This window comes from Pseudomonadota bacterium (assembly GCA_018817425.1).
Taxonomy (GTDB): Bacteria; Desulfobacterota; Desulfobacteria; order Desulfobacterales; family RPRI01; genus RPRI01.
In genome coordinates this window covers 1-57671 of record JAHITX010000131.1, presented here as the reverse complement: position 1 = coordinate 57671, position 57671 = coordinate 1, and the positions used below count along the sequence as shown (strand labels likewise).

The 57671-nt window shown below is 39.4% G+C and carries 65 protein-coding genes (1 of these 65 running past the window's edge); 20 read left to right on the top strand and 45 right to left on the bottom strand.

Annotated elements, in window-relative coordinates:
- Nucleotides 1-1023 carry the 5' portion of an MFS transporter gene (locus tag KKC46_22065; GenBank protein ID MBU1056489.1) on the bottom strand. Its footprint begins 243 nt before the window's first position, so 1023 of the gene's 1266 nt are visible here — the first part of the coding sequence; its start codon is at nt 1021-1023; its stop codon lies beyond the left edge, outside the window.
- 208 nt (nt 1024-1231) lie between these two features.
- On the opposite strand from KKC46_22065, the gene KKC46_22060 reads away from it, so the two are divergent.
- The 10 genes from KKC46_22060 (at nt 1232) to KKC46_22015 (ending at nt 8879) form a co-directional block, all read left to right on the top strand.
- The gene (locus tag KKC46_22060) at nt 1232-1684 is read left to right on the top strand and encodes a cytochrome c family protein (protein MBU1056488.1); all 453 of its coding nucleotides are present in this window, start codon (nt 1232-1234) and stop codon (nt 1682-1684) included.
- 448 nt (nt 1685-2132) lie between these two features.
- Nucleotides 2133-3029 carry a MoxR family ATPase gene (locus tag KKC46_22055; GenBank protein ID MBU1056487.1) on the top strand — a complete coding sequence of 299 codons (897 nt, stop codon included), beginning with the start codon at nt 2133-2135 and terminating at the stop codon, nt 3027-3029.
- A 3-nt stretch (nt 3030-3032) separates the two neighbouring features.
- Complete coding sequence (locus KKC46_22050; protein ID MBU1056486.1) at nt 3033-4274, top strand: VWA domain-containing protein; 1242 nt, start codon at nt 3033-3035, stop codon at nt 4272-4274.
- A 35-nt stretch (nt 4275-4309) separates the two neighbouring features.
- Nucleotides 4310-4756, top strand: coding sequence for an iron-sulfur cluster assembly scaffold protein (locus KKC46_22045; GenBank protein MBU1056485.1), 447 nt, complete (start codon nt 4310-4312; stop codon nt 4754-4756).
- A 23-nt stretch (nt 4757-4779) separates the two neighbouring features.
- Nucleotides 4780-5559, top strand: a complete 780-nt coding sequence (xdhC, locus tag KKC46_22040; protein MBU1056484.1) for a xanthine dehydrogenase accessory protein XdhC — start codon at nt 4780-4782, stop codon at nt 5557-5559.
- 21 nt (nt 5560-5580) lie between these two features.
- On the top strand, nt 5581-6348 hold the full coding sequence (locus KKC46_22035; protein ID MBU1056483.1) for an XdhC family protein: 768 nt from the start codon (nt 5581-5583) through the stop codon (nt 6346-6348).
- The gene (locus KKC46_22030; protein ID MBU1056482.1) at nt 6345-6665 is read left to right on the top strand and encodes an XdhC family protein; all 321 of its coding nucleotides are present in this window, start codon (nt 6345-6347) and stop codon (nt 6663-6665) included. Before KKC46_22035 ends, KKC46_22030 begins: the two co-directional genes overlap by 4 nt.
- An 11-nt stretch (nt 6666-6676) precedes the next feature.
- Nucleotides 6677-7438: a putative selenium-dependent hydroxylase accessory protein YqeC gene (gene yqeC, locus KKC46_22025; protein MBU1056481.1), complete on the top strand. Its 762-nt coding sequence runs from the start codon at nt 6677-6679 to the stop codon at nt 7436-7438.
- A gap of 14 nt (nt 7439-7452) precedes the next feature.
- Nucleotides 7453-8025, top strand: coding sequence for a molybdenum cofactor cytidylyltransferase (gene mocA, locus KKC46_22020; GenBank protein ID MBU1056480.1), 573 nt, complete (start codon nt 7453-7455; stop codon nt 8023-8025).
- Nucleotides 8026-8069: 44 nt separating this feature from the next.
- Nucleotides 8070-8879: a mechanosensitive ion channel gene (locus tag KKC46_22015; protein MBU1056479.1), complete on the top strand. Its 810-nt coding sequence runs from the start codon at nt 8070-8072 to the stop codon at nt 8877-8879.
- A 139-nt stretch (nt 8880-9018) separates the two neighbouring features.
- Here the strand turns inward: KKC46_22015 and KKC46_22010 are convergent, their stop codons facing one another.
- Genes KKC46_22010 through KKC46_21955 form a run of 12 tightly spaced genes read right to left on the bottom strand, consistent with a single transcriptional unit; the run spans nt 9019 to nt 19310 of the window.
- The gene (locus KKC46_22010) at nt 9019-9669 is read right to left on the bottom strand and encodes a hypothetical protein (GenBank protein ID MBU1056478.1); all 651 of its coding nucleotides are present in this window, start codon (nt 9667-9669) and stop codon (nt 9019-9021) included.
- On the bottom strand, nt 9669-11060 hold the full coding sequence (locus KKC46_22005) for a radical SAM protein (protein MBU1056477.1): 1392 nt from the start codon (nt 11058-11060) through the stop codon (nt 9669-9671). The genes KKC46_22010 and KKC46_22005 overlap by 1 nt, the downstream gene beginning before the upstream one ends.
- Nucleotides 11047-12471, bottom strand: coding sequence for a radical SAM protein (locus tag KKC46_22000; protein ID MBU1056476.1), 1425 nt, complete (start codon nt 12469-12471; stop codon nt 11047-11049). Before KKC46_22000 ends, KKC46_22005 begins: the two co-directional genes overlap by 14 nt.
- A complete protein-coding gene (locus tag KKC46_21995) occupies nt 12455-12901 on the bottom strand; it encodes a hypothetical protein (GenBank protein ID MBU1056475.1) in 447 nt (148 codons plus the stop codon). The genes KKC46_22000 and KKC46_21995 overlap by 17 nt, the downstream gene beginning before the upstream one ends.
- 14 nt (nt 12902-12915) lie before the next feature.
- A complete protein-coding gene (locus tag KKC46_21990) occupies nt 12916-13629 on the bottom strand; it encodes an SDR family oxidoreductase (GenBank protein ID MBU1056474.1) in 714 nt (237 codons plus the stop codon).
- Nucleotides 13622-14023: a hypothetical protein gene (locus tag KKC46_21985; protein MBU1056473.1), complete on the bottom strand. Its 402-nt coding sequence runs from the start codon at nt 14021-14023 to the stop codon at nt 13622-13624. Before KKC46_21985 ends, KKC46_21990 begins: the two co-directional genes overlap by 8 nt.
- Nucleotides 14024-14027: 4 nt before the next feature.
- Nucleotides 14028-14627 carry a nitroreductase family protein gene (locus tag KKC46_21980; GenBank protein MBU1056472.1) on the bottom strand — a complete coding sequence of 200 codons (600 nt, stop codon included), beginning with the start codon at nt 14625-14627 and terminating at the stop codon, nt 14028-14030.
- The gene (locus KKC46_21975) at nt 14627-15373 is read right to left on the bottom strand and encodes an SDR family oxidoreductase (protein MBU1056471.1); all 747 of its coding nucleotides are present in this window, start codon (nt 15371-15373) and stop codon (nt 14627-14629) included. The genes KKC46_21980 and KKC46_21975 overlap by 1 nt, the downstream gene beginning before the upstream one ends.
- Nucleotides 15363-16610, bottom strand: a complete 1248-nt coding sequence (locus KKC46_21970) for a beta-ketoacyl-[acyl-carrier-protein] synthase family protein (GenBank protein ID MBU1056470.1) — start codon at nt 16608-16610, stop codon at nt 15363-15365. The genes KKC46_21975 and KKC46_21970 overlap by 11 nt, the downstream gene beginning before the upstream one ends.
- On the bottom strand, nt 16607-17554 hold the full coding sequence (locus tag KKC46_21965) for a hypothetical protein (GenBank protein ID MBU1056469.1): 948 nt from the start codon (nt 17552-17554) through the stop codon (nt 16607-16609). Before KKC46_21965 ends, KKC46_21970 begins: the two co-directional genes overlap by 4 nt.
- Nucleotides 17547-18008: a beta-hydroxyacyl-ACP dehydratase gene (locus tag KKC46_21960; GenBank protein ID MBU1056468.1), complete on the bottom strand. Its 462-nt coding sequence runs from the start codon at nt 18006-18008 to the stop codon at nt 17547-17549. Before KKC46_21960 ends, KKC46_21965 begins: the two co-directional genes overlap by 8 nt.
- Nucleotides 18009-18035: 27 nt before the next feature.
- Entirely contained in the window at nt 18036-19310 is a 1275-nt protein-coding gene (locus tag KKC46_21955) for a rhodanese-like domain-containing protein (protein MBU1056467.1), read from the bottom strand.
- Between the two features lie 36 nt (nt 19311-19346).
- On the opposite strand from KKC46_21955, the gene KKC46_21950 reads away from it, so the two are divergent.
- Nucleotides 19347-20372, top strand: a complete 1026-nt coding sequence (locus tag KKC46_21950) for a radical SAM protein (protein ID MBU1056466.1) — start codon at nt 19347-19349, stop codon at nt 20370-20372.
- On the opposite strand, the gene KKC46_21945 is transcribed toward KKC46_21950, so the two are convergent.
- The 25 genes from KKC46_21945 to KKC46_21825 all read right to left on the bottom strand — a co-directional run bounded on the left by KKC46_21945 (nt 20355) and on the right by KKC46_21825 (nt 40374).
- On the bottom strand, nt 20355-21389 hold the full coding sequence (locus tag KKC46_21945; protein ID MBU1056465.1) for a radical SAM protein: 1035 nt from the start codon (nt 21387-21389) through the stop codon (nt 20355-20357). The two genes, KKC46_21950 and KKC46_21945, sit on opposite strands and share 18 nt — an antisense overlap.
- A 9-nt stretch (nt 21390-21398) precedes the next feature.
- Nucleotides 21399-22151 carry a DUF1571 domain-containing protein gene (locus tag KKC46_21940; protein MBU1056464.1) on the bottom strand — a complete coding sequence of 251 codons (753 nt, stop codon included), beginning with the start codon at nt 22149-22151 and terminating at the stop codon, nt 21399-21401.
- Nucleotides 22152-22364: 213 nt separating this feature from the next.
- Nucleotides 22365-23123 (bottom strand): SDR family oxidoreductase, encoded by a 759-nt coding sequence (locus tag KKC46_21935; GenBank protein MBU1056463.1) that lies wholly within the window; start codon nt 23121-23123, stop codon nt 22365-22367.
- 119 nt (nt 23124-23242) lie between these two features.
- Nucleotides 23243-26329, bottom strand: a complete 3087-nt coding sequence (locus KKC46_21930; protein ID MBU1056462.1) for an efflux RND transporter permease subunit — start codon at nt 26327-26329, stop codon at nt 23243-23245.
- Nucleotides 26329-27543 (bottom strand): efflux RND transporter periplasmic adaptor subunit, encoded by a 1215-nt coding sequence (locus KKC46_21925; GenBank protein ID MBU1056461.1) that lies wholly within the window; start codon nt 27541-27543, stop codon nt 26329-26331. The genes KKC46_21930 and KKC46_21925 overlap by 1 nt, the downstream gene beginning before the upstream one ends.
- A gap of 39 nt (nt 27544-27582) precedes the next feature.
- The gene (locus KKC46_21920) at nt 27583-28194 is read right to left on the bottom strand and encodes a TetR/AcrR family transcriptional regulator (GenBank protein MBU1056460.1); all 612 of its coding nucleotides are present in this window, start codon (nt 28192-28194) and stop codon (nt 27583-27585) included.
- Nucleotides 28195-28490: 296 nt separating this feature from the next.
- Nucleotides 28491-28754: a transposase gene (locus KKC46_21915; protein ID MBU1056459.1), complete on the bottom strand. Its 264-nt coding sequence runs from the start codon at nt 28752-28754 to the stop codon at nt 28491-28493.
- A gap of 79 nt (nt 28755-28833) precedes the next feature.
- On the bottom strand, nt 28834-29166 hold the full coding sequence (locus KKC46_21910; protein ID MBU1056458.1) for a hypothetical protein: 333 nt from the start codon (nt 29164-29166) through the stop codon (nt 28834-28836).
- A gap of 299 nt (nt 29167-29465) precedes the next feature.
- Nucleotides 29466-29648 carry a hypothetical protein gene (locus KKC46_21905; protein ID MBU1056457.1) on the bottom strand — a complete coding sequence of 61 codons (183 nt, stop codon included), beginning with the start codon at nt 29646-29648 and terminating at the stop codon, nt 29466-29468.
- Between the two features lie 171 nt (nt 29649-29819).
- On the bottom strand, nt 29820-30194 hold the full coding sequence (locus KKC46_21900; GenBank protein ID MBU1056456.1) for a hypothetical protein: 375 nt from the start codon (nt 30192-30194) through the stop codon (nt 29820-29822).
- 17 nt (nt 30195-30211) lie between these two features.
- Nucleotides 30212-30898, bottom strand: coding sequence for a HEAT repeat domain-containing protein (locus tag KKC46_21895; GenBank protein MBU1056455.1), 687 nt, complete (start codon nt 30896-30898; stop codon nt 30212-30214).
- Nucleotides 30880-31074, bottom strand: coding sequence for a ferredoxin (locus KKC46_21890; GenBank protein ID MBU1056454.1), 195 nt, complete (start codon nt 31072-31074; stop codon nt 30880-30882). The genes KKC46_21895 and KKC46_21890 overlap by 19 nt, the downstream gene beginning before the upstream one ends.
- On the bottom strand, nt 31055-32251 hold the full coding sequence (locus KKC46_21885) for a flavodoxin domain-containing protein (protein ID MBU1056453.1): 1197 nt from the start codon (nt 32249-32251) through the stop codon (nt 31055-31057). The genes KKC46_21890 and KKC46_21885 overlap by 20 nt, the downstream gene beginning before the upstream one ends.
- Nucleotides 32252-32357: 106 nt before the next feature.
- Entirely contained in the window at nt 32358-32516 is a 159-nt protein-coding gene (locus KKC46_21880; protein ID MBU1056452.1) for a rubredoxin, read from the bottom strand.
- Nucleotides 32517-32545: 29 nt separating this feature from the next.
- Nucleotides 32546-33511, bottom strand: coding sequence for an NAD(P)H-dependent oxidoreductase (locus KKC46_21875; GenBank protein MBU1056451.1), 966 nt, complete (start codon nt 33509-33511; stop codon nt 32546-32548).
- A 191-nt stretch (nt 33512-33702) separates the two neighbouring features.
- Entirely contained in the window at nt 33703-34731 is a 1029-nt protein-coding gene (gene cydB, locus KKC46_21870; protein MBU1056450.1) for a cytochrome d ubiquinol oxidase subunit II, read from the bottom strand.
- A gap of 27 nt (nt 34732-34758) precedes the next feature.
- The gene (locus KKC46_21865) at nt 34759-36060 is read right to left on the bottom strand and encodes a cytochrome ubiquinol oxidase subunit I (protein ID MBU1056449.1); all 1302 of its coding nucleotides are present in this window, start codon (nt 36058-36060) and stop codon (nt 34759-34761) included.
- Between the two features lie 33 nt (nt 36061-36093).
- Complete coding sequence (locus tag KKC46_21860; protein ID MBU1056448.1) at nt 36094-36279, bottom strand: hypothetical protein; 186 nt, start codon at nt 36277-36279, stop codon at nt 36094-36096.
- 243 nt (nt 36280-36522) lie between these two features.
- Entirely contained in the window at nt 36523-36960 is a 438-nt protein-coding gene (locus tag KKC46_21855) for a flavodoxin domain-containing protein (GenBank protein ID MBU1056447.1), read from the bottom strand.
- A 63-nt stretch (nt 36961-37023) separates the two neighbouring features.
- Nucleotides 37024-37179 carry a hypothetical protein gene (locus KKC46_21850; GenBank protein ID MBU1056446.1) on the bottom strand — a complete coding sequence of 52 codons (156 nt, stop codon included), beginning with the start codon at nt 37177-37179 and terminating at the stop codon, nt 37024-37026.
- 21 nt (nt 37180-37200) lie between these two features.
- Nucleotides 37201-37575, bottom strand: coding sequence for a desulfoferrodoxin (locus tag KKC46_21845; GenBank protein ID MBU1056445.1), 375 nt, complete (start codon nt 37573-37575; stop codon nt 37201-37203).
- 53 nt (nt 37576-37628) lie between these two features.
- A complete protein-coding gene (locus KKC46_21840) occupies nt 37629-38204 on the bottom strand; it encodes a rubrerythrin family protein (protein ID MBU1056444.1) in 576 nt (191 codons plus the stop codon).
- 378 nt (nt 38205-38582) lie between these two features.
- Nucleotides 38583-39296 (bottom strand): DUF799 domain-containing protein, encoded by a 714-nt coding sequence (locus tag KKC46_21835; GenBank protein MBU1056443.1) that lies wholly within the window; start codon nt 39294-39296, stop codon nt 38583-38585.
- Entirely contained in the window at nt 39293-39643 is a 351-nt protein-coding gene (locus tag KKC46_21830) for a DUF4810 domain-containing protein (GenBank protein MBU1056442.1), read from the bottom strand. Before KKC46_21830 ends, KKC46_21835 begins: the two co-directional genes overlap by 4 nt.
- Before the next feature lie 5 nt (nt 39644-39648).
- Nucleotides 39649-40374 (bottom strand): CsgG/HfaB family protein, encoded by a 726-nt coding sequence (locus KKC46_21825; GenBank protein MBU1056441.1) that lies wholly within the window; start codon nt 40372-40374, stop codon nt 39649-39651.
- A gap of 437 nt (nt 40375-40811) precedes the next feature.
- Here KKC46_21825 and msrB point away from each other — a divergent pair, with 437 nt between their 5' ends.
- Together msrB and msrA are read left to right on the top strand one after the other, a co-directional pair.
- Nucleotides 40812-41213 (top strand): peptide-methionine (R)-S-oxide reductase MsrB, encoded by a 402-nt coding sequence (gene msrB / locus KKC46_21820; GenBank protein ID MBU1056440.1) that lies wholly within the window; start codon nt 40812-40814, stop codon nt 41211-41213.
- 170 nt (nt 41214-41383) lie between these two features.
- Nucleotides 41384-41995, top strand: coding sequence for a peptide-methionine (S)-S-oxide reductase MsrA (msrA, locus tag KKC46_21815; protein ID MBU1056439.1), 612 nt, complete (start codon nt 41384-41386; stop codon nt 41993-41995).
- Nucleotides 41996-42005: 10 nt separating this feature from the next.
- On the opposite strand, the gene KKC46_21810 is transcribed toward msrA, so the two are convergent.
- The gene (locus KKC46_21810; protein MBU1056438.1) at nt 42006-43121 is read right to left on the bottom strand and encodes a metallophosphoesterase; all 1116 of its coding nucleotides are present in this window, start codon (nt 43119-43121) and stop codon (nt 42006-42008) included.
- Nucleotides 43122-43728: 607 nt separating this feature from the next.
- Here KKC46_21810 and KKC46_21805 point away from each other — a divergent pair.
- Nucleotides 43729-43941, top strand: coding sequence for a hypothetical protein (locus tag KKC46_21805; GenBank protein ID MBU1056437.1), 213 nt, complete (start codon nt 43729-43731; stop codon nt 43939-43941).
- A 113-nt stretch (nt 43942-44054) separates the two neighbouring features.
- On the top strand, nt 44055-44735 hold the full coding sequence (locus tag KKC46_21800; GenBank protein MBU1056436.1) for a hypothetical protein: 681 nt from the start codon (nt 44055-44057) through the stop codon (nt 44733-44735).
- A 210-nt stretch (nt 44736-44945) separates the two neighbouring features.
- On the opposite strand, the gene KKC46_21795 is transcribed toward KKC46_21800, so the two are convergent.
- The gene (locus KKC46_21795) at nt 44946-45419 is read right to left on the bottom strand and encodes a hypothetical protein (GenBank protein MBU1056435.1); all 474 of its coding nucleotides are present in this window, start codon (nt 45417-45419) and stop codon (nt 44946-44948) included.
- Between the two features lie 494 nt (nt 45420-45913).
- Here KKC46_21795 and KKC46_21790 point away from each other — a divergent pair, with 494 nt between their 5' ends.
- From KKC46_21790 to KKC46_21775, 4 genes are read left to right on the top strand one after another with little or no spacing between them, the layout of a single operon-like run.
- On the top strand, nt 45914-46531 hold the full coding sequence (locus KKC46_21790) for a TetR/AcrR family transcriptional regulator (GenBank protein MBU1056434.1): 618 nt from the start codon (nt 45914-45916) through the stop codon (nt 46529-46531).
- A 23-nt stretch (nt 46532-46554) separates the two neighbouring features.
- Nucleotides 46555-47640 carry an efflux RND transporter periplasmic adaptor subunit gene (locus KKC46_21785; GenBank protein MBU1056433.1) on the top strand — a complete coding sequence of 362 codons (1086 nt, stop codon included), beginning with the start codon at nt 46555-46557 and terminating at the stop codon, nt 47638-47640.
- Nucleotides 47633-50923 (top strand): efflux RND transporter permease subunit, encoded by a 3291-nt coding sequence (locus KKC46_21780; GenBank protein ID MBU1056432.1) that lies wholly within the window; start codon nt 47633-47635, stop codon nt 50921-50923. The genes KKC46_21785 and KKC46_21780 overlap by 8 nt, the downstream gene beginning before the upstream one ends.
- A 2-nt stretch (nt 50924-50925) precedes the next feature.
- Nucleotides 50926-52230: a TolC family protein gene (locus tag KKC46_21775; protein ID MBU1056431.1), complete on the top strand. Its 1305-nt coding sequence runs from the start codon at nt 50926-50928 to the stop codon at nt 52228-52230.
- Between the two features lie 114 nt (nt 52231-52344).
- Here the strand turns inward: KKC46_21775 and KKC46_21770 are convergent, their stop codons facing one another.
- The 5 genes from KKC46_21770 to KKC46_21750 form a co-directional block, all read right to left on the bottom strand.
- Nucleotides 52345-53016, bottom strand: coding sequence for an HAD family phosphatase (locus tag KKC46_21770; GenBank protein MBU1056430.1), 672 nt, complete (start codon nt 53014-53016; stop codon nt 52345-52347).
- A 17-nt stretch (nt 53017-53033) separates the two neighbouring features.
- Complete coding sequence (locus KKC46_21765; GenBank protein ID MBU1056429.1) at nt 53034-53897, bottom strand: hypothetical protein; 864 nt, start codon at nt 53895-53897, stop codon at nt 53034-53036.
- Between the two features lie 32 nt (nt 53898-53929).
- The gene (locus KKC46_21760) at nt 53930-54475 is read right to left on the bottom strand and encodes a hypothetical protein (GenBank protein MBU1056428.1); all 546 of its coding nucleotides are present in this window, start codon (nt 54473-54475) and stop codon (nt 53930-53932) included.
- A 522-nt stretch (nt 54476-54997) separates the two neighbouring features.
- Nucleotides 54998-56278, bottom strand: coding sequence for a 3-deoxy-D-manno-octulosonic acid transferase (locus KKC46_21755; protein MBU1056427.1), 1281 nt, complete (start codon nt 56276-56278; stop codon nt 54998-55000).
- A gap of 159 nt (nt 56279-56437) precedes the next feature.
- On the bottom strand, nt 56438-57211 hold the full coding sequence (locus KKC46_21750; GenBank protein ID MBU1056426.1) for a ceramidase: 774 nt from the start codon (nt 57209-57211) through the stop codon (nt 56438-56440).
- 114 nt (nt 57212-57325) lie between these two features.
- Between KKC46_21750 and KKC46_21745 the strand changes: the two genes are divergently transcribed.
- Entirely contained in the window at nt 57326-57493 is a 168-nt protein-coding gene (locus tag KKC46_21745) for a type II toxin-antitoxin system HicB family antitoxin (protein MBU1056425.1), read from the top strand.
- The last annotated feature ends 178 nt before the right edge of the window (nt 57494-57671 follow it).

Below are 57671 nucleotides of genomic sequence, written 5' to 3'. Positions count from 1 at the left end.
TCCTCCACAGGCACCGGTTATAAAAAGGAAAAGAAAAAGAAATATCTGTCTGACACTTTCCGGCATCATGGGCGTAGTAAATGTTAATATTAATCCTATGCCCAAACCAAGAGAAGATGGAAACAATACACTTGACCATGGTTTTTTGGCAACTATTCTTGCAGCCAAGAAAGATCCGGCGCAAATACCTATCATCAGAGAAACGGTAAGAAGACTTGTCATGGTCCGTGTAAGACCAAGCTGAATAAGGCCGAATGTATTGATATGCAGTACTGCCAGAAGACTTAAAAAATAAAAAAAAGCATCGCCGATAATAGCTAAGAATAGTGCCGGATCTTTACGTATTGCAAAAAATTCCAATATTGAGTCGAGAGGCCCTGTAAAAGGAAAAGATACCGAAGTTCCCACAGGTTCCCGCTTATTTACTCCAAAGCTTACCAAAACTCCCAATAAGGCTACCAGCAATATTACAGCAGCAACCAGCACCTGGCCTAAATCGGCACCCCCAAAATCCCCCTTTTTATCAAGCACTATACCGGCTAAAGATATTCCTGCCAAAATGGCTGCTGTGCTTACAAATTTTACAACTGCATTGGCATGGCCGACATATATTTCCGGATAAAGCTCAGGGATGGAGCCGTTTAATGCAGGCCCGAAAATGGCAGATTGAAGCCCCATAATAAATATCATTGCAAGTATGCAGTTCCAGTTTACGCTTATAATACCGTATGCTCCGATTATCATTGCTATCAGTTCAAGAAGTTTTGCGCCTATAATTACTTTGCGTTTAGAAAAACGGTCAGCCATCCATCCCGAATATGCCGAGAACAATATAAAAGGAAGAGAAAAAAGAATTGTCGCTTTTCCCTGCAATGCACTGTTTCCGGCAACAACAGCCATCAACATAGCTGCCTGCTTAAAAAAATTATCATTGAAAGCGCCTAAGAAATAGGCGGATGCCATAGCAATAAATTTTGATCTTCCCTGTTTTATCCTTGATATTACTTCCGGTTCATAATTCATTCTATCTATCCGGTTTAAGAGTAAGATTAATATTATCTGTATAGTTTATAAAAATATCTTTATACCATAAATATCCATCTGAATATATAAGTTTATTTCTTTATAGTTGACAGGTTTTTATTGAATTGGTAAAAATATATCCGTGTAAAAAAGAAAGGTTTGATAATTTGTCTTAGTCAAATAAAGTTGAAAGGAAGGTTAGCAGAATATGAAAATAAAGCCATTAGTGTTACTGATATCTATTGTGGGAATCGCAGCCCTGTTTCTTTCAGGATCTATATTTGCCGGTGCAACAATTCCGGATATATTAACCCTTGAAACAAAGGGTTGTGAGATGAAAAAGGCACCTGTTCATTTTTCACATAAGAAACATGCTGAAGAATATAAAGCCACTTGTGGTGATTGCCACCATGACGAAAAAGGTAAGCCGTTAGCCGATCTTAAGGCAACAGATAAGGTGCAAAGCTGTATAGAATGTCACAAGAAACCGGGAGAAAAACCAAAAGGAAAAGACGCTCCTAAGCTTTCAAAAAAAGAAGCGCTTGAATATAACGCAGAAGCATTTCACCAAAACTGTAAAGATTGCCATAAAGAATTCAACAAGAAAAACAAGACAAAAGCAGCACCTACTACCTGTACCAAATGCCATCCAAAGAAGTAAAAGAAAGTAAATCTGTTTTTATTGCAATTTTTCAAGAAGTTGTTTTGTAAATATTAAATAAGTTTTGCAGGGCCGGTTTCTTAATAAGAAAATCGGCCCTTTTTTGTATCAAATTATACCTCACTGTTTCTAATTTTATTCTCCAAATTACTTCAGGCCTAAGTTTGTCGTGTTTTGTCATTTTCAATATGCTTCGATATCAATGTTTTCTTTTGTTATTCGGTTTTCTCCCTGAATGTGTTTTTTGTTAAAAACACTATAGCACGGGTTTTAAAACCAATATTATTTGCTCTGTAATCAACCCTATATCGGGTAGTAACCTAATTTTTATTGTAAAATAAGTGATAATGAAAAATAGTTGACATTTTAAGGTGTGTACGATTAGTTACATATCAAGAAAGATATTATACTTGTATTTTAAAGATGATATGCCACAATAGAGGTTATAATGGAAAAACCGCTGACAACTCTGACAACTGAACAAATTCAAAAGGCAATGAAAGAAGATTCTTATATTTGTGATGATCAGCTCGCTTTTGTTATTTATCTTTCTCTTGCTATGGAAAAACCTTTGTTGCTTGAAGGTGAACCTGGTGTCGGCAAAACAGAAGTCGCTAAAGTTCTTTCCAATATTCTTGGTCGGAAACTTATCAGATTGCAGTGTTACGAAGGTCTTGATGCCACAAGCGCCATTAGTGAGTGGAATTATGCAAAACAGCTTTTGAAAATAAAGACCACGGATGTATGCGGGGTTTCATATCAGCTTGACGATATTTTTACAGAAGAATTTCTGATACCACGCCCATTGCTTATGGCGATCAGAAGTGAAGAAAAAGTGGTTCTTTTAATCGATGAAATTGACCGTGCCGATGAAGAATTTGAAGCATTTTTACTTGAGATCCTTTCTGATTTTCAAATCACAATACCCGAAATGGGAACTATAAAATCGGTAAGTAAACCAGTGGTTATAATAACATCAAACCAGGTACGTGAACTTCATGATGCCTTAAAACGTAGATGCCTGTATCATTATATTGACTATCCGACGCCTGACAGGGAAATTGAAATTATCAAAGCAAAAAATCCTGCGATAAACGATCATCTTGCCAGAAAAATATCCGCTATTATGGCTAAATTGAGGGATCAGGATTTCCATAAGCGCCCGGGTGTTGCTGAAACGCTGGACTGGTCTCAGGCACTTACCATTCTCGAAAAAGACGATATTGATGAAGAGCTTATGGATCTTACCTGCGGATGTTTATTTAAATTCAAAGAAGACGTCAGACGTTTTAAGGATATGAAAAGCGAGGTGTTGATCGGGTCTGACGCCCGTCTTGAGGGATGAAAATTGGCTCAACCTCCTATAGCATCTGTCAAAAAGGTCAAAAGGGAGTTTAGCGAGAAGGACTATAAACAACGCTCCCAGAACCTGATAAAAAGTATTCTTTCGTTTGCCAATCTTTTACGTCAAAATCGGGTTCCGGTTCATATGACAAAACAACTGGATTCAATGGCTGCCCTTAAATATGTCAATATCGAAAGCCGCTTTGAATTTTATATGGCTCTCAAATCAACAATGGTAGCCAGCCATAAATATCTTCCCATTTTTAATCAGCTTTTTGATAGTTTCTGGAAAACAGAAGATGATTTTCCCGATATGGGTTGCAATGATCCTGAAAATGATATTCACGGTGAATCTCCTGAAAATAAAAATACTGCAAAAAATGCCGATGATGAGAACGGAGAAGAAGAAGTTGCAGGAATAATAACAAAAGAAACAACGGAAGAAGATAATAATCTACCGTCTGAAGAAGAAGCGCTGCCCGGTTATTCTTTATCAACACCGTTTAAGGAGAAGGACTTTGAAGATGTTAAGCCTGAAGAGCTTTATCTTTACGACGAATTATTTAAATCTCTACGGATTAATATAAAGGAAAAAAAGGGGCGAAGATACAAATCCAGCAATAAAGGTAAAATCATAGATCTTCAGAAATCTATACGCCAGTCAAGACAAAAAGGCGGGGAAATAATTAATATTTTTAAAAAAGAAAAAAAGCCTAAACGCTCAAAACTGGTGCTTTTCGCTGATGTAAGCGGTTCGATGGATGTTTACAGTACCTTTTTGATTAAATTTATCTATGAATTGCAAAAGCACCTTAGGAATACAGAAACCTTTGTTTTCGGCGCACAACTAAAAAGGATAACCGATCTTATAAATTACCGGTCTGTAAAGGTTGCTCTTTCCATGCTTTCGAATAATGTTCTGTTCTGGTCAGGCGGAACTAATCTGGGCGGAAGTTTTGAGGAGTTCAATGATAGATATGGCGGAAAGCTTCGTAAGAAAAGCAGAATTCTGGTGATATTGAGCGACGGATGGGATAAGGGCGATATTGATCTCTTGAAAAAACAGATGTCGATTTTGAAAAAAGGCTTTAAAAAAATTATCTGGTTAAACCCCAACTTAAAATATGATAATTATGAACCACTTTGCATGGGTATGTCTGCTGCTATACCCTATGTTGATTATTTTCTTCCATGCCATAATTTAAAAACTCTGGAAGCTTTTATAGAACTTATAAAAAAAATATAATACGATGAAAATTTATTTTAGGGAATTTCTTTCAAATGGATGATGATTGCGGAAAAGGTTGTGTGATGCACAGGGAATTTAATGAAAACCCTGAAGAAAAAGTGTTTGCCAATGCTGCTGAGCTTATAAAAGATCATGCTGAAAACCCGCGCAATTTCGGTGATATGTGTGAAGGGCTTGCAGATGTTTTTGTTTCGGCAAAAGATCCGGCATGTGGTGACACGGTGGAACTCTGGATAATTGTTGAAGAAGGAAAAATCTTTGCCATGCGTTTTCAATCAAATGGGTGCAAAAGTACAGTTGCGGAATTGAGCATGATGACTACTCTTGTGATAGACAAAACCATTGAGGAAGCTAAGAAACTGACGGAAGAAGATATTCTGGCTCCATTTGAAGGATTGCTTGGAAAAGAACAGGGTTGTCCTCTTTCCAGTATTAAAATTCTACAGGCGGCTCTTGAGGAATATGAAAAGAATCATTAATTTTTATATTTTTGGAGATTGTTATGGATATTTTTGAGGAAATCGTAGCCGCAAAAAAGTCTAATATGCCGGTTGTGCTGGCTACTGTTATAGAATCGCTTGGTTCGGCACCACGCGAAGAGGGTGCCCGAATGCTTATCAAATCCGATGGATCAATAGTCGGAACAATCGGTGGCGGAGCTATAGAAAAGAAAATTATTGATGAAGCTATGTCTCTTATGGGTTCAAAAGCTTCCAGGTTTGTTCGCTATGAATTGAAAGATATCGGCATGATCTGCGGCGGGGGAATGAGCGTTTTTGTTGAATCTATAGTACAGCAGCCTAAATTTTATGTTTTTGGTGCAGGGCACATAGGCAATGTTTTAAGTCAGATTGTGAAAATGCTTGATTTTGACGTAACAGTTATCGATAACAGGCCCGATTTTGCAAATAAGGAAAAACTGCCCTGGACGGATAATGTTATTGCAGATGATTATGTAAAGGCAATTGAAAAACTGGCTTTTTCGGAAAATACTTATATGGTTATACTGACGCACAGGCATGCTCATGATTATGAGGTTTTAGAAAAGCTAATAGAAAAGCCATACAAGTATATCGGAATGATAGGAAGCCGTACAAAGGTGGCTCAAGCTTTTCAGCAATTGCGCGAAAAAGGAGTAAATGAGGATATTATAAAAAGCATACATTCACCTGTGGGCTTAAGTATAGGCGCAAATACTCCGGCAGAAATTGCCATTTCCATTGCAGCCCAAATTGTTGCTGTGAGAAACAGTGCAGATGACATATTAAGCAAAAAGCTGTAACCTCTAAAAGTGGCGGAATCCATGAATATAATTTTACAAATAAACGATCTTATTGCCAAAGCGGAAGTATTTTGTCTTGCAACCGTGATTTCTTCTTCTGATGGTCACATTGCTCCGGGTGTAAAGACTATTATCTATAAAGACGGCACAATGGAAGGGGGAATCGGGGACAAAGAAGCCGACGGATTAATCCTTGATATTGCCTTAAAAGCATATACGCAACAAGAAAAGAAGTTATTGGAGATTAAAGACGGACTGGTCGTCTTTTTTGATTTTATATCAACCAGTGCAAAACTTATTATCTGTGGTGCAGGTCATATAGCAATTCCTCTTGCACGGTTTGCACAAGAAGTAGGTTTTGCAGTTACAGTGATTGATGACCGCCCTGATTTTGCCAACCAGGCTCGTTTTCCCGGATGTGAGGTTATAGCCGATGATTTTATTACATCCCTTCGTAGTATTTCAATAAACAGCTCTTCTTTTGTTGTTATCATTACAAGAGGTCATGAACATGATGCAGAATGCCTTGCAGAAATTGTACTGCAACAAACAGCTTATATCGGCCTCATCGGAAGCCGCAGAAGAGTCGGTTTTGTTCTGGAAATGCTGGTGAAAAATGGAATACCAAAAGAGCGGCTTGCAGATGTCTGCACTCCGATAGGAATTCCAATCGGAGCCGAATCACCGGAAGAAATTGCTCTTTCAATAACAGCTGAGCTTGTTTGTGTGCGCCGCAAGGGCGTAGGCCAGGCTAAGGCTTTAAGTGATGCCGTAAGAGGTATGAAATGACCGATAAGGAAATATTTGAACAATTGGCACAATTTCAAAAACAAAATATACCGGTATGCCTTGCAACTATTGTTAAGGCAGCTGGGTCAACGCCGCGCGAGGTTGGTGCAAAAATGCTCATCTGCGTGGATGGCAAAACTTATGGGTCAATCGGTGGCGGATGTGGTGAGAATCAGGTTCGCAGTGCATCTCTTCGCTGCCTTCTTACCGAAAAGAAACCGGCGCTTATAGAAGCAGATCTCACCGATGATCTTGGAACAAAAGGCGGAGATGTTTGCGGCGGTAAAATGCTGATTTTTGTTGAACCGTTTTTATAATAATGTAGCTGATGGATATTCTTAAAGCGCTTGATATAGATCTAAATGAAAGAGAACTTATCTGCTTTGTGGGAGGAGGCGGGAAAACTACCACCATGTTTGCCATAGCACAAGCACTCAAATCCTTAAATAAAAAGGTGCTTGTCACCACTTCCACACATATTTTCTATCCCGACCCGGTAAAAGAAAAATACGATAACATAATAATAAATAATTCAGAAGAAATCGGTATTTTTAATGGTATTGATAAAAGTACAGTCACCGTTTTTGGCTCTGACGTTGTAGATATTGCCAATGGGAGAAAACTCTCAGGACCAAACAAAGAATTTATAGAAAATCTTTTCAAAAAATTAAAGTTTGATTACATACTGGTAGAATGTGATGGCTCCAAAAGAAAACCTATTAAAGCCCCTGCCGATTATGAACCTGTAGTGCCTAACAATGCTACAAAAACCATAGGCGTTATAGGTCTTGATGCAATAGGCAATCCAATTGATGAAGAACATGTGCATCGAAATGAGCTTTTTTGTGATGTAGCAAAACGATCTCCGGGAGAAAGACTTGACGAAGAAGCAGTGGTTAACCTGATATTATCTTCTGCCGGACTTTTCAAAGGAGTGCCTAATGGAAGCGAAAGGTATATTTTGTTAAATAAAGCAGATGATGCTCAAAGAAGAAAATATGCAAAAAGCATTTCAGCCAGGTTGAAAGAAAAGAAGTTTCTTCCTAAATGCATCATTGCGGCAATGGCTGATAACAGATTGTATACATAAGCTGGAGAGTGGAAATGGTTTCAGGCATTATTCTGGCATCAGGGTTTTCAAAGCGGATGAAAAAAGAAAAACTGCTGTTGCCTTTATCAGGTATTCCTATGGTAGAATATATAATAAGAGCCGCGAAAGCATCTCATCTTGATGAAGTAATACTTATCTATAGAAATACGGGCATAAAAGATATTGGAATTAAATATCTGGATAAAATTGTATATAATGATCATGCTGACCAAGGGCAAAGCGCAGCAGTAAAACTTGGGGTCAGTGCATCGCATAAAGAAACGGATGCTTATATGTTTTTAGTAGGTGACCAGCCATTCTTAAGGGAAACAATAATTAATATCCTGATAGATAATTTTAAAAAAACCCCGAGTAATATTGTAGTTCCGGTTTATAACGGCAAAAAGGGAAGTCCGGTTATTTTTCCGGCAAGATATAAACAAGAACTTCTTGCTTTGTCTGGAGATACCGGTGGAAGAATTATAATTGAAGAGCACAAAAAAAAACTTAATCTGGTTGAAATCGAAAACACTGAAGCCGGAATTGATATTGATACCCAAAACGAATATGAAAAAATAATAAGATAAGATATTGCAGCATATAATATATAAATAACACAAGGAGGTAAAATATGGAACAGATTGTCGGCAAATTACAGGAATGGGCAGTTCTGTATGGCCTGAAAGTAATTTTAGCGATTGTTATTCTGGCCTTGGGTCGTATCATTGCCGGTTCAGTAAGGTCTATGCTGAAAAAACTTCTTCGTAAACATAAAGTGGAAGAAACTGTTGTTTCATTTGTTTCCAGTCTGGCTTATGTTTCCTTGCTGACCTTTGTTGTGGTGGCAGCTCTTGGCAAGCTTGGCATCCAGACAACTTCTTTTATCGCCATACTTGGTGCAGCCGGTTTAGCCATTGCGCTGTCTCTTCAAGGTTCATTGTCCAATTTTGCAGCTGGCGTACTTATGATCATTTTAAAGCCCTTCAAAGTAGGAGATTATATCGAGGCGGGAGGAACTTCTGGTACCGTAGAAATTATCGGAGTTTTTTCAACCGAGCTTAAGTCTCCGGATAATAAAAAGATCATAGTGCCAAACTCAAAGGCGATAGGCGATAATATCATCAACCACACTGCAAAGGCACAGCGTCGTGTCGATATAGTAGTAGGGGTTAGCTATAGTGATGATTTGGATAAAGTTAGAAAGGTGCTGCAACAAATTATCGAAGAAGACAATAGATTTCTTAAAGACCCAGCACCGGCTATTGTTGTGTTGGCACTTGCCGACAGCAGTATTAATTTTGGAGTCAGAGCTTGGGTGAATACAGCAGATTACTGGAATACCTTTTTTGCTACACAGGAGAAAATCAAGAAACGTTTTGATACCGAAGGAATTACTATTCCATTCCAGCAGCAAGACATTCATATCCACAAAACGGAATAGTTTAATAGCAGGCTTCTTATTTTCTTAAAGGTTTTTGAAAACATTATAGCATTTCTCATACCTCCATGATCGCTTTTTCAATAGGGGTATTATTTTGAGAAATGCTATAATTTCTTATTTCAAAAACTTGATCCTGCCATTAATACTTATTTGAAATTCTAAAGATAAAACGCATTCCCCCATACACCGGAAGATTAATCGCTACAATATTTATAGCAAGAATACAAATCAGATACTGCCATGAAGGCAGGTTTGCCAGACCGGCAAATACAGTTTTTTCAAGCCCGGGCCATAATGCATGGGCGCAATTCACATTAGCGGCAGGAGGGAGAAAGTAGTAACTGATTAATATAAGGATACCAAAAAGTACCCCCGATCCTATCCATGAATTCTTTGAAATTCCACCTTTTTTGTAGGCCACAAAAAGCAAAACGGGAACCGCATAGAAATGATTGGCAACCTGAAGCCATAACCAGATATCGGCATTTAGAAGATAGTAGGTTGTGCCGAATGGAAATTTGCCTGCAATCAGCCAGACCAAGGTTTCAAAAACCCAAAACAAATGATGAATAAAAAGGCTGATAAGAGAGACTGAAATCAGCATCCGGCTGTTTTTCAGAATGCCAATGCCTCCTAAAAGTGATGCAATATGAGAAATCCAGAATAATTCTTCAGGAGATTGTTTTATAATACAATAAACGATACTGTAAATAAAATGACCAACCAGCGACCATCCCAATAAAGGATATAGCCACGGACTGGTTTTATGTTTAAAATTACTTACAACCATCAGCGATTTCTGCCAAGCACATTATGTACACATACCGGAATAACGGTTCCGTCTTTCTGGGGGTAGCCATTACAACAACGTCTTGCCCTTGAAAGATCGAATGTGTCCACATCCTGAAATGAATGTATGAAAATGGATTTTATTTTTCTTTCACTGACTTTAAATACTTTTTGCGGATTAAAACCTGATTCCGGAATACTGCTGATGTGACGCAACAATTCCCGGATCGCATTTAATGCTTTTTTGGATTCGGGATTACTTGCCGCAGGTCCTGACCAGAGTTCATAAATACTTTTTTTGATCTGTTCATGAGAATCTTCATCAAGACCGAAAATGCCCTGGTTGGCAATAATATCCAGCCAGGCAGGGACATCCATCAGGTGGTTAATCGATACATACCCACCTTCGTCAAGCATAAGATAAAAGGCAAGTGAAAAACAGGCCGGGTGGGAACAGGGCAGGGGGGTAAAATCATCAACTTGCACCTGGCCGGTATTTCCTAATAACTGAATTATCTCAGGCAGTGTAAGCCGCTTTTCGGGAACCGCAAGATCTCTTGCGCGTCCTTCATATACCATGGGCTGGATCATCAGGCTGATAATATTATCGGTTGAAAACAACAAGTTTATCATATCGTGCAATGCGTGTTCATTTAAATCCCGCATAGCGGTCATGGTGAGGCTTGTTGAAATATCAGCAGATATGAGGCGATCAAGAATCATTTGTTTTTCTTTGACTAGTGGCAGGCCTCTAAGCTTTTGGTAAATATCATCATCAAATCCGTCAAATTGAAGAGAAATAACCACATCGCGCGCCTTTAGTTGTGAAAGAAGCTCCGGCTTTTTAAGAAGATGCAATCCGTTTGTTGAAATACTTACACGAACTATTTCCGGGCGGTTTAAAGCATTATCAATAATGGCCAAAAGGTCAGGATGAATGAGCGGTTCACCTCCGGATAAATTCAAGACATCAATCTGTTTTTCCGCTTTAATAAGATGATCTATTATGTTAGAAAATTCTTCAACAGACAGTTGCTCATTACTGCCCGCATCCACCAGACATATAGGACAATTCAGATTGCAGTTTTGTGTGATTTCAATAATCGGCAGGCAGAGATGTTGTTCATGACGTTCACAAAAACCACACCCTTTTGGGCATGGCATTTCAGCGTTTCCATAACTTTTTACAGGTTGAGAAGCTGGTTTGACATAATGAAGCGTTTTTATATAGTCATTAACATCCGCTCTTACAAATACCTTGTTAATACCATGAACCGGACAGAGCTTTTCAAAATAAAGGTCATTGTTTATATTAAGAAGTTTTGTAGGCACCAATTCCCTGCAGACCGGACAGGTGGATTGAGTAATACCAAGTAGTTTATGTGCTGACATAAAAGTTTTCATCCTGTTGGCGGTAAAAAAGATTATAAGTACAGGCTGGAATAAGTTTTCCGTCTTCACATGGAACCTGATCCGGACATAGAACAGTTCTGGAACAGTCAAATGTGTCTTCATCCATATGCGAATGTATACAAATTATACGTACGGCTGATTCCGTCTTTTCCCTGCGTTCGGAAAGGCTCAACGGTTTGCCTGCCGGAAATATTTCTTTTACGAATTGCTTAAATACGGGCAGTATATCCGTCCGGTTTTGGGCATACAGACGATTTACTATATCTGTAAAAAAGTCCTGATCATCTTTAACCCGCAGCAAATAAGAATCTTTTAGCATGTCATGTTGTTCGGCAGTACTTAATACATTTGAAAACGGTAAAAACAAAGTATCCAGTTTGAACAGATAACACAGAGAATAGCATAACGGATGGGCGGAAGGTCTGGAAATGAAATCACCGGGTTTTATTTCACCTTCAATCCCGTTACATAAAAGCTGAGTTGCGACATCAACAGGAATATGCCTTGAGCGCTGAAAGTTCCCGCCACCTTGTCCGGTATAGGTCATGGTTTGAATTGTAAGGCTTAATATGTGATCATTGTTTCTTATGAGATCAATAAGTTTGGGCAGTTGGTCTTCGTTTTCATCCTGAATAAGGACATTTAATAACGTCATCCTTACACCGGCTTTTTTTAAATTATCAATCGCTTTAAGTTTGGTTTCAACAAGGTCTGTTCCATGAATCCGGATGCTTGATTCGGAAGAAAAAGTATTAAATGACAATATAACATATACACCAAGCTCAGCCAGCCGGTCACAGAAAGATTGATCTTTTGCTAAAGTAATACCATTGCTGTTAAGAGTGACACGACCAATTTCCGGCCGTTTGCATATCCTTATTATATCGAAAATATCAGGATGAAGCGTGGGTTCTCCGCCGGTAATATTAAACAGATCGCATTCGCCGCTTTGTTCAATCACATTGTCTACACGATGCCTCATTTCTTCAAGGGAAATATTATAAATTTTATCCGAGCGGTTATAAGTAAAACATATCGGGCAGCGAAGATTACAGGCATTGGTTACTGATATAACCGGCAGTTGACAAGGTGTTGCATGCCAGCTGCATGGGCCGCAGTCATGAGGGCATCCCTTTCTGCTGCTTTTTTCATTGCCGGAAGATATTAACGGTGAATGATCATGCCTTGGTTCGCTTATTCTTTCAAGGTACCAGTTTACATCACCTGCAATCAACGCAGAATCATCTGTGCCGCATGTATGACAAAGCCGTTGTTGCCAGACTTTATTGTCTTTAAACACAATACGAGCCGGAATAATTTTTTTGCATTGACGGCACATGCCGCGAACAGTTGAAAAATATGTATAGTTGCGATCAAAAAGTCTGGACACAAATCTCCTCTAACATCATCATGTAAATTTTTGGGTCATAAAACATCTCTAATTTAACAGGTTCTAATGTAAAAGCACCTTCGGAAATAATTTGTTTACCGGTTTTAATAAGATATTTGAAACTGTTACTGCCATTGGTTTCGGGCATTGTAGTTATTTGGCATTCGAGTATATCGCCGGGAGCTGTTTGTGCTTTATATTTTACATAGTCAATTGTTTTAAGCAGGCCAATATATTCAAATTGACTTGATACCGCCATAAGAAAAGCAGCAGATTCCACTGCAAGTTGTAAAATCAGCAATTCAGGAAATTCTCCTTTTCTGCCCCAGCGCTTTAAAAGAGAAAACTCCTCAAATGAAATGGCCTTTCGGGTGCTTATGGATGTATTTTCGCAATATCGGATAATACTGTCAACCAAACGGAATTTCATTTACTTTCCTTTTACTATAATCCGCCATCTACAATAATTTCCTGAGCATTTATATAGCTTGCATCTTCGCTTGATAAAAAATAGATAACAGAAGCGACTTCGCTCATTTTACCAGGCCTTCCTGCAGTACAATGTTTTAAATATTCCTCTTTTCTTTTTTCCGGGACCATACTACTGACACCGGATTCCAGCATACCAGGCGTTACCATATTCACGCGAATTTTATACCGGGCAAGTTCTTTTGCCAGTGAAACTGTAAAACCGAATACTGCTGCTTTTGTTGTAGCATAATGTACCGGAACTTCAAGGAGTCGTTTTCCGGCAATAGATCCGATATTAATAATTACGCCTTTTTTGGCGGCTATCATGCCTCTTGCGACTGCCTTGGTTGTCAGAAACATGGATTTCAGATTAGCATTAATAATATAATCCCAGTCTTCTTCTTCAATCAGAGCAAAAGGCATAACCTGAGTTGCACCGGCATTGTTTATCAGAATATCTATAGCAGGGACTTGTTTTTCAATTTGCTCTATCATCTGTGCTACCTGGTCCGGCTTGGTTAAATCCGCCTGAATAGGAGTAGCCCCAGTCTTTTCGGCAATTTTTCCGGCGTTTTTGCTATTTTGATGAAATGTAAAAAAAACCCGATCATTTGCCTCAGTATAACGTGCTACCAGCACCTGGCCCAATTCACCGCTTCCACCAGTGATCAAAACAGTTCTATTCATTTGTTTTCTCCAATGTACTTTCAACCAGATTTATCATGGTTGAAACTCTGAATCTTTTCGGAAAATCCTGAATGGTAAGGCCATTTTGGAGTTCTTCTTCCGGGATTTCCGTCATGTATTTTCGAATTAAGGTAATAGCTTCTTTAGTATATACGCCTTCTACTTCAAGCGGGATATCTCCAAGTTCTTTTTGAATCTGTTTTTCGAATTTACGGGCAGAAAGCTTGATCTTAAAGTATTGTTCAAGCTGAAAAATCAGATCCAGTAAATCCAGCGAATCCGCACCAAGATCATCAATCAATTTGGATGATTCATGTATGTCAGCGCGATTGATATCTACTACTTCGACCAGACAATCTTTTATACCATTTAATATATCTTCTCTTGTCATCATCTACCTAATCTATAATTGTTAATATATGTTGAATATCATTTCGGCCGGGTGGCAGCGGGTTTTCATCCGGGTATCCTAGCGCGATAAGACACACCAGTTCTCTTTTATCCGAAATGTTTAAAATCTGTTTGACTTCATTTTCAGCCGCAAGAAATCCGGAATATACACATGTGCCCAATCCTTTATCGTGTGATGCCAAAAGAAGATTTTGCACAGCCATACAAGCGGATGCGTAGCTTCCTGTAATTTTAGCTGCGTTTTCATCATATCGTTTAATTAAAAACCGCGGTGGTTTTTTAATATCTACCATGATTAAAACAGGTGCGCTTACAAAAGAAATAAAATTACCTGCATATGTTTTTATAGGATCATCAATTCCGGATTCTCCATCACCAGACTGTGACCATTTCTTTTCCACCACAGAAGAAATTTGTTGTTTTACTTTATGAGAGCGGATGATGGTAAATCGCCAATCCTGACGGTTCATGGCATTTGGCGCCATAACGGCATATTCAATAAGTTCAAACAACAATTCTTTTGCCGGTATTTTTTCTAAAAAGCGGTGTACACTTCTTCGGTCTTTTATGGCCTTTAACAAATCCATTATAAGCTATATCCTCCGTCAATCCGAATAACCTGGCCTGTAATATAAGAACAGGCATCGGAGCACAAAAAACACACCAGTTCGGCAACCTCAACCGGTAATCCAAAACGGCGAAGGGCAATTTTTTTAAGAATTTCTTCTCCGTATTCATTGCGAACCCGCTGTGTCATTTTAGTTTCAATACAGCCTGGAGCAATACAATTAACAAGAACTCCCTTACGGCCAAGTTCGAGAGCCATTACACGTGTCATTGATTCAAGTCCTGATTTTGAAGCGGCATAATTAATCTGACCCCGACCTCCTCTTGTTGCAGCTATGGAAGAAATGTTTACAATTCTTCCATAGCGGTTTGTTATCATATATTTTGCAACACTGCGGCATAAATAAAAAGCCCCGGTCAAATTAACATCAACTACATTTTTCCATTCATCATCATTCATTCCAAGCGCAGGCTGTTCTATATTAACAGAAGCGCAGTTTATCATTATATCCAGGCGCTTTTCTTTTTCAAAAATCAATTCACACAACTGATCCGTCTGGTCTGAATTTTTTATATCCAGAGAATGCAAGCTGCATGATGAAAGTGTTTTTGCAAACTCTTCGGCACGCGACTTATTTTTATGTGCTGTAAGATGAAGTTTTATATTCATATGTGACAGTTTTTCTGCTATGGCCTGTCCGATATCGCTGCTTACCCCCACAACAAGTGCAACTTTTTGATTATTTTGGGTCTTATTAATTGCCATGTTTTGCATTACCTAAAATTATTGCGGCATTTTGTCCGCCGAATCCGAAAGAATTTTTTAAAATATTAGTGCCGTTAAATTCTCTCGGGCTGTTCACAATATGATCCAGTTCACATCCATCTCCGGTTTTTTGTAATGATCCATTGGGATGTAGTATATGTTGAACAAAACCCTGAATACATGCGGCTGTTTCAATTGCCCCGGCGGCACCGATAAGATGTCCGACAAGAGATTTGGTAGATATAACAGGAATGCTTTTCCATTTATCTCCAAAAATTCTGCGTAACATAGTGGCTTCCACCTTATCGTTTTGATAAGTCCCTGTACCATGCGCGCTGACAGCATCAATTTCATTTGCTTTAATATTTGCATCATTTAAAGCATTTCGAACAGCTTGTTCTCCGCCGGTTCCTTCCGGATCAGGAGCGCTTAAATTATAAGCATCTAAAGATGTGCCATACCCTTTAATTTCCGCATAAATGAATTTATTCATTTTTAATGCCTGATCTAAAGGTTCTATCACAAACATGGCGGCGCCTTCTCCTATAACGGTTCCGCTTCTGGCGGCATCAAAAGGTCTGCACGCACGCGCTCCAAGGTCACTATTTGTATTCAATGCCCCCAGTAATTGAAAGCCTCCGATACCTAATGGATTGATCATGGAGTCAAATCCACCGCATAGAGCCATATCATAAGAACCGTCCCTGATACGCCGAAACGCATGCCCGATTGCCTGAGTGGATGCTGCACAAGCACTTACATTTGTAATTTTTAATCCGGGAACACCATATACTGCTTCAATCAGTTCACATGCAATATCTAATGGCATCTGAAGTGGCCGTGCACCATCTTTTAAACTTCTTTGTAAAATATCTTTAAGCTGCGTACTTTTGTTTTGAATAATCTTTTGAAGGTCGATTGTTTCAAGTGATGTCCCTATATGTAAAAGTGCTTTGGGGTTAAGATTTATTATTCCGGCATCTTTCATAGCCTGATCGGCGGCATTTAATGCAAAAGATATTTTAACATCTTCTTTAAATATTTTATCATATTCACTGAAGCCTGGTATTTGATGTTTAATTTCGCCTGCAAGGTGTACTTCAAATTTACTACTGTCAAAACGTGATATTTTTGATATGCCGGATACATCCTTGGAAATAGAAGACCAGAAAATATCAATTCCAACGCCAAAAGGCGAAACGCATCCGATACCTGTAATAACAACCCTTCTTTTCATTTATTTATCTCAAGCGAAAATTCAAATCGGGTCCCGTGCGTACCGATCATCTGCCGATTATTAGTAATACCCATCGCGGCCCCTGCAAGAAAAAGAGCAGGCGCTGCAGCAAATGTTCTGCCAATAACCGCTGAAAGTGGATCATATACTTTTTGGGCAGAACAGATTACTTCAATATTTTTTACAATGCCATAGATTTTTCTGTGGTGTTTTATAGCGGTTTCGTCAGATTCAAGTACAAGATATGCTCCGGCAGATGAAGGATAGCTGTTTTCTCCCAAAATATTTTGTTGTTTTAAATAAGCAACGGTTGGCGGGGAAGAGGGAGTATCTGCGGCGCCGACCAGCACGCAATCGGCTTCACCTTCTTTGACTGCTTTGTAACCTTCAAGTATCGCGCAGGCAGCCTGATCCTCCCATGGATTAAATATCATGTTGGGACCTTTTACGCCTAGTATTAAAGACAGGATGCAGGGTGGAATATTCGGAAGTATTTTAAATGAGTTTAACGGATTAAGAGACGGCAATCCCTTTTCTCCGAACAAAATTTCTGAGAAATTGCCATCTTCATCCATACATTCTTCAAGCATTTCCCTGCTTTCGCTTATATTTGCAGCAGTAAGTCCGGTTGCTGAGAAAATTCCTATGCGATGTGGCGCAAACCGTTCTGTGATACAAGCCTCATCGGCAGCTTCTTTACCGGCAAGACAGCCAATAAGAGCGGCTGTAGACATAAATTTGATGTGTTTACGATTAAACTGTTTTGATGCATCCTTAAAATCGGCAACAGAGCCAACACCATAATTTTCTAATTGTGTGCCGTGAAATTCAGATAAGGGTTCGAGATGAACAGGCTTCTTTTTTTGAAGAGATGAATAAAAAATATTTTTCCCTATTCCAAAAGGAGAAACAATACCAATTCCTGTAATTGCAACTTCAGGCATTATTTTCACCCAGAAGAAAAGCAAGCATTTCACTTCGCCTTTTATCAAGATATGAATTTTCAATTTCACGAAAAGAAAAAACCAGGCGGGCATCGCCGATTTGTTTACCACTTCTTGTGATCCGGCCTTTTATTTTTCCACCTATTTCATTGATAGATTCAATATCGACTTCATATACAAGGCAATCGCCCGGTTTAACAAAATCGCGAAATTTGGCTTTTTCAATCAGAGAAAGTAGTGCTTTCACATTTCGGCCTTCATTATTTCGAACCGTTTCTTCAAGAAGCAACCCGGCTACCTCAGCGAGCCCTTCTAAAATAAGAACACCCGGCATGACAGGTTTTAAAGGGAAATGGTCATCAAAGAAATCTTCGCTTAAACTTATATTTTTTGTTGCTTTTGCATACTTGCCGGGTTTCCAGTCTGTAATCCGGTCAATGAGTATAAATCGCATTTTTCTCCTGTAAGACAATTTTCGGTATTATTTACCTGGTCTTTGAAAAAATGATCGTCTGAAAGTCCACAGCACAAACAATATACTTAGTATAAAACAAAATTCGGTTATTTCTTCCCAGAAATCCATCCAAAATAATGAATCATCATAACAATGAAACAAAACAAACCGAAAGATAGCAAAAGACATTGTGCCTATTGCTGCGGCAAAAACAAGTTTTGCAGTATGCACGGCATTTTTATTTTTCCATAATATAAAGGTAGCAGCCAACATTAAAATAGATGCCACAACAGGTAAATACTGCATTTCAAACAACTGATAAATGACCGGATGGCTGTAATTGTAAGCAATATCCACAATAATCGTGTTATAAGAAACCATTTTTAATTTAGCGCAAACAGGCATCAGAGCTATACCGGAAAAGGCAATTCCTGTAAATATTAATACTCTTTGCAAACCGCAGGTAACATCGTCATATTTTATGCATTTGCGGCATAATCCGGTCAGTGAGCAGGATTTTTTTTGATCGGAATAATGGAGCAGATATTTATCTATACCTTCAAAAAGACCGTATAGAAAAAAACCAAAACCAAGAAGCATACCGACAATATGCAGGTATTCAAACAAATAGGAATCATGATTAAAAAAAATATAATTAGCAGCACAACTGTTTTCTCCATTAAAGAAGAAAAACATGGAGTATTTGATTGCGCGCAGTTCGGGTTCGGTCTTCTTCCAAAGGATAACAATAATTATAAATGATAAAAGCGTATACAAAGGTTTGATAACAATACCGTTAAACACGGCAACCCATTGTAAAACAATTGGTGTGGTCTTAAACGGAATAGGGATTTGTTTTCCCGAAGCAGCTATAAAATCGCAGTCTGATTTTTGACAAATACTTCCAGCGGCGGCAATCCATGCCTGCATCCCACCTTTTATATTAAATGCTTTTATATCAAGTTTTCTTAATTTTCGAGTAATATCAATACTGGCAAGGCCGTTCTCACAAATTATATAAACTCTTTTGGATTTCAGATTTGTTATCTGCCCGTTTGAGAGATCTTTTTGTGAAAAAGCATCATATGGCATGTTTTGAGCCGATTGTATATGGGCTTTGTCAAAATCAATACTATCTCTTACATCAAGAACAGTAATGCTTCCCGGATCTGATTGCAGCTTTTTTATAACTTCTTGTGCGGATATGGTTGGAACATTGGAAAAAATATAATATAATGCCGGTGGAATAATTAAGGCGATTGAGATAAACAGGATAAAAACAGTTTTTGCAAATCGGGTCATGGCGTATTTACCTTATGCAAATGAGCAAATAAAAGAGTGAATGATATATTAAAATATTTTTATCATAAATGGTTTAACTATACCGATAAATGGCATCCTTTTTTATCCGTCTATTATCTTACATATGCATGCGATTTTCGCTGTCCATATTGCAGCGATGGTTCAAAGCGTCCTTACTATGCCCTGCCTGCAGAGGTACTTCCGGGAAAATCCGTAATCTCTCTTATTGAAAAAATACGCTCGCATTGTGATTACCTTGTTATTACCGGTGGCGAACCTCTTAACCATCCGGATTTCGAATATATCATGCAAAGAATCGGAAAACTTCGTTTCAAACAAATAGTACTTACAACAAATGGTTATGATTTAGATATTTATTTGTCAGTTATAACAGCAAACATTCATTCACTGGTAATCAGCCTTGATGCGCTTGACCATACCAAAGCTGATGCCTGGTACGGTATTGGAAAAGGCTCATTGAAAAAAATTATTTCAAATATAAATCTGGCGGCTAATCAACCCGGCCGGAAATATGAAATGCTTATTTCCAGCGTTGTTACTCCTGAAAACATTAATGATCTATATGATGTTTATCATTTTGCAAAACAAAATAACTGTACTTTTGCTGCCTGCCCGCAACTTGTTGGCGTAAAAGCGCATGCGTCACTAACCGATAACCCCGACTATAAACAATTTTATGACTTTCTTATAGCCGAAAAGCAAAAGGGCGGTCCGGTTTACGGCTCTTTGCTTTATCTTGAATATATGAAAAATTTTAACAAATTTACCTGTTATCCTTTTACTATGCTGGTTGTATCTCCCACTGGAGATGTATTTTATCCCTGCCTTGAAATCGGAAATCTTGCCGAAAACCTTTTGGAAAATAACTATTTACACCAAATCAGATTAAATGCCAAGAACAAGTTTGGCTCTCAGCCCGATTGCGGCAGGCAATGCCATTCTGCATGCGCTCTTGGCTTTTCCCTTATACTTACTTACCCTTTTTCAATATTTAATGAATTGTATTTGATGCTTAAACAAAAATTAAAAACGCTGTCCTAATTTAACTTCTCTTGTCATCTGATAATAATCAAAAAGATTGGCCAGCCGCTGTTTTCCATACAAAATTGTTTCTATAGACCCGCGGCAGCTTGTCCAGCAATTGTTGCATGTGTTCGTTTTATGCATTTTGGTAAGATTATGCAAGATGGTTGACATATTGTCCGTAAAAATATTTCCTGCAGATTCATCCAGTCTGTCTATACAAAGCGATATGCTACCTTGTGAATCAATATTGATAAGATTCTTACCGGTAAAGCATAATGGTTTGTCATTGTTCCCGTTTCCCTTGGAAATACCGGTCAGGTAATCTCTTAGTGCCACAAAGTGCCGATATTTGTTATGAAGCGATACCAAATGATCACTGATTGTTTTCTCATTTTCTACCGGTTTAAAATTACCCCTATTGTTTGAATAGTAAGAAATAAGATAAGTCACTCCGATATCCTTGCAAAGGTGAATCAATGGTTCAATATCTTCTATATTATCATCTCCTACAGTTGTAATCATATGTATGCGCTGATAGGGATGTGTTCTGTTTTTGTTTAATATGTAAAGTGCTTCTACCGCCCTGTCAAATGCTCCTTCTTTACCGCGCATCTTGTCATGTTTTTTTGGATCGGCATAGTCCACAGAAACACTGATTTCATAAAGACCTGCCTTAAAAAGATCTTGTGCAATATCTTTTGTAACATACCATCCGTTTGTTATCATTACCCCGAAATTATCTTTTGAAAGTACTCTTGCAATTTCGATAACTTCAGGATGCAAAAGGGGTTCGCCACCACCGATGGAAATTACCTGAGGGCCTATGTCTTTTAATTTTTCCGTAATTATTTTTACCTGAGAAAGGGATAACAGAGGCTTTTGGGTATGCGGTGTCTTCCAGAAATCACAAATATTGCATTTGAAATTGCATTGATACAAAATCTGCAAATTCACATGAATTATTCTTTTTCTTATAAATGAAAGAGCATATTTGATTTTTTTACTGTGTTCATTAAATAAGGTTCGTGCCATAGATTTAAGCTAAAAGCCATATGCCGGGTTTTTAATGTCAAATTCCATATCTGAAAAGCAATTGTTAATTTTAATGTCTGAATAGTAGTACATTTCCAAAAGCTCATTATCCCATCCATATACTTCAATTTTTATCGGCAGCATCAGTTGCTTATCTAAATAAATATATATGATATGACCGTAATAGCATTGTTTCCTGGGGAAAACTGCTTTAATTAAATATGTTTGGCGACCATCTAATATATATTCTTTCTTTATTTCAATAGATACTTCCTTATTTGTTTTGGCTTTGTTGTAATTATTTTCAATCAGATCAATTATATGACTAAAATCTGATTCAAAAACAGTGTGGCGGTTGTACTTCATATAAAACCAGCCTCCGGGATCTAATGAAAGATTAATAAATCCAAGAAATTTGCCAAGATGTATTTTTAATTTGTTTTCGTATTTGCCATGAACATAGATTGCTTCAGCGCCTTCTCCTACTCCTTCTGTATACTTATAATAGTATGACGCAGGCTTTTTGAACTTGAAAATAATATATTTTTCTTCAACCAGTTCATCTTTAAGCCGCTCTTTTTTGTGAAACATACAGGAAAAATCTGATACTTTGCTATAGCTTTGCCTGCACTGTTTTATGAAAAGATCCAAATCAGCTGAATAAGCCTGTGCAGCATATGATGATAAAAAAACAAATACTACTCCAACCTTAAGCGTATATTTGTATTTTCCGATAAGATTGCCGCAAATTTTATTTATCATCTTCTTACTCTTTGCCTGCCTCATTATCTTACAGGACAAACTTCTTTGGTTGCTGTAGAAACGGGATGATAATCTATGGTAGATTTCTTTTTAATCAACTACCTATCACTTTAGTTCTTGGACAGATGAAATGTAAATAATAAAATATCGGACATATCATTATTTTCATAGTTCAGACCGGGGTTTGATTTATAATAAAAGATTGTCTTTCTATTAAGCTGTTTGACCGCCATCAACAACAATAGTTGTCCCTGTCATAAACCCTGAATCATCTGAAGCCAGAAACAAAGCCACCTTTGCAATATCTTCCGGAAGGCCATAGCGTCCCATGGGTATTTGTTTCACCATCATATCAACAAGGTTTTGATCAGAAAATATATGCTCTGTTCCCGGTGTCCGGATCACCCCCGGAGAAATTGTATTCACACGGATTCCATGTGACGCAACCTCAATAGATAGCTGTCTGCTAAAAGCAATTACGCCTCCTTTTGTTGCGGCATGGGATACTGAATTTCCATGAGCTGCTACCATCCCGGCAATAGAAGCGGTATTGATGACGGAGCTTCCTTTGGATTTGACCATCAGAGGAAGTGCTGCTTTTGTTATTACGAAGATCAAATTTAGCTCATTTTTGATAGTAAAGTCCCAATCTTCAAAAGACATTTCCATCATCGGAGCGAAGCGGGCAGCACTGGCATTGTTATAGAGCACATCAAGCCGGCCATAGGTCTTTTCCGTCAATGCTACTAGCCGTTTGGCGTGTTCAGCGTTTGTAAGGTCAATAGGCTCCAGTGAAACCATCTCACCACCAGCTTCCCGAATTATGCGGACCGTTTCCTTATTGTCTTCCACTTTTAAATCACAGCCAACGACCTTAGCACCTTCCTTTGCAAACAGGATTGCTGCAGCCTTTCCCTGACCACCGCCTGTTCCGGTTATAAGTACTACCTTATTTTCTAATCGTCCTGCCATATTAATATCTCCTGATTGATATTATTAAATTTTAATTCAATTTTAAACTACCACAGCCTTAAAACATCAAGGGGAGTCACGAAGCCATCATAAAAGAAGATTATGACTGTCAAAAATCCTTATTGCTCTTGTGTTTCCCGGTGAATATTACGGGTAAAAAGATTATACAAAACAGGCAGCACAACAAGAGTTAGCAGACCTGAAACAAAAATCCCGCCCACTGAAGCAATGCCGATACCATAGCGAAATTCACTTCCCAACCCCCGGCCGACAGCCAGAGGCAGCATTCCCAAAATCGCAGCCGAAGTGATCATGATGATGGGACGAAGTTCATCAACTGCGGATTGAACCATAGCTTCATGCCGGGGCAAACCTTGGGCAATATATTGATTCATCTTTCCCATGATAAGAATGGCATTGTTAACCACAATTCCAATAAGCATAACAGCTCCTAAAAGAATAAAAATATCAATGGGTTTGCCAGCTATGTAGAGCGCCCAGATAAAACCGATCAGCGCCATCGGTATGGTAAATAAAATAATAATTGGTTGTTTGAAAGATTCCAGAATGGCTGCAAGAAGCAGATAAGTGAGTACGATAGCAATAATTCCGGCTTCCATAAACTTTTCGCCGGCTTCTTCCATATCCTCGGTTTTGCCGAAGAAGCGATAAGTATAGCCTGGAGGCAAATTGCCTTTTTGGTCAATAGCCCGGCTCAGGTCTTTTACTACTGTGGCAAGTGGCGTATTGCCGCTTAGATGTGCATATACAAGTGAAACGCGGCTCTTGTCTTTTCGGTTAATAAGAACAGGTGAAACAGTTTCTTCTACCTTTGCAAAATTATCAAGAGTAATCGGATGTCCCGGTCCTCCTGGAAAAAGAAATGCTTTTACCTGGTTTTTACCTTCTTTTTCTGCAAATTTAACTCTAATGTCGTAAGTGCGTGCGCCTTCTTTGTAGGAACCCGCAATGATACCCTCCAGGTTACCTCTTATGACAGTCCCTAAACCAAAGATTGATGTATCCAAATCGGAGAGAACCGCCCTGCGTGGCAGAATGCGAAGCTCAGGCTTGCCTGATCGGGCTGATGAATCGGGATCGACAATGCCCTTAATCTCCCGGCAAAGTTTCAGCACTCTTTCTGCTGCGCTGTCCAAAACCGAAAGGTCCGTGCCTGCAATTTCCATTTGAAGGGGTATGTTTTGTCCGCCCAAAGGGTCTGTTGCGCTCGCAGTTACAATACTATCCGGGTAATTTGCCAGCCGGCCGCGGACTTTTACTAATATATCTTCCATGGTCTCAGTGCGTTTTGTCCTGTCAACAAACTTGATCAGAATCTGGCCGAGATGCACGCCTTCGGAGGATGCGCCCAAAAGATTTTCCACCTTGCCGACCAGGGTGAATAGATTGGATACGTTTGGCAGGTCCTTGAGTAAATCTTCAGCCTGCTTCACCCTCATTATTGTTTGTTCAAGATTGTATGCTGTGGGATATTCAAGCCTTACAACCACCTCTCCCTTGTCGACATCACCAAAAAAAGTCAGACCGACCAACGGGATCAGTTTAATTGACAAAAAGGTCAAAAGAAGCACCGCGCTCAGTAATCCTGCAGCAGCCCAGCGATTGCGCGTCAACTGGCGCAGAACGGACTCATAAATTACGGATAAACGGTTAAACATCCGGTTCCAGGCGGCTTCAATACTACCGGATAATTGCTTGTTTGGTTTTATCCGGTTTTGCTTCAATAAAAATGAGCAGAGCATTGGGGTCAGGGTAAAGGATACGAAAAGAGAAATGGCGGTTGCACCGATCATGGTTAAGGCAAAAGGATTAAAAAAACGCCCAACCATTGTCCCCATCAGGGAAATGGGAAGAAGAACCACTGCATTGGTTCCTGCGCTGGCTATGACAGCAGTGGCTACATCGGTTGCACCCAATTTGGACGCCTCAATCGGGTTGTTTGTCTGTGACATGCGCGTGACAATACTTTCCATTACTACAATCGAGTTTGTAACCAGGATACCCACTGAAAGACCCACAGCAAGAAGTGTTGAAGTATTTAAACTAAACTGCATGCTGTGCATAAAAAGGATAGTGATTACGATTGTAACCGGCATTGTTATTGCCACAACCAGAGTGGGACGAAAATGGTGAAGGAAAATAAACAAAACTGCTGCTGTCAACAATACCCCTGCTGCAATGTTAGAGGCGGCGGCATCAGCAGAAGCCTGAATAAATGAACCATCGTCTGAAACCCAAACAAGATCCATACCTCCGGGCAATGTGGCTTTAATATCATCCATGGCCTCATGTACAAGGTTTACTACCTTAACGGTATTTGCATCTGCTTTTTTCACAACCCGGATGCCGATACATGTTCTGCCGTTGATAAATGAGGCCTGGCGCAATTCTTCCGTTGCCATGCTCACCGAACCGATATCTTTCAGGTAACAACGCGAGCCCTTTTCATTTGAAATCTCCAGGTTTCCGATGTTGCTCACTTTTCTGTACTCAGCATCAAATTTGACGGAATATTCCGTTCCCGACTGTTTTACACGGCCTGAAGGAATAGTGCTGATGCCCTGTTTTATTGCATTAACTACGGCTATGCTCGTAAGCCCACGAGCTGCGAGCTTGTCTCTGTCCAGCAAAATATTGACTTCTCTCTCTGCACCGCCGAATAACTGCACATCGGCAACACCCTGAAGCACCGAAACACGATCGCGAAGGGTATTGTCGGCATAATCGTACAACTCCTCCACAGACAGTTCTCCTGTGAGAGCAAATGTAATTATAGGCCTGGCATTTAAGTCAAATTTGAAGACTTTGGGTTTTTCGGCATCCACCGGCAGTTTCTCGATGATAAGATCTATTTTTTCCCTGACATCATTTGCTGCTTCATCGATATTCACATCAAGTTCGAACTCAAGAAATGTCTGACTGACATTTTCCATACACGTAGAGGTGAAGTGCTTGAGTCCGTCAATGGAAACCACTGCATCCTCGATTTTCTTGGCAATATCCGTTTCTATTTCAGCAGGGCTGGCGCCAGGGTATACGGTGACAATTGTAATAAAGGGGGAGTCCATTTTGGGAAGAAACTCCAGTGGCATCTTTCTGTATGCGTTTAGTCCTAAAAGAATCAAAGCAATGATAAGACAAGATATCGCTACAGGCCGCTTTATTGAAATATCCGGAAGAAGCATTAGAGACTTTCCTTTTGGACGGTAACACGAGTTCCTTCTTCAAGCAGAAACTGCCCCATGCTCACCACAAAGGTTTTTTCGTGAAGATTATTTCCCTTAAGCTCAATCCATCCATCACTTTCAAGGCCGGTCTCAACCTCGACCATTCGGGCCACATCTTTTTCAACCAAAAAGATTATAGTGCGACCCCCGCGTTGTTGAAGAGAAGCCTTCGGAACTCCCAGGCCCTTTCGTTGCGCTAGCAGTACTTCTATTTCGGCCATGGCTCCCGGAACAACATTTTCAGGGGGGTTTTTTATAACGCATTTAATCTCAAAGGTACGCATTTTTTCATGTATGGTAGGGCTCTTGTAAGAAATGATCTGATTATTCAGTTCAATGCCATAGACCCGGATACGCATTGGTGTTTTACCCGGGAGAACGACCGGGTAGTATTCCGACGGCAAAAAAGCCGAAACCTCAATTACTGCTGGGTCCACAATTTCCAAAACCGGTTTTGTCGTAGCTCCCATCTCTCCGGGTTCCTGGAATCGGTGACTGACCTTTCCGCTGATTGGGGCATAAACAATTGCATCCTGAAGATCCTTTTCGGCCATCTCCAAAGAGGTCTCGGCCTGACGTTTTTGCTGCTCCGCCAAATCTATCAGAGTTTGTGCAAGTTTGAGTGATGCAACCGCCTGTTTGTAACGGGATTCAACCTGTTCAAAGTCGTCCTTGCTTACGATATGATCTTTGAGTAACAACATAAAACGATTGTAATCAATCTTAGCCTTGTGAAGGTCTGCTTCCACACGTTCAAAGTTTGCGTGTTTTTCGTTTAATGTACAATCGGCAATAGCAAAAGCCTGTCTTTCTATCTCTACCGCCTTGTTAAGTTTTAATGCATCTATTTTAAAAAGCCTGGTCTTTCCGGCAAGAACAAGGTCTCCTTCATCTACAAAAATAGTCTCAATTGTGGCATTTACACGGGATGGCACCATAGCGATATTTTTTGCTTCCAGATTGCCCTGTACTACAATCCGTTCCTCGAAATTCCGTATGGAGATAGGTGTTAAAACCACAGGGATCGCACGTTTTACACTGTCCATTACTTTTTCGGATGAACCTGGCTTTGTGCTGGATTGACCGTTTGTTCGGAAATTAAAAACATATCCGAAAATGATCACAATAATGATAGCTGCCGTAACCGTAAAAGTTTTGATTTTACGACTCATAGATCATTCCTTTGTTTACCGGTTTTGGATATCTTGAGCTTATTGTATTTTAAAAAGGCCTGAGGAAAAGAAAGTCATACAATCCGAAAGATCAGAATCATCATTTCGAATCTCCTCATTAGTGTCGAGCATCGGCTGTATAATACCGTACAGGGCTCCGAAAATTAATCTGGCGGTTTGCATGGGGTTAACATGCCGAAATTTGCCTTGAGCAATCCCTTCTTTGATAACATCGGCAAGTAATTTTTGACCGATTTCACGTTTTTCATCAACTGCAGCCTTTATGGGTAAAGACAAGCTTTCGGCAGTAGTGACGATAATCATAAGGCTTCGGTACTTTTTAATAGAATTCAAAAATATACGCACAAAGTTCCTCAGCTTTTCTTCAGGAGAAATTGCGCTCTTGAGAATTTCAAGAAAATCATGGTTGATAGGCTTAAACCGGGTGTCTATAACATGACGCAACAGTTCGGCTTTGTTCTTAAAGTAATTATATAATGTCCCGGTGGCCACCTCCGCTTTTTTGGCCACGCGATCCATTCTCAAACCATCAAAACCATGCTGGTTTAAAACCGCTACGGTTGCCTCATAGATGGCATTTTTCATCACCAAATCCCATTCCGCCTTGCGTGTTTCAGCTAACTTGGCCATGCTTTTTTCCTTCCGGTATGAATATATATTCAAAATAATGAATATATATTCATATGTCAAGGGTTCTTTATATGATGAACTCTTAAAAAGTCGTTTATAGCTTTTTTTAAAAGATACTGACTCAGTAGTAAATATTAGTACCTGATGTTAATTTTTGGTTAAAAAAGTATAAATTGTTCTTTGATATATGTAAAATATTAATGGGGGCGGCTGTTATACCGCGCATAACCCCTGTTTTGGCATTATTTGTGCCATTCTGAATGCTGTAGCTCTAAAGATATTAACTCCCAAAGCTATCAGAACTGCACACTTACAGCTTTGAGTCCTCTAACCCGAAGACGCTTGACCCCGGTTCTCCGGTCATATTCCGACATGGTGGCTTCAACTCCGGAGCGCCAGCGGTAACGATCTTTGAACTCATCGGTTTTTTCATACAACCTGCGCATGGCAATACGTTTGTTTTTTTCCGTAAACCGAAGATAATAAAATTTGCGGCCTTTTTTAACCGAACATTGTAATTGTTTGGGACAATTGCTGCAAACCTCCATATCAAAACCCACGCTGTTGCGCTTTTTCTTTTTGACTACAACAAGGCGGATGCCCCTGCGGACAGGCTAAGACTTTACCATCAAAGGATATCTAAAATTCGCAGCTTTGATGCGCCTGTTCAACATGAACGTGGGCAATAAGATTGAGCGGTTTCTCCTCGGGGTTATCACATGGTGAGTATGTCTCCATGATCTGAACTTGATACCCCTGTCCTTTATGGCCGCTGTAACTTGCATCGGGATCGGACGGATTCTGTAGTGAATCGGAAGCAACCTTTTTGGGTTTCTTTATCAAAACAGGATTATCGGTATCATTATCAAAGAAAGCGGGATGCTGCCGTTTAAGATTAGCCATAAATTTATAGATGGTTTCGGAAAAAATTCCGATTCTACCAAGCCTGCGCATATTGGACTTTATATGCACTGAGTCAAGACGCTGCTTGTCGGTATTGATCTTGAAAGCTTCAGCCGCTTGGCTGTGCCGGAGCTGAAGATTATATCTTCAAGACTGTTTTGTACAATTATGTTTCGGTTGTTCCACAATGTTTTAGTGCTGACGTATTTGGCGTTATCCGATTCTTCCGTGATATTTAATGCATAATGCCATAGTATATTATAACAATACTGCTGAACCGTATGTTATAAAATATTACTTTTTACGAACCCATCATATATTGATTAATCAACAAAACGGGAAGGGGGGAAAGCAATTAGTGACTTTCTTTAATCTGCAAAAATACCAAGCAAGCCATGGATAAAGGCAAAAACTACAAGAATAATGCCGGTTTTTTTATGCACTCCGATCGGCACCTTAATATAATGAAGACCCGACAAAAGCTGGAATAAAAGCAAACCGAAATTTATCAATCCCCCAATCAGAATTATTGAAACACCTCCGATTTGCATAAGGCAGTATCTCCAAAATATTGAGCCACTTTCAAAACGTTTCAGTTTGGTCAAGCTCAAGGCGGGAGAAAATTTCAACCGCAGGAATACATTGAGTATTTCGAGGATTAAAATTTGAGCCCAACGCTTAAGATCGGCCAAAATGGGGCGTTTTGAAACTGGCTCTAATGTTTATTTTACATTAATGGCTGCATTTTTTAGCCCTGTACTTCCATGGACATTACAACTTGCTTCAGCTTCAATCTGAACCGGTTCATTTACTGTATATTTTACTTCTTCTGTAAAATTTTCCGTCTCAGGTCTGTTTAATGTAGAAAAATCCCATCTTGCAATTTCATTTCCATTAACTTTAACATATACCCATTCGGTATGATGGAACATATTGTTTCCATTATGTATAATATTCAACTTGATAGTTACCTCTGTGCCTTTTGCAACCGATTCAGGCACATCAATTGTAACTGAAGATTTATTGGCATAAGCTGTTCCTGCTAAAAGAAAAAAGAAAACGGATATACATAATATAAGTTTGATATTTATTTTCATAACCAGGTTCTCCTTTATCATAAAAGATTAGCCACTATCTGACTGATCATAAATTCTGCAAGTTTGCCGTTTTCATAAATTATAATTTTCGAATTATCATTTTCAAGAAAAAGAAGAGCAGGTTTTGCTTTTTCATGATCTATGGCAGCCATTGCCTTTGCCGCAAGGCCGCGTGATAAGGAATCCCGGCTTTTGATGTAAGGTTCAAGCAAAGGAAAAGAATCTTTTACTAGTTGCGGTTTTTTATCAGCAATTCTTCCTATTCCCCACAGCACTCCCTGCTGAAGCACTTCATTTTCAAGATAATTTCCATTTTTATTTATATAAGAGATTAAAATACGATTATATTCTTCTCCGAGCTTATCATGTTTTGCAATGATTTCCGCCATTGATTCTGGAGATCCCCAGCCGATTCCGCCTGATTCATCGTTTAAATTCCAGATAAGCCGGCGCATAACAACACGCGCCGACTCTATATCGGAATCGGCAATAGCCGAAACTACTTCTCCCATTGCTGTTACAGACCGCCATTTTACCAGCTCTTCTTTGCTGTAAAGATTTGAAAACAGATAGTTTACTACCTTTCTTCCGGGCAGAAGAAGAATTTCACTGATTCTTTGATCAAAATCCGCATCAGACAATAAGTCATTGATGTAGTTTTTAAGCTTTTTTCCTCCTAATTGCTTTACTGATTCTCGTTCCATAATATGCAGTCTGAAGGACAGTTTTTTATTGCGTCATCTACATCAGCTTCGGGATATACCGAAAGATCGGCGACTTCAATATATCCGCCACTGCTTAGTTTAAAAACGGAAGGCGCCAGATCAACACAAATACCACATAGTATACATTCGCCAAGTTCAACTACCGGTGCTTTCATTTATTAATTTACCTATCTTTTTTCCCATTTCAATGCATGCTTTAATGCATTCATTGTCAGGCACATATTGAAACTTTAAGCCCGGATCAACAAGTTCTATATGCATTGATTCAAGCTCATTGTTAAGCAGCTTAACAGACTCCCCACTCCAGCCGTATGAACCAAAAGCCGCTCCAATTTTATTTTTGGGCTTAAGGCCTTTCATATACGTTAGAAAATCACTTAGCGTTGGAAACAATCCATTATTTAATGTAGGCGAACCGACTATTATTGCTTTTGCATCCAAAACCTGGGTCATGATATCGCTTCTGTTCCATTTTCTCAAATGATATGGCTTTGCAGCAACACCCTGCTCAACAAGACCTGCAACAATCGCATTTGCCATTTTTTCAGTGCTGTGCCACATGGTATCATAAATAATAACGGCTTTATTTTTTGCTTTCTGGCTGCTCCATTCAACATAGGCATTAATTATTTTTCCCGGATCTTTTCGCCATAATATGCCATGGTCAGGGCAAATCATATTAATCTCAAGTTTGAGATCGGTAACCTGTTCAACAAGCTTTAATATCAGCGGAGCATAAAGCAGAAGTATATTGGCAAAATATTTTTTTGCATGCGGCATAATAACATGTCCGATAACATCATCAAATTTCTCGTTTCCCGCATAATGCTGGCCGAAAGCATCGCTTGAAAACAGGATTTTATCTTCTTTAAGGTATGAAAACATGCTGTCAGGCCAGTGAAGCATTTTTGTTTCAAGAAAGGTAAGAGTTTTATTTCCAAGAGAAAGTTCCTCGCCATTTTCTACCGGATGATAATTCCATTTCTGCCCGAAATGGCGGGATAGATTTTTTTGTCCCATTTTGGAACAATACAGCGGTTTATCCTCACCAACTCTGTGCATCACACGGGGCAATCCGCCGGAATGATCCATTTCCGTATGATTGCTGATAACATAATCAATCTTTTTAGGATCTATGATTTGCGATATATTTTCAATCAATTGATCGGCAAATTCGGCTTTAACCGTATCTATCAGAGCTATTTTTTTATCCACTATTAAAAAGGAATTATAACTAGTTCCGAAATCAACGGAATAGCCGTGGAAATCTCTTATGTTCCAGTCGTTAACTCCAACATCATAAATATCTTTTGCAATTTGTACAGGTTTCATATTCTTTTCTCTATTTAGGGTAGATAATTACTATAGATAGATTTAAACTAAAAACGCCCTTTTTGCATGGATAGATTTAATACGAAAAAGGGCGTCAGGTTAAGATTTATTCTTTTTCAAAATCGGATTTTGAAGCGCCGCATACCGGGCATTCCCAGCTATCCGGCAGATCTGCAAACTTAGTTCCGGCTTTTACACCATTATCAGGATCTCCTGCTGCAGGATCATAAACATAACCACATACATTACATACATATTTCTCCATTTTCACATCTCCTTTTATTGTTAGTTTTTTTATAATGTACTTATCAAATCCGTAATTCTTTTTTCTATTTCATCGCGGACATCACGCATAAACTCTATGGGTTTTCCTGCCGGATCGGGAAGTTCCCAATCTTTTACTATAGCGCCCGGAACAACCGGGCATTCTTCTTTACAACCCATTGTAATAATGATATCCGGTTTTTCCTTTGATAAAACCTCATCAATTGATTTTGGTTTGCGAAAAGCCATATCTATTCCTTTTTCATGCATGGATTCAATCATAATTTTATTTAATTCATCGGAAGGAGCACTGCCACCGCTTAATGCATCAATCTTATCTCCTGCAAGATATCGGGCAAAAGCGCTTGCCATCTGGCTGCGGCAAGCATTTTCACGGCATGCGAACAATATTTTTTTTCTTGTAAGAAATGGTTTTAACAAGTTTTCAACAGCCTGTTTCACATCATCTGCGACAGTCGGATGGTTTTCCATATCTTTCCGGTTTTCAATTTTCCGATATGTCAAACTTGATTCAAATGATGCACTTATAGCATCAAAATAATATTTTGCAGTAAGATTTATACCTTCAAAAAGATTTTTGCCTTTTGTAGCACCCAAAGCAAGAAGAAATCCTTTTTTTATTTTACTTCCAGGATCAGAAAGATTAAATCTGTATCTTCTTGACCATAAAGCCTGACTTCTGTCTATAACCGCTTTTGTCTGGGACGGTGAATTATAAAAAAACATAGGTGTAGCAAGTACTACAATATCAGCCTCACGCAAAAGAGGATAAACTTTATTCATATCATCATCTATGTGACAGAATCCTTTTTTTTCACAAACACCATCTCCAAAGCAGGGCATAAAATTATTTTTCCCCACTTCAACGATATTTGTTCTAACCCCGGCTTTTTCCATTTCTTTCATGAAAAGAGAAAGCAGATAATCGGTATTTCCGTTTTTTCTGGGACTGCCCATAATTCCAAGAGCCAGCATATTATTTTCTCCATTTTAATATTAAAAAGCCTGTAATTCACAGATCGAATTTTCATTTTTCATAACTACTAAGCTTGTCAGATTCACGGTTCACAGTTCATATTTGATTGCCCTCCCCCTTGCTTTCTAACCTTGAACCGTGAACTCTGGAACTGTGAACCTAAGTTGTTACTGTTTTTATATAACAACGGTTAGTAAGCTTCTTCATATGAAAGATCTTCTTCAGTTATTTTTCCCTTAAAAAGATTATATGTCCATGCCTGATATGCAATGATCACCGGAATAAAAATAATTACAACAACCAGCATAATTTTTAAAGTAAGCGGGCTAGATGATGCATTAAAGGCCGTAACATTAAAATCAGTGCTTATACTTGAAGGAAGTATATTCGGGTATAACCCGATTATTCCGAAAAAAACCGCTCCTACTATTGTAATAGAAGATGAAAACCAGGCCTTAAAAAAACTCTGTTGTTTAATAAAATATCTTGAAGCAATTAAGGCTGCGACAACCAGTAAAATCTCTATAAAGAGTATCGGGTTTTGTATATAATTATCGAAAAGCTTTGTATAAAACCAGCTGGCTGCTAAAAATACAACAGCACAAATCAGCATAAACGGCCACAGCCAAATCGCTGTTGATATCGATCTTCTATTAAGATCTCCTTCTGTTTTTATAGACAGCCACAAAGCTCCATGAAACAAAAACAATAAAAGAAACAATATTCCGCCGATAATAGCATACACGTTAAACAGATCAAAAAAAGACCCCTGAAATACTCCATTGGCATCTAACGGAAGCCCTTTGAATATATTTGCAAAAGTAATTCCGAACAAAAGAGCCGGTGTCAGACTGCCGACAGTTATACATATATCCCATATTAATCTCCAGCTCTTTTTATCTACCTTTCCTCTGAATTCAAATGCTACTCCACGAAGTATAAGAGCAAAAAGGATAAACATAAGGCAGGAGTATAAAGAAGAAAACATTACGGCATATGCAAGCGGGAAAGCCGCAAAAGTAACCCCGCCTGCAGCTATCAGCCATACTTCATTACCATCCCAGAGAGGACCAATGGAGTTTATCATTAAACGTTTTTCGATGTCGTTTTTTCCAAGAAAAGGATAAAGCATTCCGATTCCGAAATCGAAACCGTCAGTCATAAAAAAAACTGCCCACAACAAACCCCATAGAAAAAACCAAATAGTTTGTAAATCCATTATACCTCCATGGGAAAAATACCCGGCCTATAATACCGGATTCTTTTTGGCGTTTTTTATTATCAGATAAAATCCTGCAAAACCCAAAAGCCCGTAAACAAGAATAAAAGCTATCAGAGAAACTAAAACCTGCGTTGAAGCAATAGGTGAAACCGCATCAGATGTTTTCATAAGACCATAAACAATCCAGGGTTGCCTGCCTACCTCAGTCAATACCCAGCCCAATTCCGTAGCAATATAAGGTAATGGAATTGATAACAACATAATCTTAAGATATAATTTGTTTTCGGCAAGCCGCTTTCTTTTTAACCACCCATAACCGGTAACAAAAATAAAATATGCTCCAAGGCCAACCATGCCTTTAAATGCCATACTGGTAATTAATACCGGAGGTCTTTCATCTCTCGGAAATTCTTTTAAACCTTTTACTTCGGCATTTATATCTTTATAGGCAAGAAAGCTTAAAACCCCGGGCAATGCACCTATTTCAATCATATTCTTTTCATTTTCTTCATCCGGAATAGCAAAAAGGTACACTGGCGCTCTTGTAGTTGTTTCCCATAATGATTCCATGGCTGCAAGCTTTGTGGGTTGTTTTTGGGCAATATCTGCTGCGTGAAAGTCTCCTTCAAATACCACAAAAACAGAAGATATCAAACCGAGAATAAGAGCGATTCTGAAAGATTTTACAAAAAAATCAAGATTCTGTTTTTTTAATATATGATATGCACTTATTCCCATAACAAAAAATGCGCTGATAACATATGCTGCGCTTATTGTATGCAAGAATTGCAGTACGGCGAATTTTTGCGTTACAACGGCAAGAAAGTCATTAAGTTCGGCTCTGCCGTTTCTTAAAACATAACCTACAGGATGCTGCATCCATGCGTTTGCAATAATAATCCACACAGCAGATAAAGTTGAAGCACCTGCAATAAGCCACATTACAGCGGCATGAGCTTTGGGGGAAAGTTTTCTCCAGCCGAATATCCATACCCCTATCAGAGTAGATTCAAGGAAAAACGCGGCTGTAGCTTCTATAGCAAGAAGAGAACCGAAGATATCTCCCACAAACGCCGAATATTTCGACCAGTTCGTTCCGAACTGAAATTCAAGGGTTATTCCGGTAACTACACCAAGAGCAAAATTAATGAGAAAAAGCTTTCCCCAAAATTTAGTCATGGAAAGGTAAAGCTTGTCACCGGTTCGCACATATTTTGTTTCCATTATTGCAATAATAAGAGAAAGCCCAAGCGTTACCGGCACAAACAAAAAATGGAATATGGTTGCTGTTGCAAACTGTAAACGTGACAGCATTACTATATCCATGACCGCCTCCCGACCTATTTAATATGGATATTTTTAGGCTTTACCCTCAAGTGTGCATTGAGTAAAATCTATTTCAGCGCCGCAAGAGTCACATTTACGCTTTTTATCAAACTCATCGGAAAATATTTCGATTTTTTTCCCGCAGGAAGGACATGAACACATAAAAGATGAAAGATGTTTAAAATCTTGAAAACCGGGGCAATGCTGGGGTGTAGTCATAGGTATCCTCCTTATAATTAAGAAATATTAAGTCAAATTATTTAAGATATTACAGAACTTGTTTCAAAACGCCCCATTTTGGCCGATCTTAAGCGTTGGGCTCAAATTTCGCACGAAGTGACACGTAGTAGTGAAGCATAGCGCTAACCTTTAGCGCTATCCTCGAAATACTTAATGTATTCCTGTGGTTGAAATTTTCGCCCGCCTTGAGCTTGACCAAACTGAAACGTTTTAAAAGTGGCTCTAAAGTCCAAGCTTTTTAGCTATTTCACGACCGTAATCCTGGGCCATCTGTATCCCTCCTTCGATAGTGCTGGATTTCAAACGAAGAGAGGCGCTAACCATATCCATATTAAATATGTTTTTCATTGTATCATAGATGCGGTCAGGTGCTTCGCCACTCCAACCAAAAGCTCCGAAGGAGCCTCCTTTTTTCCCATCCAGATTTGCTTTTTCTGCAAGAAAAAGCATCGTCTTCATACCCTGCATCATATCACCATGGTATGTCGCTGATCCGAATATACATGCGTCATATCCGGTAAGAGCGCTTTCGTTTTTTATTTCATTTACATTTACGACATCGACTTCGGCACCTGCAATTCGAAGCCCTTCCGCTATTAACTCTGCAATTTTTTTTGTTCCGCCGCTTCTTGTAGCAAAAACAATAAGTGCTTTAGGCATAATAAACCTTCTCCAATTTTTTATTAAGTAATAACAACAATGTTTAATTCGAATGCAAATACTTTATTTTATCCTTGGGTCAATACCTTCAGCCCCACAGTCAGGCGTATAGCATGTGTTATCAACAAATTCACACTTTTCTTTGCATGACGGGCATTTATCGGGCGGAGCATCCGCTTCAAACATGTAACCACAGTTTTGGCATTTCCAGTTTGACATAATATTACCTCCTTAATGCTTTTATGCTTTCCAATGTCCGTGAAGATTACAATATTCTCTGGCGGTAACTTCTTTGGCTTCAATGGCGAAAGTAGCTTCGGGTGCCTGGCCAGGATTTAAGAATTGGCGATACAGTTTGCCATCGGCAATAATTTCAATCCATTCAATATAATGTTTTTCTTCCATAGGATGAGCAACACTTCCCACTTTTACTTTGATACCTCCCGATGTTTTTTCAATAACGGGAACATGTTTTTCTTTTGCAGCATCTACGGTATTTTCAGCCATAAGTTTCATAGGTGCTCCACAACATACAAGTTCTCCTTTACTGCCGTGCAACACTTCTACTATATTTCCACATGCTTCACATTTGTAAACCTCAAGTCTTGTTGCCATGTTGTTACTCTCCTTTCGATAGATTAATTTTTAAGTAAGTTAGTTTATTAAAATCAGTAATTTTCACCAAGGAGCTCAAAGTGCGCCTGCGGATGGTCACATGCCGGGCAAACATCCGGAGCATCTTTTCCTTCGTGCAGATAACCGCAGTTCCTGCAACGCCAAACTGTTTCCTCTTTTTTCTTAAAAACCTGATCCGATTCAATATTGGAGATAAGATCTCTGTATCTTTTTTCATGCTGTTTTTCAGCTATAGATATTTTCTCAAAAACTTCGGCAATATAATCAAACCCTTCTTCCCGTGCAGTTTTGGCAGCATCAGGATATAAGACAGTATGTTCATGATGTTCCCCGGCAGCGGCAGCCTTTAAATTTTCAAGAGTTGTACCTACTACTCCTGATGGAAATGGAGCACAAACTTCAACATCACCACCTTCAAGAAATTTAAAAAACCGTTTGGCATGCTCTTTTTCCTGGTTTGCCGTTTCTTCAAAAATAAAAGAAATCTGCTCATACCCTTCCTTCTTTGCTTTACTTGCAAAATATGTATATCGATTACGGGCCTGAGATTCACCTGCAAATGATGTAAGAAGATTTTTTTCAGTTTTCGTACCACTTATAGACGCCATTTCCTACCCTCCTGTTGAATTAGTATTAGTAATTATTTTTTTATACTTTATTGATAATAATTACTAACAAGAAATAATCAAGAAAAATTCTTATATTTGTTAAAAAAACTAAAAGCCAAGCATAACTAACAAAAATATATGATAAATGATAATAGAAGCAATTTAGAGTTGGTTGATGAACAGCAGTATCTAAGTCATATTTAAAACAATAATTAATATTGCTTTTATTAAAATAACATAAATATATCGATTGTCAAAAAAATGTTCCGGTTCTTGTTATAATTGTTTGATCATGATAGTGGATTGCCTCCACAGGTGATGGGCAGTTTAAATTGCTTCGGTATGTTATCTCAAAAGTGTGTTTCTGCCTGCATTTGATCAGGGGTTGTTTTCAGCAGCTGTACGATTCATGATTTCCCGGTGGCTGCGCTGGTCAGATTCAAATTGGCTGTGACGTTTTCCAAGCAGAAGGCCATTACGTTCGTTTAAAAACATCCGCCCATTGTTCAATTGGGCCAAATCACGAGTAGGATCTGAAATGGTATTAACAATCTGGTGTATAACCGCAGATACCAGCATGGCAATTATCCCCTGCTGGCCATCGTTTGAGTTTTTTATTGTGCGATATTCTCCCTGCCATAAAACAATGCCTGTTTCAGTGTCAACAAGCTGCCCTGACAGGCACACTGTAGTAGTAGAGTTTAGCACCATATATTTTGTTCCCCATTCTTTTACAGTCATGTACAAAACAGCATCGGGATGAATTATTTCACGAATCTTTTTCAGGCTTACCTGTGCCATTTCATCAGGGGAAGGCACGCCGTTTTCTTTCATCAGCATATCGATTACCGCAACCGGGAAAACATAATATCCGCGCTCTGCAAGAGGCCTTGTTACAGTGGAAAGATAAATATACGGCGCCATGACTTCCGTGGATTCATTACGAGGAGGCAGCACAAGAATTGAAACCGGCATATGAGACAGATATGCATTATAGTCATGCGGTTTTGGAGCTGTGCCACAAGCCTGGACAAAAAAAGCTGCAAAAAGTAATAAAAAAAGATAAAAGGTTAAAGAAAAAAATCTTTTCATTTTTTCATCCGGTTTATCATTCCATCAACGAAATGTGATGATTCAGGAAATTTTTTCTTTTCGGTCTGTAAATGAACCATGCCTGTAGCATAATCCCCTTCAGAAAAATAAAGATATGCCAGATGTGCATGCAATCCAGGAGGAACAAATCTGTCCGAAGCAGTTGTTTCTTCAATTTGTTCCTCAAAGCGATTGATTTCATCGCTTAGAGACGTTTTGCCCGGATTAATATACATATCAAAAAGGGAGTCTTCATAATAACCCCATTCATATAAAGTACTAGGGCCTGCACAACCTGTGAGAAGCAAAACAATTATCAGGCAAAGAAATTTTTCAAGCAGTCTCATAATGTCTATTTAACCGGGCTCCATTCACCGCGCTCTAGTCCTGCAACAAGTTTATTCACAGCATCCATAATAGCTAAATTCAACACTTTACTAGTAAGGGTTGAATCATATCCTGCCGTTCCGCCAAAACCAAGAATTTCCCGGTTGCTCAAGGCATATTCACCTGCACCCTGAATAGCATATACAATCTGAGAAGTATGTACATCAACGATATTGATTGAAACTTTTGAATATGCAACTTGTTTTTTACCATGGCCGAGAATACCGAAAAGCTGTGCATCCCCTGTTACCTTGCGGCCAAATTCCGTTACTTCACCGGTAACAATTACTTTAGCACCCGTCAGCTCCTGATTTTTCCCTAAAATCTTTGCTTCCTGGGCTATCTCATCCATGTTGTCGCGGTCCATCGTAACAAAACGATTTGTCTGAGCAAGATGTGTTTTTAAAATAGTTTTTGCCTGAGACCCAAGCCTGTCTGTTCCATCTGAAAATATACCGTTCATATATGTTGAGCGATTTGCAAATTTACCCACTGCCAGTTGATACTTTGGCCCGATGTAACCGGTTTTATAGGTTGCCACCGATTCAGTTTCCAAAACATTATGGCTTTCAGTAGCACATGATAGCAACATGAATATTCCTGCAAACAAAACTATTGTGCAAGCAATTATCGGGATATTTACATCAGGCGCAAGATTATTGCGCCAATATTTTTTCAGGAAACCTTTCATTATAGTTAGCTCCTTTACAATTTCGTATTAACTACAAAACAGATATTTTTATTCCAAGTGTCTGCTCGGCCTTCATTTATAACAATATACTGCTTACGAATAGTATTATTAAATTATGGTGTCAAGATGAAATAAATAAACCATATTTACAAAAGATGCAAACATGATAAACTTTTAATCAAAATAAGGCATCATCCGTTAATTAAGGCATAAACAAGGGAAAGCAGTTCTAATAAGCTGACGAGTCAGATGAATTCATTAAACATTAAAGGAGATATCATATGAAATACCCGGCATTATTTCAGGCATTCATGATAACATTTTTTATGTTTTGCAGCATGATTCTTTCGTGCAACCCGGAAACGCAGGCAGAAGGCACTAATATATCAGAACCGTCAGATATCAAGGTCTATTCAGCTGAAAAAGGGGATTATATTATGGGCAAAACCGTGGTTAAAACAGATGAAGAATGGAAAAAGCTGCTCACACCTGTACAATACCATATAATGAGGGAAATGGGAACAGAGCAGGCTTTTAGCGGACAATACGACCATTTTTACGAAGACGGCATCTACCGTTGCGCCGCATGCGGTTTAGATCTGTACAAATCGGAAGATAAATTTGATTCAAAAACCGGCTGGCCAAGCTTTACAGCACCCATTGCACCGGAAAACATAATTGAAGCACCGGATAACAGTCTGTTTAGTACACGTACCGAGATACTCTGCCGCAGGTGCGACAGCCATTTAGGTCATGTTTTCAACGACGGCCCCAAACCAACAGGGCTAAGATACTGTATGAATTCTGCTGCATTGCAATTTGTAGCAGCAGGCAAATAAGCGTATTTATAAGAGCCACTTTCAAAACGTTTCAGTTTGGTCAAGGTCAAGGCGGGGGGAAATTTTAACCGCAGGAATACATGGAGTATTTCGAGGATTAAAATTTTCACCCAACGCAGAGATCGGCCAAAATGGGACGTTTTGAAGCTGGCTTATAAGGAAGGTGTTTAATGAAAGTACTAATTATCGCAATGATGACATTACCGTTCATATTTTTTGCAACCGGAACAAGTATAGCTGTAGAAGATAATATTGAGAAAGCAACATTTGCAGGCGGATGTTTCTGGTGTATGGAGCACCCATTCGACCAGCTTGACGGGGTGGTTTCGGTAATTCCGGGTTATACCGGAGGACATAAAAATAACCCGACATACAAAGAAGTCTCAGCAGGAGGAACCGGACATACCGAATCAATACAGATTGTCTATAATCCGGAAAAAGTGACTTATGAAAAATTGCTAAACGTCTTTTGGCACAATATTGACCCGACAGTTAAAGACAGGCAGTTTTGCGATACAGGCAATCAGTATCGAAGTGCAATCTTTTATCATAATGAGAAACAACAAAAGCTGGCATTACAGTCAAAGCAAATGCTTGAGAAGAATAAGCCTTTTAAAGGAAATATTGAAACAGAGATTGTCCAAGTCAGCGAGTTCTACCCTGCCGAAGAATATCATCAACACTATTATAAGAAAAATCCGATTCGTTATAAATACTACCGTTACAGTTGCGGTCGGGATAAGCGTCTTAAGCAATTGTGGGGTGATGAGGCAGGGCATTAATTTAATAGAGTCATGACTTTTTTGCGATCAGGATTACTTTGACAATTTCCGGTTTTGAAAACATTCGCATGGGAGGCCCCCAGAAAGCAGAACCGCATGTAGTATAAAGATATGAGGTATCTTTTTTATATAAGCCGAAGGGATATTTAAATAGAAATTGAACCAGCAAATCTACGGGCGGAAGCTGCCCTGCATGTGTATGTCCTGAAAGCTGTATATCCGCCCCCATACTTCGGGCAAGATCGAAAACACCCGGCTGATGCGAAAGAAGCAATACCGGCTTTGTGAAATCAACTTTTTTAAATGCGCTCAAAAGACTTTCTTTTACCGAAATTTTTTCAAACCGCTTAACAGAGAATGCATCATCAATACCGACAAGTTCTATAGCATCCGCAATTAAAACATTTGTGTTTCTAAGAACCCTGATATCCGAATTTGTCGCTATTTCCATAAAAAGCGGAATGCCGGCATAAAACTCGTGGTTTCCGGTAACCGCATATACGCCATATTTTGCCTTTAATCTCTTTAGAATTTTGCAGAAATCATTAAGTTTGCAAATATCAGTATCTATCATATCGCCTGTTATTACAATAAGATCCGGTTTTAGTGCAAGCGTTTGTAAAACAAGATCTTTAAGAAAGCTTTCTGATTTTGACATATCCAAATGAAGATCCGACAATTGTACTACCGTAAATCCGTTCATAGCAGGCGGCAGTTTTGATACAGGAATCTTAATCTCTTTGATCACAGGATTTTTTGCTTGATTGTATAAGCAATAGCCGGATGTTAATGCGATCAGAAACAAAGCACTAACGGTTGCATAGTATCTGAACTTTTTAAGCCTTATAAATATTCTTAAAACATCTACGATTACAAAAACTGCAATAGCGATTGATGTCACCCCAAGCCAGGTAAAGCTTAAGTATAAAAACGGTCTGATCCACTCTTGCTCAAAATGGCGACTAAGAATTTCAGCCGGAATAAACGAGAAGGTAGCCAGAATAAAGAAAACCAGCAGAATTTTTGAAGCACGGATCGAGAGATTCAAACCACCCGTGATGCGACTATAAATATAGTAGTTTAATGCAAGGTATATTATGGAAGAAACAAGAAGAAAAAGTACCAAAATATCAACTCCCGGCTCTATCAGTAAATCAGATCATAAAAACGGCTCTAATCACAAATCAGTGGTTAACTATAATCCATTTTATAGTATTTACCGGTTCCAACATGATATAGCAATCTGTCTATCGTAAACTTACCTTCAAAACAGAACACACGATTACTGTATAATAGTAAGTGATGCTAAGAAAAATTTGTAAATTTAGCAAGCTTTATTTAGCTAAATTCCATATGTAATCAGGTGGGAAAAAGCATAAAAACATAGACGCCCCCATTACTACCTTGCAGCAGCTATAGGAGGATAAAGGCATGGCGAGTTGCCGTAGATGTTGCCTTGGCTGTATATGCCGTTTCCAGCTTCGTGCCAGTTTAGGCGCTCTCCATAACACTTTTCCATTCCCTGCTACTTCAACCCGTACGTGAGGTTTTCCCATAGGAGTATATGTAATACGTCAAAGACAGAACCGACGAAGCCAACGCAGCGATAATTTGAATGCGGCCTGGCATAAACTCCTATTGCCTCACAGATAAAAGGTATTGATCTTAAAATCAAACAATGCCAAAAAAGACAAAGTCAGGTTTAAAATGCGGCATTAAAGGAGAATATATATTTGCATGATACAACTACCAGCGGTCCTTTACAATGTGCTGTTGAGGGCAAAGCGTGGACAGTAAAAAAGTGTACGAGGATTAATATGATTATTTCTCCATTTATATGTGGACGATGCGGAAATGCTCTTTATAATATCCAATATTTTGTTAAACTTGGGGAAAAAGCGCTATGGGATATGTATGTTTGCGAAAGATGCAGATTGCAATATTAATGATACCAGGCCCAGAACACGGCAATGAAAGATAGAATCTTATTTGATCCCAGAGGAATAAATGAATGATAGTCAGGAGTTAAACAATTTAAATCTATAAAGGAAATTAATTTATGAAACAGTTAAGTATACTCAAATGTTTAAACGTGTTTATTCTCATATTTCTCATGGGAAATTTTGCGTATGGAGATACCGTATCTTTACCTGATCCTTCGAAGCTTGTTGCCGAAAGCAAGTATTATAGAAAAATGACTAAGGACCAGGCTGCTGAAATAATAAGAATATGTACCAGTGATACGTATAAAACCCGATCAATTGTGGATAAAGATAATTTCTTCATGGATGTGCCGAAAGATACTACTACTCATCCTCGAGTATTAAAAAGAAAGAAATTCTTCAAATGGTCAGAAGTAAAACACATTCAACTTTTACAAAAGTCCATTAAAATTACCTATGCGAACTCATTTTTGGGAATAACCAGCCATGATACTTTGGAAATTGATCCGCATAAATGTAATCTTTCAGATCTTGCCTTAGCCGCCATAACCCTTTCAGGACTCCCTTTAAGCAGCGAGAAGCCAGTTTTTAGCGAGTCTATAGTATCAACAGCGAAAACCCCAACTGCAAAAGGTCTTGATCTTGAAAGAGGCCTCAGTAAGCTTCAGGAAAGTTATAATCAAGGTCTCATCAGCAAGGTTGTTTGGGAATCCAAACAAAAGGAACTTATAGACAGTATGCTTAAAGAATATTACGATAAAGGTTTAATAAGCAAGACCGTTTATGAATCCAGGTAAAAGGAACTTCCTGACGGTATGCTTGCCAAATAAAGGAAGAATCAGAGGGGGAAATTAGGTACGCATTGAATTTGTAAACCATAAAATATATTCTGAGGTATGAGTCATAAAAAGCCCGCCATAAAAGCTGAGCAGGCTTTTTATTTTAGCATCATTTAATTTAACAAAGCAGAGCTTAGTGAAATTATTACCGCGGTCATTTAATATTTACTATTTAACAATGATATTACCGGAAGCCAGCGGATTTGTTCTGCTTTGTGTATAAATATTATACTTATAAGTACCAGGCTCCATAAATCTTAAGCTGGTTGTTTCTCCTTGTTTTAAAAAGTCAGTTACATAGCAACCTAAATTTGGTGTTAATCTAAAGCCTAACGTAGAATAATCGGTAGATATCTTACATACTTTACCTTCTTTAAAACTAATACTGATTTCAGCTCCTCGTATCCAATTAACCCATACCGCACATGCTCCAACGGAAATTTCCAAATCTTGAGGGGTTATTGTTATTGCGTTATCCATTTTCTCAGGTTTCTCGGTATCAATCTTTCCCTGTAAAGACACAATTAAACACTGATCATTTATTACATCTCCGGCATCAACTTTTTCCGGATTTACAATAAATGACGCGGTGAAAAAAAACATTAAAATAACACCGGCGACTAAAAACTTAAATTTTCTCATGAATATTTCTCCTCTTTTTTATATCATTAAATATTTAGTGTCTCAAATAACACCTTTTTTAAATTTAGTCCGAATCGGACTTTAATATCTTATACAATATATTCTGGGTTGCTAGTCAACAAAAAAAGGGGATGAAATTTCTCCGGAGTTCCCCAATAATTAAAAATTGCTGCATATTTAATTTTAAAATTGTTTTAGTTTAATATGAAACCCTTGTTGCTAATGACCGGGCCGACTGACCCTTTTGATAGCAGGTCACCTTTTTGAAAACTCAAAATGGATTCATAGTTTTACATTGCCATAAACAGCCCAAATTTATCCGTTCCTTATTTATATCATTATTTCATATATTTTGGTTGTCTTTTAAAAATATTTTTATAGAAATATAAAAATATCTATTGACACGGGAGAACTTGTTTCGTATTTTTTACTTAACGTTCGTTAGAATTTGATGCAGGCTCTTTATTAAATTATTAAAACATAAAGGATATCAAATGGCTAGATCAATTGCAAAGAAAAAAACGCGTGAATTAATTTTGAAACTGTCGGTTCCGTTTTTTGCCAAGTATGGATACAACGGCGTTTCCATGAGAGATATTGCTGCTGCCGTTGAGCTTACTCCTGCTGCTCTTTATTACCATTTCCCGGATAAGGAACAGTTATATATAGACGTAGTGGCACATGAATTTCAGGGAAAATCGGTTGCACTAACTGATGCTCTTATCGGGCCCGAATCGGCATGGGAGCGGCTTAAAAAATTCATTGAAAGTCTTGCCCAACTGGCGGCTACAGATGAAAGTTTTGTGGCGCTTATGCAAAGGGTAAGGCTGGACAGTAATGCGGACCGCCAGCATAAGTTGGCAGAATATGTGTTTAAAGATTTATTTTTTGCTGTACATGATTTGGTTTCCAAACTGAATTTGCGTTATGACGCCCATATGTTGTCCATGTCGATTTTCGGTATGATATTTTTTCCTGTTGAAATGGGCGCAATCCGTATGGCCATGCCGGGGTATAGTCCCGAGCAGACCGATCCCGTTGTGCTGGCAAGACATGTGGTTGATTTTCTGCGCATGGGAGTGAAAGATATTGAAGGTGTAATAAATAAGTAAAGATATCAGGGAGAAAAAGCTTAATGAAAACCGGCGTATTTCTAATATTTTTATGTCCATTGGCATTTATCATATTTTTGAGCGGATGTGACTCGAACCAGCCGATTTATGCCCAGCCCGCCCGGGAAACCCGGTTTCTACCAATCCTGACAGCATCAGCAGGTGAACAGATTGAATATGCTACAATCGGTTCGGTGGTATCGGACAGACGTATTGATGTTGCATCAAGATTGAGCGGTTATATATGCGATATTTTGGTACAGGAGGGTGACCGTGTGCGACGTGGGCAGATCCTTGTCCGGCTTGATGAAGCGGATGTTAAAGGTGCGATCCGAAAAGGAGAAGCGGCTGTCAGTGCGGCAAAAGCGGGGTTTCGCGATGCACAGACCGACTATGAAAAATTCCGGGATTTATTCAAACGCGGGAGCGTATCGGACAATGAGTGGCGTAAGATCAGGCTTAAGTATGAAGCAGCAAGCGAGGCCGTCAATCAGGCGCAGGCCGGATTGGACACAGCTGTTGCCCAACGGATTTATACCGAAATAAAAAGTCCTTTGGATGGCATAGTTGTGGCACGTATCAAACGGGCCGGCGATCTTGCCCTACCGGGTGAGACACTTTTGACATTGGAATCAGGCAAGGATCTGCTGTTTGAAACTTTTGTGGCGGAAAGCCGAATTACTTCCATGACCGAAGGCAATCCGGCGGAAATCAGAATCGATGGCCTGGCTAATCCCGTTAAAGGTACGATAAGCCGTGTTGTACCATCAGGTGATCCGGTCACGCGCAGCTATCAGGTTAAAATTGCCATGGCCGAAACATCAGGACTGATGCCTGGAATGTTCGGGCGTGCGGTTTTCCCGATTGGTAAAAGCAAGTCTCCGGTTGTTCCGAGATCGGCCATGGTCGAGCGTGGCGGATTACGCGGAGTATTCGTTGTAGATAACAGTAATGCAGCCTATTTTCGCTGGTTACGCATCGGGCGTGAATGGCCGGACAGGGTTGAAGTAAGTGCCGGGCTGCATGTCGGCGAGAGATTGGTTGCCAAAAATGATCCCACGCTGCGTGACGGCGATAAGATAGCAGACGCAGAGGCTGAAAATGACTGACAGCAGACTTAATATTGCCGGACACCTGGCTGATATTTTTGTCACTTCCAGGCTTACTATGCTTTTAATTCTGGCCTGTGCATTGTTTGGTGTGTTTACTGTTTTGATGATGCCACGGGAAGAAAATCCGCAAATAAACATGCCGGCTGCCACGGTTCAGGTATTGTTGCCGGGAGCTTCGCCTGAGGAAGTGGAAGAACATGTGATACGACCACTGGAGAGTATCGTTAAGCAGATACCGGGGGTTGATCATACCTTTGCCACCGCAGTGAACTCAATGGGAGCACTGATGGTGCAGTTCAAGGTTGGCCAGGACAAGGAAGAATCCATGGTTAATCTATATGATCGCGTGACAGGTGAGCGCGATCGGTTACCTCTAGAGGCAGGGGCTCCGGTAATACGAAGCATGGACGTTGATGATGTGCCTATTATTACTGTCACCCTTGCCTCAGATAAATATGATGATTATGCCCTAAAGCGCCTTGCGGATCGTTTAATAGAAGGTCTGAGAAGCCTGGAAGAGGTTTCAACGACCTATGTTAAAGGCGGTCGGGACCGTGAAATACGTATTGAGATCGATCCGGTGCGCATGCAGGCATTCGGTGTTACATTGGTCAATGTGCGTTCGCTAATTACAGCGGCTAATGTGTTTGTACCGCTTGGCACCTTTGTGCAGGAGGGACAGAACCAGAAGATTGCTTTAGACGGCCATCTGGTTTCGGATGAAGATCTCAAACGGCTGATTGTGGGCAAGCACGCCGGTCGGCCTATATATCTAAGTGACATAGCAGATATTGTCGATGGTCCTCCTGAAGAAATCGGTCCGCAAACTCGTATTGGTTTTGGCCCGGCAGATCCCCGCTTTGACAAATACCGGTTGCCTGAGTTACCGGCTGTGACTCTGGCAGTTGCAAAAAAAAAGGGTAGTAATTCTGTATTTGTAGCAAACGATGTTCTTGAACGTCTTGAGCGTATGAAAAAACAATTTGTGCCGTCTGATGTGGAAGTTATTATAACCCGAAACGACGGTCGCAAAGCAAATGACACTGTAAACCATTTGATGATCCATTTAGGGTTATCCGTGATAGCAGTGTTTATCGTGATTGCCGTATTTCTGGGGCTGAAAGAAGCGCTGATAATAGTAATTACCGTGCCGCTGATTTTATCATTAACACTTGGTACGGATTACTTGTTTGGCCTGACCATCAATCGTGTTACGCTGTTTGCTTTGATCATATCGCTTGGGTTACTGGTGGATGCGGCTATTGTAGTAATTGAGAATATTCAACGTAATTATTCCGGCCTTGGCGAAAGTGATAAACGGCAGGCCGCAGTATATGCATGTAATGAGATTGGCAACCCGACAAATCTGGCAACTCTTGCCATAATGCTGGTGCTGGGTTCGATACATGTTATGACAGGTATGCCGGGACAATATCTTTATCCGGTTGCCTTTACCGTGCCAGTTGCAATGGCCGCTTCCCTTGTGGTGGCTTACAGTGTTGTTCCCTGGTCCTCCGTGCGCTGGCTGGTTCCGGGTAAAGCCCACAGTACAAAAGATCAGCATTCAAAAAGCCGTTTGTATCGTTTCTACCAAAAAGTTATGACGCCGCTGATCGACAGGCCAAAACTTCGGAGGTATTTATATCTCTTGGTGACAGTTGCTATGACGCTTTCCGTAATACAGCCTTTGTGGCAGTTTATACGTCCGGCGAAAGGCCTGAGCGGGCCCCAGACCTGGTTCGGTGTTGAGGTTACATTTTTGCCGAAAGATAACAAGAACACAGTGAATATAACCATAGACATGCCGGAAACAACACCGGTGGAAGTAACGGATCAGCTTGCCAGGGAGATCGGTGTGATGCTGCGTAATATTCCGGAAGTCTGCGACTACCAGACCTGGTTGGGAGAGGCAGGTGTTATCGATTTGAATGCTCTTCTGCGTGGTTCGGGAAACAAGAAAGGCCCTTTTGTTGCAGAAATTCGTGTTAATTTTACTGACAAGACTAAACGCAGCAAATCTTCTATCGATATTGCTAAAGAGCTGCGACCCCGGGTTACGGGCATAGCCGCCCGCTATCCGGGCAGTACCGTGCAAGTGGTTGAAGATCCGCCGGGGCCGCCGGTACGTGCAACTGTTCTGGCCGAAATATACGGGAAGGATACTAAGCAGTTAAGAACTCTTTCAAGACAAGTGACACAACAATTCCATAAAACGTACGATATGGTTGAAGTAACCGATTCGGAGTCAGAAGACGTATATGAACACCATTTCGTGGTTGACCGGGAAAAGGCTGCATTATCCGGTATTACCAGTGCCGAAGTGGCTGCCAAGCTAAGTCGCCTGATCCATGGAGAGATATTGGGTGTCGCGCATATCCGTGGCGAGAAAAATCCGGTGCCTATCCGCTTAAAGACTCCCCGGCGCCATGAGGTCAATCCTGTCCTGCTCTCGCGCATCTCCATGACCAATATGCAGGGGCAGCGGATACCGTTTTCCGAACTTGTTACGGTTCAGCCCTCAATCACCGATCGTCCTATTCTTCACAAGGACGGTGAGCGGGTTACCTTTGTGGGGGGAGAACTTGGAAGTACTGCCCCGGTCTATGCCGTGCTCGATCTTAACCGAAGGCTAAACAAAATGATGCTTGCTGACGGCAGCAGACTTACCACAGCAAACATGGGATTTCAGGATAAGGAACCGGATATAATTGATGGCTATCGCCTCTTGTGGAGCGGTGAACAGCGCATGATGATGGATGCTTACAGCGATATGCTGATTGCATTGGGATTGGCTCTCATCCTTGTTTTTTTGATACTGGTGGCTTATTATCAATCATTTGCCCTTCCCATTATTGCCATGGCAGCTATTCCCCTTGCCGTAACAGGTATTTTCCCCGGTCACTGGATCATGGATACAAAGTTTTCCGTTACTTCCATGGTCGGCGTTATTGCACTGGCCGGAATCGTTGTACGAAACTCGTTGCTTATTATCGATTTCGTTTTGGACTATCAGACTCAGGGCATGGAATTGCGGCAGGCTGTTCTGGAGGCAGGAGCTGTTCGGTTAAGGCCCATCCTGTTGACTGCTCTGGCCATCGTGTTCGGCACTTTGGTGATACTCCGTGATCCGTTATTCGGCGGTTTGGCAGTATCGTTAATCTTTGGAACGATAGCATCTACCATACTCACTATGATTGTTGTTCCTCTGTTTCTGTATATGTTCCTCAAACGAAGTCAACAGGTGCCGGCGCAAACAGAGATAGCAGAAGAAGAGGTATAACCATGCGAAGAGATATTCTTTCAATAAAACACTATTGGCTTCTGCCGCTTGTGGTAATGGTTGTAATGCTATCAAACGGTAATGCTGCATCCGAAACCCTGCAAGAGGCATGGGATATTGCGATATCTGTGGATCGCAGCCTTAAAGCATCCAAAGAAAACACAAATGCTGCCGAAAGTGGGCTAAAGGCTGCAAAGTCAGCCTATATTCCCAATGTAGTGCTTAAAGCGGGTTATGCATCTTTGTCGCAAGATACCAAGCTTAAAAGTGATTTATTAGGCCAGTCACTGGAAATCCCACTGTCGCAACAAAATAGCGGAAGTTATTCGACGATGGCCACCATGCCGCTTTATACCGGCGGAAGTATTGAAAGTACTATTGATGCTTCCAATGCTTTATTTCATGCGGCTAAGCTGAATGAAAACTTTGAGGCTCAGAACCTCAAGCTTTGGGTAGCCAGTTCCTTTGTGGATGTGTTGCGTGCCGGTCGTATATTAAAGGTTATTAAGCGCCATGTCCGGAGTTTGGAGGCACACACCCGCAATGTGGAAAATTTGTATAGAGATGGTATGGTAGCTAAAAGTGACATGCTTTCAGCCAGGGTTGCTCTGGCAGATGCGCATCAGAAAGCATTGCAGGCGGCAAACGGACTGGATCTTGCAAACGCAGCTTACAACCGGCGATTGAGGCGTCCACTGGATTGGCCTGTTTCCCTGGAAGAAGACTTTCTTGATCTGGTGGAAGAAGACTTGTCCGTATTGACTGAACGGGCGCTTTTTAAACGTAGCGAACTGGCTATGCTGGATCGCCAGGTTGAAGCCATGCGTCACAAATCCGATGCCGTGCGCGGAGAAAATTATCCACAGGTAAGCGTTTCCGGGGGCTTTGACTTCCAGGAAAATAAATATCATGTTTATAATGACCAGTGGTTGGTTGTACTTGGCGTCAAATGGAACCTGTTTGACGGCGGTAGTGTCAGGCATCGTGCAAGTGAAGTGAATCATCAGGCGTCTGCCTTATCCTTACAGCGGGATGAACTTGCCTCAATCATCACCCTTCAGGTGCGCCAGGCATGGCTTGATGTTATGGAAACACGAAAGCGTATTTATGTCACTCAATCAGCTATTGACGAAGCAGAAGAAAACCTTCGTGTAGTGCGGGACCGCTATGCAAACGGGCTTGCGATTCATACGGAAGTATTGGATGCCGAGACCATGCGTGCGAAAAGCGAGTCCAATAACACCCATGCCTTATTAGACGCTGGTATGGCCGGATTGCGGTTGAAACGTGCTGTTGGCGAGATATAGGGTCGTATTATGTTTTAATAGATGGCAAATCGTAGTTTGATAAGTTTTCAAGTGCAGAAGAAAGCAACTTGATTTTCATTCGAAGCGTTCCCGGAGTTCCTTTTTTATACCGTTTCAATCCAATTTTACTGTTTTAAGCTCTTTCCATTGATGCATAAGAGTATCAAAAGATTCAAATACAGCATCAGCTTTAGGTATAAGATCGGATATTAAACAAGAGGTTGGAAGCCCTATTGCCTTAACATTTGCAGATTTTGCGGCAATAAGACCAGGTATAGAATCCTCAATAGCAACCGCTTGGGCAGCAGACTTTTTAAGTTTATTAAGTACAAGATTATAAATTTCTGGTGATGGCTTTGGAGCGGTTTTACCACGTGCTCCTTCAACAATACTTAAATATTTATTTAAACCATAGTACTCACATATCGTCATCAAACGCGATTTGTTAGAATTCGACGTAACTCCTATAATTCCAATCTTACTATATAATTTTATAAACTGAAGTACCCCTGGAACAAGGGGAGGGTTTTGACCGTCAAAAAGTCGCACAAATATTTTATTTTTGGTCTGAAGTAAACGATTTGCCACAGATTTTGACTTTGCAATTGAAAGGGCTATTTCTTCATCAAGAATCCCTGCAATAGATATTGGTCCCTCTATAGAAATCTTCATTTCTTCTATTGCAGTGTTCCAAGCTTTTATCTGCCAGTTTTCAGAATCAACTATTACACCGTCGAAATCCAGAAGAACGACGGAAGATTGAACTATCAGATTAATTGCTTTCATTGTATGAATCCTAATGGTTACAGTCCGTTTATTGATTTGAGCACGGTAAAAGCTCCTTCTAAAATAGGTGTGTTTTTTTTGAGTTCTTTAGGATTTAAATTTTTTAGATCATATAAAAGAACCTTCTTAATTTCTCGTTTATGGTTTTTCTTTTTCAGAAACTCGTCTTGAACCTCCTGAGCTTTCAAATCGACTTGCAGCAAGAACACTATATCAGGCGTCATGATGTCGCACAAGTTGACAAGTATAGTAAGAAATTTTGGTTGGCCAAGGAAGGAGATAGGCACTTCTAATTCCTCTTGCACTTCTTGTCGAATTGAGTCGAATAATTCATTATGAATTTGCCTTTCAATGTTTCTCCCGTTATTATTAGCAAGTGCCTTGATATTGGATGGTTCAGGATGTCCTCCAGGCAGATCAAGGTAATTTTTATAAGTGCTGACATTGGGACTTCTTTTAATCACAACTACATGCCCATCTGTGGTTTGTACAATTGCCACATTACCAATAACATTTGGTAAGAATTGATGGACTGGTATTTTCATATTTTTTGCAATTGATCTTGTTAACCGTCTTATATTAACGTCTGTTCGATAAGCAATGTAGCTTTTATAGGATGTCAATCCTATATTTAGGAAAATTTTATTTTCCTCAAAGTCAACTCTTGCCAACCTGAATTTTGGTGCATCGTAGGGTACGCAGTGGTTCGATTGTGTAGCCTTTAATATTGCTTTTTCCCATGCTGTTTCAATACAATGAGACAAAGGAAAAGTAGAGCGCCGTGAAAAACAATTTTTATATTGAACAAATACAGAATTCCTTGAAAAAGTTTCCTGTGCAATACACTCTAAAGGTATAATATTTTTCCATCTCATAGTCATGGGCGATATGTTGTTTTCAGTATTTTTTCTTTTTATGAATGCCGGGGGACTATACCCCATGGTAGTTCTATAGTATTAGTAGAATATTCAAACCCGTAATAGTCAACTACAAAGCCTGTAATGCCTTTAGGTTTTCCAAGTACAGCTGTAATAATGTTTTCACGGTCGATGCCAACTTCATCAGTCAAGTAGATTACTACAGCCTCCATATTCCTTCCTGTCTGGACAACGTCATCGATTAATAGAATTTTTTTGTTTTTTAGAAAAAGCAAACTATCTTTACCAGTGAGAACTTTCACCAATTTGGACCCTTTATTGTTCCTCATAATCTTTAAATTTAGAGATAACACTGGAATTTGAGAATCACCTTTAATGTGTAATAAATCGGCAGCAATCAAACCGCCATCAGCAAAACTGATAATATAATTGAATTTACCAGCTAGCTTGCCTTTTAAAAGATCAATCTCACGTAAAATCTGCCGCCAAGATTTTTTCCGCCTCTGAGATATAGTGAATATTGTGATTAAAAGACCTGCGATAGATATAACTAAGCCGATCACAGCAAGAATTATATTCATTTGAACCTCTTTTAAGAAGGATAACTAAAAGCTAACCAGCGGCAAATTAATTGCCAAGACCTTATGGAAAGCTCAAAATGCAGTTAATTGCGAATTTGGAAAAACGCCGCCAGCGTTAGCCGTCTGAGTTAAGCGCCTGGTTGTGTAATTGCCGGAATCTATGGATAACAAAAATATTTCTTTAAAATCATTGTTCACCTTAATATCCAAAATTGCGAACCCAATCCTAACGCCGATTCCTTTCCCTACCATAATGGCGACAAAAAAAGATCAACCTGCACAAGCTATCAGAATAACGATGAAAACAGGATGTATATTAACCTCCTTTTGTAGACACAGAACGAATAGCGTTTTATCAATTGTCCTGCCGTAGTAAAACCATATAGCTGTATTCTATAGTAAATCTTTATAAAACCTGCAAGTAATATTTAAGCAGGCGGGATGGTTGTTTTCCGCCATGCAAGGCAGTATATAATATTGGGTTTTTTGGTGAGTTAGCCCAACATTCTGATTGTGGAGTTTTTACGAAGCCGTCTTGTCTAAAAGGTCTTTGATTATATTGCCGGCAAAGGCTGTACCGCCTTGCCTATGCTTAAAATATTGACTGGCAGCAAATTTTGTATTTTCACGGGAAGGTGGATTGCTGATATGTTCATTTAATATATCGGCTGCTTCCTGCCAGTTTGCTGCAACTCTTACTAATTTCTCTTTAGCAATTTCTTTACCTACCCATGAAAAATTATCCCAGTGTGGCCCTATTACGGGAACTACTCCATAATTTAATGCTTCAATAAAATTCTGACCGCCTAAAGGGACAAGGCTTCCACCCACAAATGCTGCTCTTGCATATTTATAGGCATGTAGAAGTTCTCCAAAGGTATCCCATAAAATAACTGTTCCTTTTGGGGCATGGTTTTTAGCTTTTGATCTTAACGTCCATTTAATATTCATGCGATCAAGTGCTTTGCCCCAAGGTCTGATTCTATTCATGTGACGTGGAAAAAGGCCAATTATTGTTTCGGGATTTTTTTTAAGAATATCAGTTATAATATTTTCGATTAAAGGTTCTTCTTTTTTTCTAATGGAAGCAAGCACTATAAAAGGAGAATTATTCTGAAACAATACTTCTATTGGGTTTTGGATATCAGATTTGACTTCATTACCGCCGAACCTGTCGAATTTAATATTCGGCATAACTTCTACAGATTCATCGCCGAATAGAATTGCAAAACGTTTGGCGTCATTATCCGATATTGCATAAATTTTGTCGGGTGCTATCTCATTCCAGAATGATTTGAAGATCAGATACTGATTTAAGCTTTTATCAGTTATTCTTCCGTTTATAATTATTGTTTTACATCCTGATTTTTTAAGCGCCAGAAGGTGTCCCGGCCACAGCTCGGATTCGAGAAGAATCATCAATTTGGGGCTGATTTTATTTACTGCTTTTTCCATCAGATTAGGTTGATCGAAAAAAAAGAAGGAAGTATTTACAACAATATCTTTATCATTGATTTCTTTTATAGAGCTTTCAAGAATATCCATTCCCTGTTTTGTTCCTGAAGTGAGCAAAATATTTACAGGCTTGTTAAATTCTAATTTTTTAAGAATTTCTACAGCTAAATATGCTTCTCCTGCTGATGCAGCCTGAATCCACAGATCTGCTCTTAGCGGTTCTTCTTTAAAAGTTCGCTGCAAAAAACCTTCGGCAAGCCTCTTATTAAAATGCAACAGGGGAATAATTATCTTCCAGCATATATTATATATAAAAAAAGCCGGTTTTATAAGAAAATCAGATGGCATATGCCTTTATTACCTATAAATCTCAAAAAAATGATTATGCTTTTAAGCTATAAGCTACTTTGGGGCAAAATATCATCTGCTACAACCTATTTCAATAAGATAATATATAAACACCGATGGCAACTTTTCCTGTTGAAATAAATATTAACGACAAAATTATCAGAGCAGCTTGCTCCGTCGTTCATATGAAAACAACAAGATGCAAATACCGAATGCGGCTGCTATATGTTTGATGGAATGGCCGCTTATTAAACCTGTTGCAGTAAGGACTTGCCCATCAAAATGTTCAAACAATTTGGCGATTATATATGCTGTCAGCAACCACCAGTAGGAGGAAGCTTTAGTATATATTGAAATAAATGTAATAAGTATTATGGGGATCAGCAGCATTGGAAGAAATTGGATAATTGCATAGAATCTTAAATCACCCCTTCCTGATAATTCGGTAAAATGCCAATAAAGTACGGATGAAATACCGCATATAATAAGTGGCAGAAATACTGCTTTTCCTATGCGGATTGTAATAAACTCACTAATGACAATGGAAAACAAGGCCATAAAAACTATCGTCATTGGCAATCTATCCCATACCAATGTCTGGTTATCAGGCCGGATATGGTAGTAACCAGAGCCGAATGCAACTAATATCATACCGGAGAATAAACAATAATATACAAATTTAATATCAGGGATGATTTTTAATCTGTCAGGTTCTCTTAGTTGTATTACTCCCAGAGCACCTACTATAAAAAAAGCAATATTAGAAACAACATTTAAAAAATTAGGTATTGCCAGAATTAATTTTGAATCTTTAAATTGATGATATTTGATATCCTGCGAGATTGGTTCAACAAACAAAAGCCCGACGATTGTTGCAGTGGTCACCAATAATATTAATGCAATCCCGATAGCTTTCTTTTTTTGCATATCCATGATTTGTTACCAGTTATAGATTGATTCAACGACAACGCCTTCCAAAGAGTCCCTTTATCAGATTATTTGGTATTTATGATATAGCAAAAATTAGTGCCGGAAGTTGTTGCAGATATGGAAGCCAACAATGAGTCAATATCGGAGCCTATTGCTTGTCGGAAGTATAGTGGCAAGTTTATGGTCAGAATTTCTCTTAAGGTTCATCGCAATCTTGCTATCCGAGCTGCTGAATCCGGAATCAGTATTAATCGTGTTGTCAGTTGTTCGACATTAAGTCAATAAATCAAACCACAAGACATCAGTGTCCCGCAGAACAAACAAAAAATCGCTTATACGCAACAACCTGTTTTTACATAGAATAAAAGAAATATACCTATCGATAGAGCCACTTTCAAAACGTTTCAGTTTGGTCAAGCTCAAGGCGGGCGAAAATTTCAACCACAGGAATACATTGAGTATT

Bases quoted from the DNA above. Each gene is read 5' to 3' on its own strand.
- KKC46_22060 (MBU1056488.1), top strand. From the start codon at position 1,232: ATGAAAATAAAGCCATTAGTGTTACTGATATCTATTGTGGGAATCGCA.
- KKC46_22055 (MBU1056487.1), top strand. From the start codon at position 2,133: ATGGAAAAACCGCTGACAACTCTGACAACTGAACAAATTCAAAAGGCA.
- KKC46_22045 (MBU1056485.1), top strand. From the start codon at position 4,310: ATGGATGATGATTGCGGAAAAGGTTGTGTGATGCACAGGGAATTTAAT.
- xdhC (MBU1056484.1), top strand. From the start codon at position 4,780: ATGGATATTTTTGAGGAAATCGTAGCCGCAAAAAAGTCTAATATGCCG.
- KKC46_22035 (MBU1056483.1), top strand. From the start codon at position 5,581: ATGAATATAATTTTACAAATAAACGATCTTATTGCCAAAGCGGAAGTA.
- KKC46_22030 (MBU1056482.1), top strand. From the start codon at position 6,345: ATGACCGATAAGGAAATATTTGAACAATTGGCACAATTTCAAAAACAA.
- yqeC (MBU1056481.1), top strand. From the start codon at position 6,677: ATGGATATTCTTAAAGCGCTTGATATAGATCTAAATGAAAGAGAACTT.
- mocA (MBU1056480.1), top strand. From the start codon at position 7,453: ATGGTTTCAGGCATTATTCTGGCATCAGGGTTTTCAAAGCGGATGAAA.
- KKC46_22015 (MBU1056479.1), top strand. From the start codon at position 8,070: ATGGAACAGATTGTCGGCAAATTACAGGAATGGGCAGTTCTGTATGGC.
- KKC46_22010 (MBU1056478.1), bottom strand. From the start codon at position 9,669: ATGGTTGTAAGTAATTTTAAACATAAAACCAGTCCGTGGCTATATCCT.
- KKC46_22005 (MBU1056477.1), bottom strand. From the start codon at position 11,060: ATGTCAGCACATAAACTACTTGGTATTACTCAATCCACCTGTCCGGTC.
- KKC46_21995 (MBU1056475.1), bottom strand. From the start codon at position 12,901: ATGAAATTCCGTTTGGTTGACAGTATTATCCGATATTGCGAAAATACA.
- KKC46_21990 (MBU1056474.1), bottom strand. From the start codon at position 13,629: ATGAATAGAACTGTTTTGATCACTGGTGGAAGCGGTGAATTGGGCCAG.
- KKC46_21985 (MBU1056473.1), bottom strand. From the start codon at position 14,023: ATGATGACAAGAGAAGATATATTAAATGGTATAAAAGATTGTCTGGTC.
- KKC46_21980 (MBU1056472.1), bottom strand. From the start codon at position 14,627: ATGGATTTGTTAAAGGCCATAAAAGACCGAAGAAGTGTACACCGCTTT.
- KKC46_21975 (MBU1056471.1), bottom strand. From the start codon at position 15,373: ATGGCAATTAATAAGACCCAAAATAATCAAAAAGTTGCACTTGTTGTG.
- KKC46_21970 (MBU1056470.1), bottom strand. From the start codon at position 16,610: ATGAAAAGAAGGGTTGTTATTACAGGTATCGGATGCGTTTCGCCTTTT.
- KKC46_21965 (MBU1056469.1), bottom strand. From the start codon at position 17,554: ATGCCTGAAGTTGCAATTACAGGAATTGGTATTGTTTCTCCTTTTGGA.
- KKC46_21960 (MBU1056468.1), bottom strand. From the start codon at position 18,008: ATGCGATTTATACTCATTGACCGGATTACAGACTGGAAACCCGGCAAG.
- KKC46_21955 (MBU1056467.1), bottom strand. From the start codon at position 19,310: ATGACCCGATTTGCAAAAACTGTTTTTATCCTGTTTATCTCAATCGCC.
- KKC46_21945 (MBU1056465.1), bottom strand. From the start codon at position 21,389: ATGGCACGAACCTTATTTAATGAACACAGTAAAAAAATCAAATATGCT.
- KKC46_21940 (MBU1056464.1), bottom strand. From the start codon at position 22,151: ATGATAAATAAAATTTGCGGCAATCTTATCGGAAAATACAAATATACG.
- KKC46_21935 (MBU1056463.1), bottom strand. From the start codon at position 23,123: ATGGCAGGACGATTAGAAAATAAGGTAGTACTTATAACCGGAACAGGC.
- KKC46_21930 (MBU1056462.1), bottom strand. From the start codon at position 26,329: ATGCTTCTTCCGGATATTTCAATAAAGCGGCCTGTAGCGATATCTTGT.
- KKC46_21925 (MBU1056461.1), bottom strand. From the start codon at position 27,543: ATGAGTCGTAAAATCAAAACTTTTACGGTTACGGCAGCTATCATTATT.
- KKC46_21920 (MBU1056460.1), bottom strand. From the start codon at position 28,194: ATGGCCAAGTTAGCTGAAACACGCAAGGCGGAATGGGATTTGGTGATG.
- KKC46_21905 (MBU1056457.1), bottom strand. From the start codon at position 29,648: ATGCAAATCGGAGGTGTTTCAATAATTCTGATTGGGGGATTGATAAAT.
- KKC46_21900 (MBU1056456.1), bottom strand. From the start codon at position 30,194: ATGAAAATAAATATCAAACTTATATTATGTATATCCGTTTTCTTTTTT.
- KKC46_21895 (MBU1056455.1), bottom strand. From the start codon at position 30,898: ATGGAACGAGAATCAGTAAAGCAATTAGGAGGAAAAAAGCTTAAAAAC.
- KKC46_21890 (MBU1056454.1), bottom strand. From the start codon at position 31,074: ATGAAAGCACCGGTAGTTGAACTTGGCGAATGTATACTATGTGGTATT.
- KKC46_21885 (MBU1056453.1), bottom strand. From the start codon at position 32,251: ATGAAACCTGTACAAATTGCAAAAGATATTTATGATGTTGGAGTTAAC.
- KKC46_21880 (MBU1056452.1), bottom strand. From the start codon at position 32,516: ATGGAGAAATATGTATGTAATGTATGTGGTTATGTTTATGATCCTGCA.
- KKC46_21875 (MBU1056451.1), bottom strand. From the start codon at position 33,511: ATGCTGGCTCTTGGAATTATGGGCAGTCCCAGAAAAAACGGAAATACC.
- cydB (MBU1056450.1), bottom strand. From the start codon at position 34,731: ATGGATTTACAAACTATTTGGTTTTTTCTATGGGGTTTGTTGTGGGCA.
- KKC46_21865 (MBU1056449.1), bottom strand. From the start codon at position 36,060: ATGGATATAGTAATGCTGTCACGTTTACAGTTTGCAACAGCAACCATA.
- KKC46_21860 (MBU1056448.1), bottom strand. From the start codon at position 36,279: ATGACTACACCCCAGCATTGCCCCGGTTTTCAAGATTTTAAACATCTT.
- KKC46_21855 (MBU1056447.1), bottom strand. From the start codon at position 36,960: ATGCCTAAAGCACTTATTGTTTTTGCTACAAGAAGCGGCGGAACAAAA.
- KKC46_21850 (MBU1056446.1), bottom strand. From the start codon at position 37,179: ATGTCAAACTGGAAATGCCAAAACTGTGGTTACATGTTTGAAGCGGAT.
- KKC46_21845 (MBU1056445.1), bottom strand. From the start codon at position 37,575: ATGGCAACAAGACTTGAGGTTTACAAATGTGAAGCATGTGGAAATATA.
- KKC46_21840 (MBU1056444.1), bottom strand. From the start codon at position 38,204: ATGGCGTCTATAAGTGGTACGAAAACTGAAAAAAATCTTCTTACATCA.
- KKC46_21835 (MBU1056443.1), bottom strand. From the start codon at position 39,296: ATGAAAAGATTTTTTTCTTTAACCTTTTATCTTTTTTTATTACTTTTT.
- KKC46_21830 (MBU1056442.1), bottom strand. From the start codon at position 39,643: ATGAGACTGCTTGAAAAATTTCTTTGCCTGATAATTGTTTTGCTTCTC.
- KKC46_21825 (MBU1056441.1), bottom strand. From the start codon at position 40,374: ATGAAAGGTTTCCTGAAAAAATATTGGCGCAATAATCTTGCGCCTGAT.
- msrB (MBU1056440.1), top strand. From the start codon at position 40,812: ATGGGCAAAACCGTGGTTAAAACAGATGAAGAATGGAAAAAGCTGCTC.
- msrA (MBU1056439.1), top strand. From the start codon at position 41,384: ATGAAAGTACTAATTATCGCAATGATGACATTACCGTTCATATTTTTT.
- KKC46_21800 (MBU1056436.1), top strand. From the start codon at position 44,055: ATGAAACAGTTAAGTATACTCAAATGTTTAAACGTGTTTATTCTCATA.
- KKC46_21795 (MBU1056435.1), bottom strand. From the start codon at position 45,419: ATGAGAAAATTTAAGTTTTTAGTCGCCGGTGTTATTTTAATGTTTTTT.
- KKC46_21790 (MBU1056434.1), top strand. From the start codon at position 45,914: ATGGCTAGATCAATTGCAAAGAAAAAAACGCGTGAATTAATTTTGAAA.
- KKC46_21785 (MBU1056433.1), top strand. From the start codon at position 46,555: ATGAAAACCGGCGTATTTCTAATATTTTTATGTCCATTGGCATTTATC.
- KKC46_21780 (MBU1056432.1), top strand. From the start codon at position 47,633: ATGACTGACAGCAGACTTAATATTGCCGGACACCTGGCTGATATTTTT.
- KKC46_21775 (MBU1056431.1), top strand. From the start codon at position 50,926: ATGCGAAGAGATATTCTTTCAATAAAACACTATTGGCTTCTGCCGCTT.
- KKC46_21770 (MBU1056430.1), bottom strand. From the start codon at position 53,016: ATGAAAGCAATTAATCTGATAGTTCAATCTTCCGTCGTTCTTCTGGAT.
- KKC46_21765 (MBU1056429.1), bottom strand. From the start codon at position 53,897: ATGACTATGAGATGGAAAAATATTATACCTTTAGAGTGTATTGCACAG.
- KKC46_21760 (MBU1056428.1), bottom strand. From the start codon at position 54,475: ATGAATATAATTCTTGCTGTGATCGGCTTAGTTATATCTATCGCAGGT.
- KKC46_21755 (MBU1056427.1), bottom strand. From the start codon at position 56,278: ATGCCATCTGATTTTCTTATAAAACCGGCTTTTTTTATATATAATATA.
- KKC46_21750 (MBU1056426.1), bottom strand. From the start codon at position 57,211: ATGGATATGCAAAAAAAGAAAGCTATCGGGATTGCATTAATATTATTG.
- KKC46_21745 (MBU1056425.1), top strand. From the start codon at position 57,326: ATGGAAGCCAACAATGAGTCAATATCGGAGCCTATTGCTTGTCGGAAG.